56 protein-coding genes, 2 tRNA genes and 5 pseudogenes (1 of these 63 running past the window's edge) are annotated in these 57671 nt (G+C 43.9%); 22 read left to right on the top strand and 41 right to left on the bottom strand.

Features of this window, described 5'->3' with window-relative positions; genetic code table 11:
• Positions 1–724, top strand: the 3' portion of a protein-coding gene (locus AAC854_RS05390; protein WP_340616205.1) for a hypothetical protein. The gene continues 224 nt to the left of window position 1, outside the view; 724 of the gene's 948 nt are visible here — the last part of the coding sequence; its start codon lies beyond the left edge, outside the window; its stop codon occupies positions 722–724.
• On the top strand, positions 721–945 hold the full coding sequence (locus AAC854_RS05385) for a hypothetical protein (RefSeq protein WP_340616204.1): 225 nt from the start codon (positions 721–723) through the stop codon (positions 943–945). Before AAC854_RS05390 ends, AAC854_RS05385 begins: the two co-directional genes overlap by 4 nt.
• Positions 946–958: 13 nt before the next feature.
• On the opposite strand, the gene AAC854_RS05380 is transcribed toward AAC854_RS05385, so the two are convergent.
• Positions 959–3277: an FdhF/YdeP family oxidoreductase gene (locus tag AAC854_RS05380; RefSeq protein WP_340616203.1), complete on the bottom strand. Its 2319-nt coding sequence runs from the start codon at positions 3275–3277 to the stop codon at positions 959–961.
• A 244-nt stretch (positions 3278–3521) separates the two neighbouring features.
• On the opposite strand from AAC854_RS05380, the gene AAC854_RS05375 reads away from it, so the two are divergent.
• On the top strand, positions 3522–4670 hold the full coding sequence (locus AAC854_RS05375) for a hypothetical protein (protein ID WP_340616202.1): 1149 nt from the start codon (positions 3522–3524) through the stop codon (positions 4668–4670).
• 67 nt (positions 4671–4737) lie between these two features.
• Here AAC854_RS05375 and AAC854_RS05370 read toward each other — a convergent pair whose 3' ends face one another.
• On the bottom strand, positions 4738–5349 hold the full coding sequence (locus AAC854_RS05370) for a 3'-5' exonuclease (protein WP_340616201.1): 612 nt from the start codon (positions 5347–5349) through the stop codon (positions 4738–4740).
• 215 nt (positions 5350–5564) lie between these two features.
• Between AAC854_RS05370 and pyrI the strand changes: the two genes are divergently transcribed.
• The 4 genes and pseudogenes from pyrI (at position 5565) to nrdG (ending at position 9125) form a co-directional block, all read left to right on the top strand.
• Complete coding sequence (gene pyrI, locus AAC854_RS05365) at positions 5565–6029, top strand: aspartate carbamoyltransferase regulatory subunit (RefSeq protein ID WP_340616200.1); 465 nt, start codon at positions 5565–5567, stop codon at positions 6027–6029.
• A 131-nt stretch (positions 6030–6160) separates the two neighbouring features.
• On the top strand, positions 6161–6547 hold the full coding sequence (gene ridA, locus AAC854_RS05360) for a 2-iminobutanoate/2-iminopropanoate deaminase (protein WP_340616199.1): 387 nt from the start codon (positions 6161–6163) through the stop codon (positions 6545–6547).
• A 261-nt stretch (positions 6548–6808) separates the two neighbouring features.
• Positions 6809–8656 (top strand): annotated as a pseudogene (gene nrdD, locus AAC854_RS05355) (anaerobic ribonucleoside-triphosphate reductase); the annotation flags it as partial.
• Positions 8657–8660: 4 nt separating this feature from the next.
• On the top strand, positions 8661–9125 hold the full coding sequence (nrdG, locus tag AAC854_RS05350) for an anaerobic ribonucleoside-triphosphate reductase-activating protein (RefSeq protein WP_340616198.1): 465 nt from the start codon (positions 8661–8663) through the stop codon (positions 9123–9125).
• A gap of 14 nt (positions 9126–9139) precedes the next feature.
• On the opposite strand, the gene AAC854_RS05345 is transcribed toward nrdG, so the two are convergent.
• Positions 9140–9571: a YhbP family protein gene (locus AAC854_RS05345; protein ID WP_340616197.1), complete on the bottom strand. Its 432-nt coding sequence runs from the start codon at positions 9569–9571 to the stop codon at positions 9140–9142.
• A 117-nt stretch (positions 9572–9688) separates the two neighbouring features.
• Entirely contained in the window at positions 9689–9940 is a 252-nt protein-coding gene (gene bhsA / locus AAC854_RS05340; protein ID WP_047963467.1) for a multiple stress resistance protein BhsA, read from the bottom strand.
• 271 nt (positions 9941–10211) lie between these two features.
• Here bhsA and AAC854_RS05335 point away from each other — a divergent pair, with 271 nt between their 5' ends.
• Positions 10212–10598: a GIY-YIG nuclease family protein gene (locus AAC854_RS05335; protein ID WP_340616196.1), complete on the top strand. Its 387-nt coding sequence runs from the start codon at positions 10212–10214 to the stop codon at positions 10596–10598.
• Here AAC854_RS05335 and AAC854_RS05330 read toward each other — a convergent pair.
• The 3 genes and pseudogenes from AAC854_RS05330 to AAC854_RS05320 all read right to left on the bottom strand — a co-directional run bounded on the left by AAC854_RS05330 (position 10552) and on the right by AAC854_RS05320 (position 12881).
• The gene (locus AAC854_RS05330) at positions 10552–11070 is read right to left on the bottom strand and encodes a GNAT family N-acetyltransferase (protein WP_273548525.1); all 519 of its coding nucleotides are present in this window, start codon (positions 11068–11070) and stop codon (positions 10552–10554) included. The two genes, AAC854_RS05335 and AAC854_RS05330, sit on opposite strands and share 47 nt — an antisense overlap.
• Positions 11064–11441, bottom strand: a pseudogene (gene ubiT / locus AAC854_RS05325) (ubiquinone anaerobic biosynthesis accessory factor UbiT); the annotation flags it as partial. The gene AAC854_RS05330 and the pseudogene ubiT, both read right to left, overlap by 7 nt.
• 246 nt (positions 11442–11687) lie before the next feature.
• Positions 11688–12881 carry an MFS transporter gene (locus tag AAC854_RS05320; protein ID WP_340616195.1) on the bottom strand — a complete coding sequence of 398 codons (1194 nt, stop codon included), beginning with the start codon at positions 12879–12881 and terminating at the stop codon, positions 11688–11690.
• Between the two features lie 124 nt (positions 12882–13005).
• Between AAC854_RS05320 and AAC854_RS05315 the strand changes: the two genes are divergently transcribed.
• Complete coding sequence (locus AAC854_RS05315) at positions 13006–13914, top strand: LysR family transcriptional regulator (protein WP_047963464.1); 909 nt, start codon at positions 13006–13008, stop codon at positions 13912–13914.
• A gap of 48 nt (positions 13915–13962) precedes the next feature.
• On the opposite strand, the gene AAC854_RS05310 is transcribed toward AAC854_RS05315, so the two are convergent.
• The 6 genes and pseudogenes from AAC854_RS05310 to AAC854_RS05290 all read right to left on the bottom strand — a co-directional run.
• Positions 13963–14748 carry an SDR family NAD(P)-dependent oxidoreductase gene (locus AAC854_RS05310; RefSeq protein WP_340616194.1) on the bottom strand — a complete coding sequence of 262 codons (786 nt, stop codon included), beginning with the start codon at positions 14746–14748 and terminating at the stop codon, positions 13963–13965.
• Positions 14749–14802: 54 nt separating this feature from the next.
• Positions 14803–15591 carry an SDR family NAD(P)-dependent oxidoreductase gene (locus AAC854_RS05305; protein ID WP_340616193.1) on the bottom strand — a complete coding sequence of 263 codons (789 nt, stop codon included), beginning with the start codon at positions 15589–15591 and terminating at the stop codon, positions 14803–14805.
• Positions 15581–15748 (bottom strand): hypothetical protein, encoded by a 168-nt coding sequence (locus AAC854_RS05300; protein ID WP_273547721.1) that lies wholly within the window; start codon positions 15746–15748, stop codon positions 15581–15583. Before AAC854_RS05300 ends, AAC854_RS05305 begins: the two co-directional genes overlap by 11 nt.
• A 100-nt stretch (positions 15749–15848) precedes the next feature.
• Positions 15849–16100 carry a UDP-N-acetylglucosamine 2-epimerase gene (locus AAC854_RS24220; protein ID WP_422824052.1) on the bottom strand — a complete coding sequence of 84 codons (252 nt, stop codon included), beginning with the start codon at positions 16098–16100 and terminating at the stop codon, positions 15849–15851.
• A gap of 3 nt (positions 16101–16103) precedes the next feature.
• Positions 16104–16301, bottom strand: a complete 198-nt coding sequence (locus tag AAC854_RS05295) for a hypothetical protein (protein WP_340616192.1) — start codon at positions 16299–16301, stop codon at positions 16104–16106.
• Between the two features lie 559 nt (positions 16302–16860).
• Positions 16861–17037: pseudogene (locus AAC854_RS05290) on the bottom strand (ABC transporter permease); the annotation flags it as partial.
• A gap of 436 nt (positions 17038–17473) precedes the next feature.
• Here AAC854_RS05290 and AAC854_RS05285 point away from each other — a divergent pair.
• The 4 genes from AAC854_RS05285 to AAC854_RS05270 all read left to right on the top strand — a co-directional run bounded on the left by AAC854_RS05285 (position 17474) and on the right by AAC854_RS05270 (position 23295).
• Entirely contained in the window at positions 17474–20482 is a 3009-nt protein-coding gene (locus AAC854_RS05285; RefSeq protein WP_340616191.1) for an inverse autotransporter beta domain-containing protein, read from the top strand.
• Between the two features lie 160 nt (positions 20483–20642).
• Positions 20643–22340 (top strand): LytS/YhcK type 5TM receptor domain-containing protein, encoded by a 1698-nt coding sequence (locus AAC854_RS05280; RefSeq protein ID WP_340616190.1) that lies wholly within the window; start codon positions 20643–20645, stop codon positions 22338–22340.
• Positions 22341–22342: 2 nt separating this feature from the next.
• The gene (btsR, locus tag AAC854_RS05275; protein ID WP_340616189.1) at positions 22343–23062 is read left to right on the top strand and encodes a two-component system response regulator BtsR; all 720 of its coding nucleotides are present in this window, start codon (positions 22343–22345) and stop codon (positions 23060–23062) included.
• A 77-nt stretch (positions 23063–23139) separates the two neighbouring features.
• On the top strand, positions 23140–23295 hold the full coding sequence (locus AAC854_RS05270; protein ID WP_340616188.1) for a hypothetical protein: 156 nt from the start codon (positions 23140–23142) through the stop codon (positions 23293–23295).
• A 126-nt stretch (positions 23296–23421) separates the two neighbouring features.
• Here the strand turns inward: AAC854_RS05270 and AAC854_RS05265 are convergent, their stop codons facing one another.
• From AAC854_RS05265 to rlmE, 16 genes are all read right to left on the bottom strand, one after another.
• Complete coding sequence (locus AAC854_RS05265) at positions 23422–25401, bottom strand: DEAD/DEAH family ATP-dependent RNA helicase (RefSeq protein WP_340616187.1); 1980 nt, start codon at positions 25399–25401, stop codon at positions 23422–23424.
• Between the two features lie 170 nt (positions 25402–25571).
• Positions 25572–26456: a lipoprotein NlpI gene (gene nlpI / locus AAC854_RS05260; protein WP_340616186.1), complete on the bottom strand. Its 885-nt coding sequence runs from the start codon at positions 26454–26456 to the stop codon at positions 25572–25574.
• A 187-nt stretch (positions 26457–26643) separates the two neighbouring features.
• Positions 26644–28782 (bottom strand): polyribonucleotide nucleotidyltransferase, encoded by a 2139-nt coding sequence (gene pnp / locus AAC854_RS05255; protein ID WP_340616185.1) that lies wholly within the window; start codon positions 28780–28782, stop codon positions 26644–26646.
• A 235-nt stretch (positions 28783–29017) separates the two neighbouring features.
• Positions 29018–29287 carry a 30S ribosomal protein S15 gene (gene rpsO / locus AAC854_RS05250; RefSeq protein ID WP_047962380.1) on the bottom strand — a complete coding sequence of 90 codons (270 nt, stop codon included), beginning with the start codon at positions 29285–29287 and terminating at the stop codon, positions 29018–29020.
• A 175-nt stretch (positions 29288–29462) separates the two neighbouring features.
• A complete protein-coding gene (gene truB / locus AAC854_RS05245) occupies positions 29463–30410 on the bottom strand; it encodes a tRNA pseudouridine(55) synthase TruB (RefSeq protein ID WP_340616184.1) in 948 nt (315 codons plus the stop codon).
• Positions 30410–30820, bottom strand: coding sequence for a 30S ribosome-binding factor RbfA (rbfA, locus tag AAC854_RS05240; protein ID WP_340616183.1), 411 nt, complete (start codon positions 30818–30820; stop codon positions 30410–30412). Before rbfA ends, truB begins: the two co-directional genes overlap by 1 nt.
• A gap of 75 nt (positions 30821–30895) precedes the next feature.
• A complete protein-coding gene (gene infB / locus AAC854_RS05235; protein ID WP_340616182.1) occupies positions 30896–33667 on the bottom strand; it encodes a translation initiation factor IF-2 in 2772 nt (923 codons plus the stop codon).
• A gap of 25 nt (positions 33668–33692) precedes the next feature.
• On the bottom strand, positions 33693–35201 hold the full coding sequence (gene nusA / locus AAC854_RS05230) for a transcription termination factor NusA (RefSeq protein ID WP_340616181.1): 1509 nt from the start codon (positions 35199–35201) through the stop codon (positions 33693–33695).
• 21 nt (positions 35202–35222) lie between these two features.
• On the bottom strand, positions 35223–35675 hold the full coding sequence (rimP, locus tag AAC854_RS05225; protein WP_340616180.1) for a ribosome maturation factor RimP: 453 nt from the start codon (positions 35673–35675) through the stop codon (positions 35223–35225).
• 224 nt (positions 35676–35899) lie between these two features.
• Positions 35900–35976 (bottom strand) — tRNA-Met (locus tag AAC854_RS05220).
• A gap of 58 nt (positions 35977–36034) precedes the next feature.
• Positions 36035–36124, bottom strand: a tRNA-Leu gene (locus tag AAC854_RS05215).
• An 87-nt stretch (positions 36125–36211) separates the two neighbouring features.
• Positions 36212–36550 (bottom strand): preprotein translocase subunit SecG, encoded by a 339-nt coding sequence (secG, locus tag AAC854_RS05210; protein WP_340616179.1) that lies wholly within the window; start codon positions 36548–36550, stop codon positions 36212–36214.
• A 200-nt stretch (positions 36551–36750) separates the two neighbouring features.
• Positions 36751–38088 carry a phosphoglucosamine mutase gene (glmM, locus tag AAC854_RS05205; protein ID WP_340616178.1) on the bottom strand — a complete coding sequence of 446 codons (1338 nt, stop codon included), beginning with the start codon at positions 38086–38088 and terminating at the stop codon, positions 36751–36753.
• Positions 38089–38122: 34 nt separating this feature from the next.
• On the bottom strand, positions 38123–38998 hold the full coding sequence (folP, locus tag AAC854_RS05200) for a dihydropteroate synthase (protein WP_340616177.1): 876 nt from the start codon (positions 38996–38998) through the stop codon (positions 38123–38125).
• A gap of 124 nt (positions 38999–39122) precedes the next feature.
• Positions 39123–41036: an ATP-dependent zinc metalloprotease FtsH gene (gene ftsH, locus AAC854_RS05195; RefSeq protein WP_273547731.1), complete on the bottom strand. Its 1914-nt coding sequence runs from the start codon at positions 41034–41036 to the stop codon at positions 39123–39125.
• Between the two features lie 48 nt (positions 41037–41084).
• Positions 41085–41714 carry a 23S rRNA (uridine(2552)-2'-O)-methyltransferase RlmE gene (rlmE, locus tag AAC854_RS05190; RefSeq protein ID WP_047962391.1) on the bottom strand — a complete coding sequence of 210 codons (630 nt, stop codon included), beginning with the start codon at positions 41712–41714 and terminating at the stop codon, positions 41085–41087.
• A gap of 135 nt (positions 41715–41849) precedes the next feature.
• On the opposite strand from rlmE, the gene yhbY reads away from it, so the two are divergent.
• Positions 41850–42143 carry a ribosome assembly RNA-binding protein YhbY gene (gene yhbY / locus AAC854_RS05185; RefSeq protein ID WP_340616209.1) on the top strand — a complete coding sequence of 98 codons (294 nt, stop codon included), beginning with the start codon at positions 41850–41852 and terminating at the stop codon, positions 42141–42143.
• Positions 42144–42260: 117 nt separating this feature from the next.
• Here the strand turns inward: yhbY and greA are convergent, their stop codons facing one another.
• On the bottom strand, positions 42261–42737 hold the full coding sequence (greA, locus tag AAC854_RS05180) for a transcription elongation factor GreA (protein WP_340616175.1): 477 nt from the start codon (positions 42735–42737) through the stop codon (positions 42261–42263).
• Between the two features lie 274 nt (positions 42738–43011).
• Here greA and dacB point away from each other — a divergent pair, with 274 nt between their 5' ends.
• Positions 43012–44460, top strand: a complete 1449-nt coding sequence (gene dacB, locus AAC854_RS05175; RefSeq protein WP_340616174.1) for a serine-type D-Ala-D-Ala carboxypeptidase — start codon at positions 43012–43014, stop codon at positions 44458–44460.
• 63 nt (positions 44461–44523) lie between these two features.
• On the opposite strand, the gene cgtA is transcribed toward dacB, so the two are convergent.
• The 3 genes from cgtA to rplU form a co-directional block, all read right to left on the bottom strand.
• Complete coding sequence (gene cgtA, locus AAC854_RS05170) at positions 44524–45693, bottom strand: Obg family GTPase CgtA (protein ID WP_340616208.1); 1170 nt, start codon at positions 45691–45693, stop codon at positions 44524–44526.
• Between the two features lie 128 nt (positions 45694–45821).
• The gene (rpmA, locus tag AAC854_RS05165) at positions 45822–46079 is read right to left on the bottom strand and encodes a 50S ribosomal protein L27 (RefSeq protein WP_010845218.1); all 258 of its coding nucleotides are present in this window, start codon (positions 46077–46079) and stop codon (positions 45822–45824) included.
• A gap of 20 nt (positions 46080–46099) precedes the next feature.
• The gene (rplU, locus tag AAC854_RS05160; RefSeq protein WP_047962395.1) at positions 46100–46408 is read right to left on the bottom strand and encodes a 50S ribosomal protein L21; all 309 of its coding nucleotides are present in this window, start codon (positions 46406–46408) and stop codon (positions 46100–46102) included.
• A gap of 250 nt (positions 46409–46658) precedes the next feature.
• Between rplU and ispB the strand changes: the two genes are divergently transcribed.
• Positions 46659–47630 (top strand): octaprenyl diphosphate synthase, encoded by a 972-nt coding sequence (gene ispB, locus AAC854_RS05155; protein ID WP_340616173.1) that lies wholly within the window; start codon positions 46659–46661, stop codon positions 47628–47630.
• A gap of 28 nt (positions 47631–47658) precedes the next feature.
• Here ispB and AAC854_RS05150 read toward each other — a convergent pair whose 3' ends face one another.
• Complete coding sequence (locus tag AAC854_RS05150) at positions 47659–48039, bottom strand: DNA-binding protein (protein WP_047962397.1); 381 nt, start codon at positions 48037–48039, stop codon at positions 47659–47661.
• A 75-nt stretch (positions 48040–48114) separates the two neighbouring features.
• Complete coding sequence (locus AAC854_RS05145; protein ID WP_340616172.1) at positions 48115–48462, bottom strand: DNA-binding protein; 348 nt, start codon at positions 48460–48462, stop codon at positions 48115–48117.
• A 187-nt stretch (positions 48463–48649) separates the two neighbouring features.
• Here AAC854_RS05145 and AAC854_RS05140 point away from each other — a divergent pair, with 187 nt between their 5' ends.
• Positions 48650–48916, top strand: coding sequence for a helix-turn-helix domain-containing protein (locus AAC854_RS05140; protein ID WP_047962399.1), 267 nt, complete (start codon positions 48650–48652; stop codon positions 48914–48916).
• Positions 48917–49028: 112 nt separating this feature from the next.
• Here AAC854_RS05140 and mdh read toward each other — a convergent pair whose 3' ends face one another.
• Complete coding sequence (gene mdh, locus AAC854_RS05135) at positions 49029–49967, bottom strand: malate dehydrogenase (RefSeq protein WP_340616171.1); 939 nt, start codon at positions 49965–49967, stop codon at positions 49029–49031.
• 1125 nt (positions 49968–51092) lie between these two features.
• Between mdh and AAC854_RS05130 the strand changes: the two genes are divergently transcribed.
• On the top strand, positions 51093–51689 hold the full coding sequence (locus tag AAC854_RS05130) for a glutathione S-transferase family protein (RefSeq protein ID WP_340616170.1): 597 nt from the start codon (positions 51093–51095) through the stop codon (positions 51687–51689).
• Positions 51690–51832: 143 nt separating this feature from the next.
• Complete coding sequence (gene yiaA, locus AAC854_RS05125; RefSeq protein WP_340616169.1) at positions 51833–52294, top strand: inner membrane protein YiaA; 462 nt, start codon at positions 51833–51835, stop codon at positions 52292–52294.
• Positions 52295–52438: 144 nt separating this feature from the next.
• On the opposite strand, the gene AAC854_RS05120 is transcribed toward yiaA, so the two are convergent.
• The 4 genes and pseudogenes from AAC854_RS05120 to tssD all read right to left on the bottom strand — a co-directional run bounded on the left by AAC854_RS05120 (position 52439) and on the right by tssD (position 53449).
• Entirely contained in the window at positions 52439–52702 is a 264-nt protein-coding gene (locus AAC854_RS05120) for a helix-turn-helix domain-containing protein (RefSeq protein WP_340616168.1), read from the bottom strand.
• A 10-nt stretch (positions 52703–52712) separates the two neighbouring features.
• Positions 52713–53027: a HigA family addiction module antitoxin gene (locus AAC854_RS05115; protein ID WP_340616167.1), complete on the bottom strand. Its 315-nt coding sequence runs from the start codon at positions 53025–53027 to the stop codon at positions 52713–52715.
• Positions 53027–53095 (bottom strand): annotated as a pseudogene (locus AAC854_RS24215) (type II toxin-antitoxin system RelE/ParE family toxin); the annotation flags it as partial. The pseudogene AAC854_RS24215 and the gene AAC854_RS05115, both read right to left, overlap by 1 nt.
• Positions 53067–53449, bottom strand: a pseudogene (tssD, locus tag AAC854_RS05110) (type VI secretion system tube protein TssD). The pseudogenes AAC854_RS24215 and tssD, both read right to left, overlap by 29 nt.
• Positions 53450–53829: 380 nt before the next feature.
• Between tssD and argR the strand changes: the two are divergent.
• Positions 53830–54300 (top strand): transcriptional regulator ArgR, encoded by a 471-nt coding sequence (argR, locus tag AAC854_RS05105; RefSeq protein WP_047962401.1) that lies wholly within the window; start codon positions 53830–53832, stop codon positions 54298–54300.
• Between the two features lie 100 nt (positions 54301–54400).
• On the opposite strand, the gene mpl is transcribed toward argR, so the two are convergent.
• Positions 54401–55771 (bottom strand): UDP-N-acetylmuramate:L-alanyl-gamma-D-glutamyl-meso-diaminopimelate ligase, encoded by a 1371-nt coding sequence (gene mpl / locus AAC854_RS05100; RefSeq protein ID WP_340616166.1) that lies wholly within the window; start codon positions 55769–55771, stop codon positions 54401–54403.
• 172 nt (positions 55772–55943) lie between these two features.
• Between mpl and fbp the strand changes: the two genes are divergently transcribed.
• Together fbp and AAC854_RS05090 are read left to right on the top strand one after the other, a co-directional pair.
• Positions 55944–56948 carry a class 1 fructose-bisphosphatase gene (fbp, locus tag AAC854_RS05095; RefSeq protein WP_340616165.1) on the top strand — a complete coding sequence of 335 codons (1005 nt, stop codon included), beginning with the start codon at positions 55944–55946 and terminating at the stop codon, positions 56946–56948.
• 400 nt (positions 56949–57348) lie between these two features.
• Positions 57349–57671: hypothetical protein (locus AAC854_RS05090; RefSeq protein WP_340616163.1), on the top strand; the 323-nt coding region annotated here is incomplete at its 3' end.

Below are 57671 nucleotides of genomic sequence, written 5' to 3'. Positions count from 1 at the left end.
GGAGAGAAAAAACGATGAAGCCAATATTCTAAAATGGGTCCAAATTGTTCGAGAAGAATACGGAGAAGATTTTTATCTGCGTAAAGATATCCCTGATAATATAGAAAATGCCCGTTTTATTGGTAATGATAAAATCATCCCTCTCTGGAAATATCTCTATTATCGCTATAACTATTACTATGCCAGCACCAAATTTTTAATTACCGACTTTCTACTTCTCAGTTTCTTATTGGCTTCTTCTATCTATCTTATACATCGGTGCTTTTTCTGGAAGCTGCAAGCTCCCTTCTTTATTGACCGGGATCGCCAACTGTTTTTTAGTTGGCACAAAGGCAAGGTTTATGCCGCTCGTTATTCACAAGCGGGCATTTCTAATCAAACTGATCCAATGAAAATCGTCCATTTGATGGGACTGGCACTGTATACACTGGATGATAACAATACGCTAGCGCGCCGTGCTTTCCAAATGTGTCTTTCTTATGGCTCCTTATGGGGATTCAACACCAAGCTACGGCAAGATGAAGCCCATGCCTTTATCGTCAAATATCTGGTGCTAGGGAAAGATGCTGTTGCTGCCACGGATTACAAACGCTTCCCTGCCCTGTTTTTATTTAAAGATAAAAAACCGACGGATTTTGAGGAGCAACTCGAACGTATTCTGACGGAATTGGATCAACGGGATAGTGAAAAAATAAATAACACGAACGGACAGAGAAACAAATGAGTTTGTCAAAAAAATTACGGGAGTTAAAGGCGTTTTCTACTCTCAAAAGGATTAATGATAAACAGTGTATTCTGCGCAGCCATCGAACAGGTTTACAACTTTCGTTATTACTGTTCGACCTCGTATTATGGCTCATGGTTTTCAGTTGGAATGCCGATAATTACACCAAAAGTTATCTCCGAAAACCGAGCCTGAATCGACGTACTGTTAGCGGTTTTTAACCTTCAATGCACCTTATACAAGGCGCTGAGGTTCAGATTGGTTTTGCTCAGTGAGGGATAATTTCACCGGCACAGATTTTGAGGTCGGCGTACCTGTACCATCTCCCAAGCTCTCCATTGGAACCAATGGATTGGTCTCCGGATAATAGGCAGCCAGGTTTCCGCGTGGAATGGTGTAAGGAACCAACTTAAAGCCAGAAACTTTGCGCTTGATACCATCATTCCATATCGTCTCAATATCAACCAAATCATCGGCCTGATACCCTGATTGAGCAATATCTTCCGGATTCATAAACAGGACTTCCCGCTGACCATAAACGCCACGATAGCGGTCATCCAGACCATAAATAGTCGTATTGTATTGGTCATGAGAACGCAGGGTCTGCAAGGTGAAAGGCACGTCAGCACCCTCAATTTGCGGGAACAATATTTTTGGTAACGGCGCATGGCTGAATTCCGCTTTTTTGCTCGGTGTGGCAAAACGTAATTCGGCAGCAGCATTACCAAGATAGAAACCACCCGAATGTTCACATTTTTTATTAAAATCATCAAACCCTGGAATGGTCGCGGCAATATGATCACGGATTTTATTGTAATCTCCAGCCAATTCCAGCCAGTTAACTGTCGCTGTATTACCTACTGTAGCATCAGCAATGCCGGCAACAATCGCTGTCTCAGAACGTTGGGTATCAAATAATGGTTTATTGACGCCTTCCGAGGCATGAACCATGCTGAAAGAGTCTTCTACCGTCACAAATTGCGAACCTGTCACCTGAATATCTCGTTCAGTACGACCCAATGTCGGCAGGATAAGAGCGCCTTGTTTACCGGTAACAAGATGACTCCGGTTTAATTTTGTACTGATGTGTACAGTCAGGTCACAGTGTTTAAGGGCTTCTTCTGTACGTGGGCTATCTGGCGCTGCCGCTGCGAGGTTCCCACCCAGAGCAATCAGAACCTTGACTTCATCACGCAGCATAGCGCCCAGTGCTTCCACCACATTATGACCGTGGGCACGAGGCGGTTCGAAGCCAAAATAGGCTGCCATACTATCCAAGAGTAGTTTGGAAGGTTGCTCATTAATCCCCATTGTCCGGTTACCTTGTACGTTGCTGTGACCACGTACCGGACACAACCCAGCACCGGGTTTACCCAACTGCCCAAACAGTAACTGAAGGTTGACGATTTCACGCACGGTAACTAAAGAATGTTTATGTTGAGTTATCCCCATTGCCCAAGTGCAGATAACGCGTTCGGCATTCTGGTAAATGGTTGCCGCTTCGCGTAATTGTGCTTCCGTCAATCCTGATTGGTTTTCAATAAATGACCATTCAGTCGCAGCAACTTCTTGTAAGTAAGCATCCACACCTTCGGTGTAAGTTGAGATAAATTCCAGATCGAAGATACCTGATTTACCTTCCGTCAGCAGGGCATTATGCGTTTCCAAAAGCGCCTTAACCATCCCACGCACCGCAGACATATCACCACCAAGTTTAAGCTGGTAATAACGGTGACTGATTTCTCCCGCCATTGGCGTGATTACTTCAAGCGGTTTTTGTGGATCAGCGAAACGTTCCAATCCGCGCTCACGCAAAGTGTTAAACGTGACAATACGAGCACCACGTTCAGCGGAATGCCGTAAACTATGCAGCATTCGTGGGTGATTTGTACCGGGATTTTGACCAAATATAAAGATGGCATCAGCGTGATCAAAATCTTGCAGCCGAATAGTCCCTTTCCCAATCCCCAGACTTTTCAACATGCCGTAGCCACTGGCTTCATGGCACATATTGGAGCAATCAGGGAAGTTATTCGTTCCCAACACACGGCCAAACAATTGATAAAGCCATGAGGCCTCATTACTGGCGCGTCCGGAGGTATATAATTCAAGCTGATTAGGATTATCCATTGCCTTAATATGGCTGGCGATCAGAGCGAAAGCATTCTCCCAGCTAATCGGCTCATAGTGATCTGTCTGCGGGTTATAGCTCATCGGCTCCACAACCCGTCCTTGATATTCAAGGAAGTAATCACTTTGCTGGTAGAGTTTGCTGACGCTGTGAGCCGCAAAAAACGCCCGATCAATATGCCGGCGAGTTGCTTCCCAAGTGACTGCTTTCGCGCCATTTTCACAAAAGCTAAACAGACTTTTATTGTCGTCTCCCCATGCGCATCCCGGACAATCAAAGCCTCTGGGCTTGTTCATGCGCATCAGGTTAACCATATTTTTTAGTGCTTGTTTACTGTCAAAGACAAAGCGGGTTGTTGCCTCCAGAGAACCCCAACCACCAGCAGCCGAGTGATAAGGTTTTATTTTTGATTTGAATTTCATAAAAATCTCTATTTTTTATGTCGTGGTCAACACAGACTGGCCACATATTTGCAGGTGAACCCATAACGCCGATTTTATTCATTGGCGGCTTACCACCGATGTGATCATACTCCTATCCGTTCATTGCGATAGTTATTCCGTGGTTATATCACGAAAAAATCGAGCTATTGGGCTTGGTTTTTTCTACCTGAGCACCTTAAAATCCGAGAAATATACGTGAACCTAAATTTATAGCGATCTAACCATGAGTGAATATCAATATTATCATTTTGAACGACTTGATAGCGTGTTGTCAGCACAGCAAAAAGCCGAACTGAGAATTATCTCCAGCCGCGCTGAAATAAGCTCAAGTCATTTTACTGTTCATTATAACTACAGTGATTTAAAGGCTGAACCCTCTGAATTAATGGCTCAATATTTTGATGTAGGGATCTATTATGCAGATTGGGGACAGGTTATTTGCTACCTGAAAGTACCATCAGATACGATCCCTTCGGTATTTATGCGCGTTGATGATGGGGATTCTGTGATCTGCGAGAAAGGGAAAAACTACCTGTTATTCACCTTTTCCGTGGGCGAAAATGATTACTATATGGACGATGACGATGCAAAAGATTATTTAGATCATTTGGTTGAGTTACGTTCTGAGTTGATGGAAGGGGATTATCGACTGTTATATCTGCCCTGGCTGAAACGTGCATTTGATGGTGATGAGACGTTAGGTAACCTGCCTCTGATTAATTTCAATTTTAAACAATTATCCGAAGCTCAATCTGCCTTTGCAGAATTATTTGGTATCCCACCAGAAGCGTACAATGCTTTGGATATATTGCTGAAATCATCGCAGGCACATACTCCAAAAGTTGAACATCTGACCGCAGCAGAGCAAATTAACAGGCTATCTGAATCAAATAAAGATTTGCTATTGAAATCTTTATTTGAGCAAGGGCAGCTCACTGCAAATCAGGCTCGTGCGTTGGTTTATAAACCGTTAACCAGCAATGATTATAAATATTGGTTGACTCCTTCGTCACTTAATACCTATTGGCAAGCTGCGAATGAGGAAGTCACCCGCAAACGTTTACTGGCTGAAGAACAAAGACGCGAACAAGAGCGGCTTGCAACAATTCAGCGGCTCAATGCTGTCTTTTCCTCAAGGGAGATTCACTGGGAAAATGCGAAGAAATACAGTGAGCAAGGTCATGCAAATGCTTATGATAAAGCAGCCAGAGAAATAAAAGATCTGTACGATGCTTATCGCGTTAATAATGCACTGGCAGAATTTGTTCCACTCTATCGGATACTTGCCAAGCATATAGAGAGAAGAAGAACACTGGTACAACGATTGGAATCACTCAATCAGGAAATCGATAAATATCAGGGTAGTATTTGATTTTATTCCCCGCCCTTTTGAAGCGGTTTTTGATGGACGGGGAATTTATGGTCAGCCGGATAATTTTCTACTTTGACTGTGGGTACAAATTCGCAATGGAACGAACCACTGCGGCAGTCGTCTGACAATCTACCACCGCCGTATGAGCCTTTCCCTTTATCGACACCCCCGCAGCACGTGCTGCATTGACCAGTGAAATAGTGCCATATCGGTTTGTCGCTCCATAAAACTGGGCGGCTAACTCCATTGCACACCGAGACTGTACCTGCTTCAGCCAGCGCGTATCCATCGCAAATGCCTTTGCTGTCTGGGCTATGATCCTGAGATCAAACTTTTCATTAAAAATAATCAGAGGACGGCTGGTCAGGAGCGGGATAAGTTCATCAGCGATCTGTGGCCATTGTGGTTCATTATGCAAGGCACTCAAAGTTATACCGTGAACATCCTGAGCTGCTCTATCAATCGGGACAGAAGGACGAAGGAGACTCTGAAAAATCACCAGCCCATCTGTATCTGTAACAGCTACCTCAACAACCTGTGCCTGTTTATCTAACCCCGTGGTTTCAGTATCCAGAATATATGCACGTTCCGTAACCCATTGGTGAGCCTGTGTAACCACTTTTTCTCGAAGAATCTTCTGGATAACTGCTTTCTCTGGGAACTGTTCTACATCGGTCATGGTTATTATCCTTTCTTGTTTGTTTTTATCGCACGCTAAAAATACCCAATTGTAATGTAGAGCAATAGTGCCAAGAACCACAATTAGCTCTTACGGGTTGTGAATGTGGCTCGTTTGCCGTCAAAAGGCAATCAGATGAAATGCCAAATCGTCTGTGACAAAATAAGCTGACCTTAATATCTGGAGGAATACCGAACAGGTATTCATGACACAACATGACTCAAGATCATCAACTACAAGTAGAAGCCATTAAATGTGGCACGGTTATCGATCACATTCCGGCTCAAATCGGCTTTAAGTTATTGTCGCTGTTCAAGCTCACCGAAACCGACCAGCGTATTACCATCGGCCTGAATCTGCCTTCCAACCATCTGGGTAAAAAGGATTTGATCAAAATTGAAAACACCTTCCTGACGGAGCAGCAAGCAAACCAGCTCGCTATGTATGCCCCCCATGCGACAATCAACAATATTGAAAATTATGTTGTCGTTAAAAAGATGCCGATTAATCTGCCAGAACGAATTGATGGTATTCTGATTTGCCCAAACAGCAATTGCATCAGCCATAATGAACCCGTCAACAGCAGTTTTCATGTGATGACAGCGCAAGATGATGTCGTATTGCGCTGTAAATATTGTGAAAAAGAGTTTGATCGCCAAGCAGTCATCAATAACGATTAAGCATCGCTTCAAACAATCTATCTCCCATTTGAGAGGGATAGAATGTGCTGTATCAATTGATGCAAAGCAGGGGATCACTATAATGGCGGTCTCGCAACATTTTCTATTCAGACGTTAAACAGGAGTTTCTAATGTCACGTTCTATTCATACCGAGAATGCACCAGCGGCAATCGGCCCTTATGTTCAGGGTGTTGATCTGGGCAGCATGGTTATCACTTCCGGTCAGATCCCTGTTGATCCCAAAACCGGCGATATCCCTGAAGAGGTTACTGCTCAAGCACGTCAATCTTTGGAAAACGTTAAAGCTATTATCGAGCAAGCTGGCCTCAAAGTAGCTGATATCGTGAAAACCACCGTATTTGTCAAAGATCTGAATGATTTTGCAGCCGTGAACGCAACTTACGAAGCATTCTTCGCTGAACATAATGCGCCATTCCCTGCGCGTTCATGTGTTGAAGTTGCTCGTCTGCCAAAAGATGTGAAAATCGAAATCGAAGCAATCGCCGTTCGCGGTTAATTTGACGTTCTTTCAGCCCTGATCACTCCAGTATCAGGGTTGCTATTACAACCCTCCCTTTCTTTGTCTCAGATCAACTTTGTAGGTTGTATATTGGCTTAAATGATCTATATATTGTGTTTAAATACACAAAGTTCACTACATGTAGTATTTATGCGCAAAATTATCCACACCCAACAAAAAGCGAGCATTCATGTCATTTTCGTCTGTGGATAACATATGAGGAGCCTTATTGTGAATTCCCATAAATGGCATGATCAATTAGATCAGGAAATCCGTGGTTTGATCGAGCAAAGTGATTTCTCTCTGCTTAATGAAAACGCCAATAAAGACAGCAAAGTGATCCCGACTCAACGTGATTTATTGGCCGGAATTGTCGCCCGACAGTATGCCAAACAGCATATGCTGCCACCTGATGTGGTTGTGGCGCATGAAAAGGGGGAAATTCACTACCATGATCTGGATTACGCCCCTTTTTTTCCCATGTTCAACTGTATGCTGATCGATTTACAGGGCATGCTGACCAACGGTTTTAAGATGGGTAATGCGGAAATTGAACCCCCTAAGTCCATTTCTACCGCCACTGCGGTCACGGCTCAGATCATCGCGCAAGTTGCCAGCCATATTTATGGTGGAACGACCATTAATCGCATTGATGAAGTCCTCGCTCCTTTTGTGAAGGCCAGTTATGACAAGCATCTGGCAATTGCTAAAGAGTGGAAGATTGCCGATCAGGCTGCTTATGCAGAAGCCCGCACTGAAAAAGAGTGTTATGACGCTTTCCAATCTCTGGAATATGAAGTCAATACGCTGCATACCGCCAATGGACAAACCCCCTTTGTCACCTTTGGGTTCGGATTGGGAATATCAAAGGAATCCCGCCTGATTCAAATTTCAATTCTGCGAAACCGCATTGCAGGATTGGGAAAAAATCGCAAGACTGCCGTTTTCCCCAAACTGGTTTTTGCCATTCGTGATGGATTGAACCATCGGTTTGGTGATCCTCACTATGACATTAAGTTATTGGCGCTGGAATGTGCCAGCAAACGTATGTACCCCGATATTCTCAATTATGATCAAGTTGTCAAAGTGACCGGTTCATTTAAAACGCCAATGGGTTGTCGCAGTTTTCTCAGTGTTTATGAAGAAAATGGTCAGCAAATCCACGAAGGGCGCAATAATCTGGGGGTAATTAGCCTGAATCTGCCCCGCATTGCGCTGGAGGCTAAGGGGGATGAAGCCCGTTTCTGGCAGATTTTGGATCAGCGTTTGTTGCTCGTGAAAAAAGCCCTGATGACCCGCATCTCTCGCCTCGAAAATACCAAGGCCCGGGTTGCGCCCATCCTCTATATGGAAGGTGCCTGTGGCGTTCGTCTGAAAGCCGATGAAAATATTGCTGAGATTTTTAGGCATGGCCGCGCCTCTGTCTCGTTGGGGTATATCGGCATTCATGAAACGATAAATGCGTTATATGGTAATCAGACTCACCTTTTTGATAATGAACAGCGCCAACAGAAAGCCATTTCTATTGTTAAGCATTTACGTCAGGCGGTTGATCAATGGAAATTGGAAACCGGCTATGGATTCAGTCTGTACAGTACGCCAAGCGAGAATTTGTGTGACCGTTTCTGCCGCCTGGATACTGCCGAGTTTGGTGTGATTCACGGTGTCACCGATAAAGGTTATTACACCAACAGTTTCCATCTGGATGTGGAAAAAAAGGTTAATCCCTACGATAAACTTGATTTTGAAGCACCTTATCCACCATTAACGAATGGCGGTTTTATCTGCTACGGCGAATATCCCAATCTGCAACATAATTTGAAGGCATTGGAAGATGTTTGGGATTATAGCTATTCACGTGTTCCTTACTATGGCACCAATACACCCATTGATGAATGCTACCAATGTGGTTTTACGGGAGAATTTGCCTGTACCAGCAAAGGGTTTACTTGTCCTCAATGCGGCAATCATGACTCAGCCCATGTTTCTGTCATTCGCCGTGTTTGCGGCTATCTTGGCAGCCCGGATGCACGCCCATTCAATACCGGAAAGCAGGAAGAAGTGAAACGCCGCGTGAAACACTTCGGTAATGGTCAAATGGGTTAATAACATGAATTATCATCAATATTATCCGGTTGATGTGGTCAATGGCCCCGGAACCCGTTGCACACTGTTTGTGTCAGGTTGTCTGCATCAATGTCGTGGCTGCTATAACCAAAGTACCTGGCGGGTTGATTCTGGTCTGCCTTTTACACTGGAAATGGAAAACCAAATCATCGCTGATTTGAAAGATCATCGTATTCAACGACAAGGTTTATCATTATCCGGTGGCGATCCCCTGCATCCCCATAATTTACCTGCCATCTTACAATTGGTTCAGCGTGTAAGAGAAGAATGCCCAGATAAGGATATCTGGCTATGGACAGGCTATGTTCTCAATGAATTAAATGAGATTCAGCAAGAAGTTATCAGCTACATCCACGTGTTGATTGATGGGAAATTTGAACAGGCGCTATATGATCCCACATTAATTTGGCAGGGCAGTCATAATCAGGTTATCCACTATTTACGATGATAGTTACGGTAGCATTAACGTTGCCAGTGCAATTTTTTACCAAAACCCAGCGTGTTATTCACCATTTTGATTTCACTCAGGTTAAGCTGCCAGATAGGGGTCTTGGCTGTTAAGGCGATGGGAAAATGGTGGCAATAATGCGCTCTGGCCGCAGTTTCAGCTTCACCTGTCAGCAGAATCACTTCACCACAAAATTGGATACCCTTAATGTGAGCAATATTGCGGGTTTGGTCAGCAACAGTGCCTGCAACGACAGGATTTTGCTGCATGATTTGACCATGCCGGGTATCAGATTCAGTCATAAACCAAAATGCCATGTTGTCGGCATCAAAGACATAGAAACAGCTCGCACACCATAAATCTTGAGTTGAAGAAGTGCAAAGCGTGAATACGTGTTGTTTAGCGAGATATTGACTAATTGTTAAATTTTCTTTATTTGAATTCATATGGTTCCATACTGTTATTTTAGCCTGTTCAGAACAGAACACGACTGGAAATTTAACCAGCTTCGTGTTCTATGTTCGACTCAATATACCAAGGTGGGCTGCATGGAACACTATAAATTATTTATAAATTTCAGCAACTCCATTGAGTTTATTCTGACCATTTGCTGAAACAACACGGAAATATTTCGCGCCAGCTTTGTCAGCTTTTTTGGATAACTCTACAGTCAGGCTATCTAATGTGGCTGCACCAGTTACTGAGACAACACCAATTTTATCTCCCTTAGCAATTTGAACTTCAGTTGCTGCAAGTGAACCAAATGAAACCGCACATAATGCTAAACCAGCGACGATATTTTTTACATTTTTCATATTTTGCTCCTCTGCTCACTTTATACAATAGGGCTTATCCCCCGTGACGCAGACCATGTTATACGCTTGTTTCGAATATGATAATTAGCAATTATTGCTATATTTTTTCAATTATTTTGAACAACAATAGCTATCCAAAGACGCCATATTGCATATATTATTAATAAATTCATATTGTTAAATCAGAAAATCACAAAAAAATCAGCCTAAAACTTAACGACACATTAATTTCACACTGTAATTAAACTTTCGGAATTATTAAAATTAAATAATGAAAATTAAAGTATCTCACTGGTATCTCTACCTGATCAGGGCACAAAATGGCACCTTATATACAGGGATCACAACAGATGTATCCCGCCGATTTATGCAACACGCATCAGGAAAAGGTGCAAAAGCCCTCAGGGGGAAAGCACCATTGACATTGGTTTATCAAAGTTTGGTCGGGGATCGCAGCATGGCGCTGAAAGTTGAATACCGTGTGAAGAAGCTGAATAAACAGCAAAAAGAGAGGCTGATTCTGAATCAGCCTCCCTGCATAACGACTTATTTGATAGAAAACGGCTTATCTGAGAAGTTTTTTACTCAATCAGAGAGCCTTGAAGAGACAATCATTTTGGCAGAGACCATAGATTCTCAAAATGGGCGGGATAAGTAACCTGACCATGACAATCACTCAGTGAAATATCAGCCAGCGTGTAGATCAGGAAATAATCCTCGCAATCAGGCCATTCGCAAGATAATTGATATTCATTAGCAAGTTTAAAACCAAAACGGCCGTAATATTCAAGATCTCCCAGTGCCACAACCGCGCTATATCCAAATTCATTCAGGCTATCCAGCCCTTCATACACCAATTTTTCACTGAGACCATGATGACGGTACTGTTCCTCCACCGCTAATGATGCCAAACCAACCCATTGATGATCCGCACCATTGATATCAACAGGCGTGAAACCGACATAGCCAATCACATGACCTTCATCGTCAGTCGCAACAATGCCCAATGTCAACAAGCCATCTTCTCTTAATTGACTCACTAACTCAGCTTCTGCCGATGTCTCAAAAGACTGACGTAACAAACGATCAATCCCCATCGCATCGACCGGAATTTCGACCCTGATTAACATGACGATAACGCGCGATCGTTCTGATCAACGCCCTCTTTCTGTCCCGCTTTGATAAATTCAGCCAGACGCAATAAACCAAAGCGAAGAATGGATGGCATAGATTCCAATTCAATGGAATCCATTAAATTTTTTACATGCAGTCCCAATTCTGTGTTTCCTTCAATCCGTAAACGACGCTGAAAAAACAGTGTATCAGGATCTTCCCTGCGGGCAGCAATAAGAATGAAATCATTTGCATTACCACTAAAACTGACGTCTTTACTCGCATGCTGCCTGACAACCAAACGATTACCCTGCACACTGATGAACCAGTGTAAGCCGAGATCCCGTATTTCCACCTTCAACCAACGGGAAGTTAAAAACGCCAGCTGTATTTCCCGATCCTACATCAAGAATCGATAATAAATCCCTTATCACAAAACGTCTACAGAACAAATTTCCGGACAAGCTATTTTTTGAACATGCGGGGCGTCTTGCCCGTTACGCAACGGGCATATCATTCATGTATGGCTGTAATTTATGCGTTTTTTCAGTTGAAACTCACCATCAACTGAAATTCAATGAATAGGTCCGGCCAAAGCGGGCTTTTTTATACTCAACACGAAAGCTCAGGATAATTATAGTGAGTTAGAGATTGAACGTTGCTCACGCATGGATGGAATAACCATTTGCCACACAAGAGATACGATAGCCAATACACCCATTCCTGCACCTACCCATGTTAGCGTTTCTAATCCCCACTCTCGTACTGTAGTACCACCAATCACAGACCCCAGAACAACCCCGGCATTAAAAGCCGCGATATTCATGCCCGAAGCGATATCCATTGCATATGGTGTGTGCCGTTCTGCCAGCATAAGTATCCTTGACTGCAACGGTGGAATTGCCCCATAAGTTGCCAACCCAAGTAAAGCGACTAAACCAATCATCAGTACAGAATTGGTAAGGCTGAAACTCATAGCCACCAATACAACTGCAATACCAATAAGAAGAATAAGTGAGGCAAAATCCATCCCTTGTCGATCTGTTAGTCTCCCTCCCCAAACTGTACCAACAGCGGCTCCAATACCGTAAGCAAGCAATACTCCACTGGCGGTTTCAACACTGACTCCTGTAATCGTCAAGAGTATAGGGGTAATAAATGTGTACAGAGCAAATGAAGCGGTATAGGAAAGCATTGGAACGCTTGCCCCTGCAAGTAAACGCCGATCAAAAAGGATAATAAGATGGCGCCAGCTAGCAGATACTTTCATAATCGGCTCTCCGGCATCTTTTGGCATCTTGAATCCAATGCCAATCGCTCCAATCAATCCACAAGCAGCGATAATTAAAAATATGACATGCCAATTTAGTATACTGCCCAGCCAAGTTCCTACAGGAACACCTAAAGACATGGCAATAGTGACACCACCGAATACCCAAGCCAGAGCAGTACCAGCACGTTCAGACGGAACCAAACGAGTCGCAACACCAGAAGCCACAGCAAAAAAAACGCCATGTGCCAGCCCAGATAATAAACGTGCCGCTAAAAGAGGAACCAAATTTGTTGATGCGGCTGCTATTAGATTTCCCAGTGTAAATGCCAGCATTGCAGTAAGAAGTAAGCGTTTTCGCGACCAATTAGAGGCCAGTGCCGTCAAAATGGGTGCCCCAATCACAACACCTAACGCATAGGCTGTCACAGTTAACCCAATACTGGTTACATCGACGCCAAGATCTACTGACATCACAGATATCAGTCCAATAGTGATGAATTCTGTAAACCCTATCGCAAATGCACAAAGCGAAAATATATATATCACGAATGGCATTGGAGATTCTCCTTATACGCTAAAAATGCCTCAGTCTAAATTTGAGATGAGTAATAAGTATCATGCTTTCATTTAGTGCAATAAATATCCATAATGGATAAAAACTTATGATAAGGAGTCACTAATGGTCTTGCGTAACCTTGAAGACTTAAGTGTATTTATCAGGATCATCGACACAGGCAGTTTCACCGCAGCTGCCCGAACCTTGGGGTTATCTCCTACCACAGTCAGTAAGCAAATTGCACGCCTGGAGAAAAACCTTGGAATCGTTCTCTTTGTACGAAATACCCGCTCACTACGCATTACGCCTGAAGGCAAATTAATCGCTGAAAAAGTGAGGGCTGCATTAACACTGGTGGAGGAAGCGGCTGAAATTGCCAAGGATGGAAATGAGTCTCTCACAGGTTTGATTCGACTTACCGCGCCAGTACCGCTTGGTCGGACCTATGTAACAGAAGCAATTGCAGAGTTTAGAAAGAAATATCCATCGGTAGGATTCATCTTACATTTGACAGACAAAGTTGTTGATCTTTATAAGGCCGAAATGGATTTAGCTATCAGAGTGGCAAATTTGACTGATTCACGTTTAATTGCCAGACGATTATCAGAGAACAAACGAATTTTAGTCGCATCACCTAATTACCTCAAACTACATGGTGAACCTCAGGATCCAGAAGAGCTAGCTAACCATAACTGCCTGCTTTTTTCCGCCTCTGGAAATAAAAGTACAATATGGTCACTTCACAACAAAAAAAACACGAAAGCCATCTCACTCTCCAGTGATTTAATCGCCAATAATGGTGATGTCTTACGAACGTGGTGTGCAGCAGGTCTGGGTATAGCACTTCGAGAAACCTGGGATGTAGCAGGTTTAATTCGCTCAAATAAACTCATCCAGATCTTGCCGGAATGGCAAGAAGAAACCTCTCCCATTAATGTAGTGAGGGCAGGGAAACGGCCAGTTCCACAACGTATCAAAAGTTTTATTGAATTCCTCACCGAAGAGTGGAAAATTCCCCCTTGGGATAAGTAACTGAACAAGTCAGTAAAATTATCATCATCCCGACTTGTTCCTTTCATCTTACAAAATACTTTGAATGACGCCACCATCAACACGTAAGGCAGTGCCGGTTATCGCAGAAGCCAGTGGTGAAGTTAAAAAAACAACGGCATTAGCAACTTCTTCAGCCGTTGCCAACCGCCCCAGCAACGATGCGGGACGTGCTGTCTCAATAAAGCGTTTTCCCGCTTCCTCAATTGAAAGTGTAGGATCTGTGATAAGTTCTCTAACAAATCGTTCAACCCCTTCACTTTCAGTTGGCCCGGGTAGAACACTATTGACGGTGACTCCTGTTCCAGCAGCGGCTTGGGCGAATCCTCTTGCTGCTGCGACTTGGGCGGTCTTGGTCAGGCCATAATGTGGCATTTCTAGCGGTATCTGTAAGGCTGATTCACTGGAAATAAATACCACGCGCCCCCACTTTTTCTCTATCATGGGTGGAATATATGAACGAGCCAGACGAATCCCACTTAGGACATTGATATTAAAATAGTCAAGCCATTCCTCATCCCTGATTTCAAAAATTGGCTTAGGGGAAAAAATTCCAGCGTTATTAATAAGGATATCAATATCCGGAAATTTCTGATTAATTAATTCACATCCTTCTCTGGTTCCAACATCAGCAGCTACAGTAAAAACGCGATCTGAACCATTAAATTTATTAACTGCCTGAATTAACCGCTCTTCACTTCTTCCATTTAAAATAACGGAGGCACCTGCTTTATATAGACTGTGCGCAATGGCTAACCCAATGCCTGCTGTCGACCCCGTGACTAATGCAATTTTCCCTTCTAAATTTATATTCATATAAACCTCTATTCATCCTCATTAGACAAGCTAAGTCTTAATCTATTTCTTTAATTAGATAAAAGGAGTCACTCCGCCATCTACTAAATAATTTGCACCAGTGATAAATGCAGCGGATTCTGAAGCCAAAAATGAGAGTAAAGCCGCCACTTCTTCAGGTCGCCCTAGTCTACCAACAACAATATCAACTTCTTTAATGTAGCGTTGTAATGCCTCTTCACGTCCAACTTTATATTTTTGTTCAAGCTGGGCTATCAACCCCTTAGGCTTATCGTAGATAGCGGTATGAATAAAAGCAGGAGAGATAACATTGGAGCGAATACCATATTTGCCAAACTCCCGTGATATGACTTTAGATAGCGTTAGAATTGAAGATTTCAAGATACTATAATCAGGAAGATTTAAATTTGGCATTAATGCTGCTTCAGAAGCTATATGGAGTAAAATACCCTTTTTTTGATTACGCATATAAGGTAATACACTCCGGGCCATTCGAATGTAGCCAAGCAGATTGATTTCGATTGTAGAATGCCAATCATCATCTGTTACATCAAGAAAACTCTCCCTAGGCTCTACTAATGCAGCATTATTAATCAGAATATCTATCCTCCCGAATTTACTGATGACTGTATTGATAAGACCATCAATATCTGAAGGATTTCTGACATCAAACTGATAAGGAAATAAGAATTTGTCTTCCTGCAATTCATAAAGTTGCTCTAGATTAATATCTCCTCCAATAACATATGCCCCCTCTTTTAAAAATTCAGTGGTAGCAGCAAGCCCGATACCCGAACCTGCCCCAGTGATTATAACTATCTCACCAACTAAACTACGCTTCATGAGCATCTCCAGAAGTCACATCCCGCTTAATCTGGTTGAAATGTAGAACGATTCGTGCTTCAAGAGATAAATTACCTTCATCAAAATCAACTATAGATGGTAATAAATCATTTGAAAATTCTAATAATATTTGATGGTTAGCCCCTGTTATTTTCATTCTACTTGTCCATTATTTACTATTTGATATTAAAGGAGATATCTTTGTCAAAGAAGGTTGTTTCAACATATCTGTCTCTTTACTACATAACCATTTTTTATTAAAAAATTGGTCGGTGCAATGAACTTATTTGTGCTACCAGACGCCGATTACCCTCTTCAGGAAAAGGAGAATAAAAATTTCCACTACGTAATCCGGCTTCAATATGAATTACAGGGATTCTATTTTGGAAACCATACAATGCTCCCGCAACAGTGGAAGCAGTATCTCCATGCACAACGATTGCATCAATCTCCTGTATTATAGGAACTTTAGATAATCCTTCTAATATTCTATGTGTTACACCAGAAATGGTTTATCTTTCGCGCATAGCTTTCAAATCTATATCTGCTGTTATTCCAAATACTGAAAGAGTAGAATGTAACATCTCATCATGTTGTCCAGTAGATATAATAATTGGTTCAAAGCGATCATCTTTACGCATTTCTATAATTGGGATAGCACACTTAATTGCCTCAGGTCTCGTCCCTATGACAAATCCAAGTTTTAACATTACAATCCCCTTTTATATTTTTAAAAACCATCAATATCTTCTACTTACGAAAACAGTAAGATACTTCTTGTTTTTATATAGAAAAAGCCTTGAAAAAATTAGCACCAGAATCCTTTCTAATTTTATTTATTATTAACTCATTCAGTTATAAATTAAAGCATAGACATAAACTGAAACAGTTTAATCATCGTTTAATGTCTATGATTTAAACAACCTTCAGAAACAGTTCACCACTTCACTTTTTCCATTGCGTAACAAACATTAAATATATAAAACAGCAATACCATTGATTGGCATAGCCTGAAAGACATCAGGCTTGTGCTGTTCAGATATCAAGCTAACTAACTATATCGATAATATCGTGACTCTATTTAACAGGTTTATGATATTAACTAAATACATAAATAATGAGAATGTAAAAAAAAGAATTTCTATTATTCCCTTTCGTCATAAATGTAAACTTTAAATATCTATCTTTAATGAGCAGTCCGTAACCTAATTAACAGTTCGCGTAAATGTTTTCTGCTCAGGGATAAAAAAATCGCTTAACGCGCTGGGAAATATCCCGGAATACACTGTGCAATGGCAGTCCCATTTGGTTGATGCCTGCGATCGCTTTTGTGGCCCAAGTTGATGGCAAAGCCGATGAAACCATCCTTACCCAATCAGGCATCGACTGAGGCGGCCAAATCGTTCCTGAAATATAGAAGATCGGCATAGTAATAAAGGTCAGTGTCCCACATGGAGATTAACGACCCGACCTGTCGCTTTAGAAGCAATGATGATCTCTGGCGCACAACTTTTCCCTGCAACAACAATGTCTGATCTCATCAAATCTACTTTTTTCCTATACTCCCTGTTTTTTAACAATGATTAATCACAAAAGTTATATTGATCAATAATTGATTTTATGTTGGAATAAAAAACCTTATAAAGACAAAACTCCAGATCAATAGTCTACACGCTAACCACTCAACAGAGTTTGTTAACTATTTCGTGATATCTCAGATCAGGCAATTCCGTATTGTTATCTCACTATTTCGTCATGATTTGACGATTTCCTTCTGGATACACGGCTCATGGTTGGTAGTAAATAGAACGTAATATTCTGAAATGGATAGGTTTACTGCTGGTTATCGCTTGATGTTTTTTATTTTTACAGGTTTACAGTTATGAACAGAAAATTCGATAAGCCGTGGCTACGGAATCAGCAAAATAGGCTGAAACGTGTAGCGTGGGTGAACATTATCACTCAATTTGTGTTTCCGGTTGCTGGTACATTTGCCCCCGCTATCGCTAGTGCCAAAACACAAGCGACTTTTCAAAATGAAAAATTAGCACGACCAACAGAGCCTTATATCCTGAAATCAGGGGAAACCGTCAATACCGTCGCCAAGCGCTACGGTTTAACCGTCACTGACCTGAAAAAAATTAATCAACTACGCACCTTCAGCAAACCTTTTATGACACTTGGTGTCGGCAGCGAAATTGATGTCCCTAAACCTCGAACCAATAAATTTCTGCCTTTCAACTATTCTTCGTTAGATCAATCTTCATTGAACAAAACTTCTGCTCCGGATGAAGAGTCACATCGTCTGGCTGAGGTTGCCTCTCAGGTTGGTCATCTATTAATCAATAACAACATTAAGAACGGAGCAATAAATCAATTAGGCAATCTGGTCACGAGTGAGGCTAATCAACAAATTAAAAATTGGTTAGCACATTACGGCACAGTTCGTGTGCAAACCAATGTGGATAGTCATGGAAGCCTGAATGGCAGCCAGTTAGATATGTTGTTGCCACTGCATGATACCCACAGCCGGCTGGATTTTACCCAGTTCGGTTTCCGCCGTATCGATAAACGCAATACCCTCAATATCGGGCTAGGAGAACGTCGTTTTTTTGATGGCTGGATGTTCGGCTACAATGCTTTCCTTGACCATGATTTCACCGGTGATAATACCCGATTTGGCCTCGGTGCCGAATATGCCCGTGATTATCTGAAATTGGGCGCAAACGGCTATCTCCGCTTAAGCAACTGGAAAGAATCACCTCTTCTGACTGACTATGATGAGCGACCAGCCAATGGATTCGATCTGAGAGTACAAGGCTATGCCCCCGCCTTACCACAACTCGGCGGTAAGTTAGTATATGAACAGTATTTCGGGAATGAAGTTAGCTTAATCAATAAAGATCACCGAAGCCAGAATCCTTCTATGTTTACGGTCGGAATTAATTATACTCCGGTTCCACTGCTGACTTTCGGCATTGAGCGCAAACAAGAGATGTCCGGTAACGGAGAAACACAGTTCAATATGGAATTGAATTATGTCATCGGCACTCCGTGGTCAGAACAGATTAATCCAGATGCCGTAGCATTCAAGCATTCTCTGCAAGGCAGTCGCTATGATTTGGTTGATCGTAATAATCAAATTGTTCTGGAATACCGCAAACGTGAAGTGATCTCTCTGGCAATGGAGAACCAGATTATCGGTCATGAGAATGAAACCAAACCTCTCCATATCAGCGTTAACAGCAAGTATGAATTTAAAGATATTCAATGGGAAGCCACGAGCCTATTTGTCAATGGCGGTAAAATCCAACATCAAGGCGGGACAAACTATCTGCTGACTCTGCCGAAATATCAACCACAGGGTAATAATATCTACACGGTAGGTGCCGTTGCTTATGATGAACAAGGCAATACGTCCAAACGAGTAGAAATGCAGGTGCAGGTACTCCCAGCAGAAATCAATGTCAATAGCTCTGCCTTTACAGCAAAAGATAAAGAGCTACTGGCGGATAATCGCGACACGACTCTTCTGACATTGACCCTGAAAGATAAAGATGGCAAGCCAGTCAAAGGGGTTGCTTCCGAAATCAAATTAATCTCCAGTGGATTAAGTGGAGAAGGTCGCGATCCACAGATCGAAAAAATGCAAGAGACTCAGCCGGGTGTTTATAAATCCCACCTTACTGCGGGTGAAAAGATTGGGGTATTAAAAATTACGCCAGAAGTGAATGGGACTACCCTCAAACCTGTCGAAATCATGTTCGTACATCCAAGTACACCACTCGTCAAAAATTTAACCATCGTTGGCAAATTGGAGATGGGGCAAACCCTGAGTGCATCCTATACCTTTTACGCCAATGAAGGCGATACAACGGATAAATCCCGTTATGTATGGGGGAATAAAGACAATATTGATATTAGCAAAGGGCATACGATTACTGAGTCCGGCAAGCTCCCTAACTATACACTGACACAAGCAGATGCGGGGACAGTGAAAGCGATCGCGGTACAGGCACAAAACGCCCTTGGCCTTATCGGGAATACCCAAACTGTTGATACCAGCATGAGTACCGAACAAGGCAACCATACCCACGATGGAGGAAAAGGGGGAACTGTCAGGGGACTTGCCGATGATGTCATCATCACAACGAGTGCTGATAAGGCAAAGAAAGATGCCCCAATTACATTAAAGATCAAAACCCTCTATCACGGGAAGCTGGTCAGAAATGTGGACGTCAGAATGAACGCTATTAAGTCTCTGAATCGCCAGAATGTTGCTGAAAAACCCACCCTATTATTCAATGGCAAAACAACTGAATATCAGGATTTCACTGATGAAAACGGTATGCTCAATATTACCGTGACCGATCCAAACGGGCTTGGTGTGAAGACGACATTCTCTGTCACTGCGGATGGTACTGCGCCGCCACAAACTAAGGATATGATCTTTACAGTTCCAACCAGCCCGGATGTTCCTGTCGCTAATTTTTGGGGGCATATGGCTGAAGCCATGGTAGGTAAAAATGGCGAGGTCTTTGACCGACCCAAATTACAAGCAGAATTAAAAGCCTTAGGTATGCCAGGAATGACCACCTATGTTGAAAATGGTGAAATTTGGCCACGTCGTGTCTACAAAGGAGCAGAATGGTACTGTCGGAAAACACATGAAACGTTACCAACAGTCAATGAGCTGTGGGATCTATACCTCGCCCATCCCGATAATACTATGCATGATGTATACGGCTGGCCACAAGATCGCTCCTATCGCTCTTCAAGCCCGGGGATAGACGAAAAAGGTAAAAATGCCCATTTTGCCGTGAATATCGACAAAGGGTTCGAGCACGTTATTAATGAAATAGTCACCGACTACGTTATCTGCAAGGAATAATGCTATCAATCCGCCCCAATCGGGGCGGATAACCCTTTCCACACCAATTCCTTTCCTATAAATAGATTATCCTGCCAATGCCCTATTGACGGCGTTAAATTTAACCTTTGATAATGGCACATCAAATATATAGTCGTTATTAATCATACAATGAAAAAATATGTACGAATTTAACCTCGTGTTGTTATTACTCCAGCAGATGTGTATTTATCTGGTGATCGCCTGGCTACTGAGTAAAACCCCCCTGTTTATTCCTCTACTGCAAGTTACCGTCCGTTTGCCACATAAGATGATGTGTTACGTTATCTTTTCCATCTTTTGCATTATGGGAACGTATTTTGGGTTGAATGTGAATGACTCGATTGCCAACACGCGCGCGATTGGTGCTGTACTCGGCGGTTTTCTCGGTGGGCCAACCGTAGGGGCAATGGTCGGATTCACTGGCGGCTTACACCGTTATTCTCTCGGTGGAATGACTGCATTTAGTTGCATGGTATCCACCATTGTAGAAGGCGTACTCGGTGGCCTTGTCCATATTTACCTGATGAAACGGGGACAGATTAATAAGTTACTGAATCCGTGGACGGCGGTCGTTGTCACTTTCTTTGCTGAATGCACCCAAATGGGGATTATTCTGCTACTTGCTAATCCGTTCAATGAAGCATTGAATCTGGTGAAGGATATAGCAGCCCCGATGATTATCGCCAACAGTATTGGTGCAGCGATGTTTATCCGCATCTTATTGGACAGACGCGCCATTTTTGAAAAATATACCAGCGCCTTTTCTGCCCAGGCCTTGAAAATTGCTGTCTGTACAGAAGGGATTCTGCGTAAGGGATTCAATGAAGATAACAGTATGCGTGTAGCAAAAGTTATCTATCAGGAATTGGAAATTGGCGCAGTCGCTATCACTGACAGAGAAAAGTTACTGGCATTTATTGGTCTCGGTTCTGATCATCACCTGCCCGGCACGCCTATTGCTTCCGAACAGTCACGTCGCGCGATTGAAAATAATGAAGTCGTGTATGCCGATGGGAATGAAACCCCTTATTGTTGTTCCCTTAGTCCAATTTGTAAATTTGGCTCTGCGCTGGTGATCCCTTTACGGGGAGAAAATCAGAAGGTGATCGGTACTATTAAACTTTACGAAGCCAAAAACCGTTTATTCAGCTCCATCAATCGTACCTTGGGTGAGGGAATTGCCAGTCTACTTTCAGCCCAGATTCTTGCCGGACAGTATGAGCGGAATAAGCAATCTTTACTGCAATCAGAAGTGAAGCTGCTTCACGCGCAAGTGAATCCTCACTTTTTATTCAATGCCCTAAATACACTACAAGCAGTTATCCGTCGAGACAGCCAACAAGCCAGCCAGCTTGTGCAGTATCTTTCGACATTCTTCCGCAAGAATTTGAAGCGGCCTGAAGAGATTGCCACGCTGGAAAATGAAATAGAACATGTGAATGCTTACTTACAAATTGAGAAAGCGCGCTTCCGTGAGCGTCTTCAGATTGCTATAGAAATACCGGAATCCCTGCGCAATGCAAAACTACCTGCATTTTCCCTACAACCGATGGTAGAAAATGCCATTAAACATGGCACATCACAGTTACTTGATACAGGAAGAATTACGATTAGAGCGCACCAGGAAGCCAATTTGCTATTGGTGGAGATTGAAGATAATGCGGGACTTTATTGTCCAAAACAAATGGGAGACGGACTTGGAATGAGTCTGGTAGATAAACGTCTACAGCTCCGTTATGGTAAACCCTATGGCGTGAAAGTTGATTGCCAGCCCGAAGAATTTACCCGTGTCATTTTATGTTTACCATTGGAAAAAGAGGCGAAAAAAGCGGCGTAAATATGAATATATTGATTGTTGATGATGAACCTCTGGCTCGTGAGAATCTACGTTGTCTGTTGGAAGAGGAAACGGATATTCAAATCATTGGTGAGTGTGCCAACGCAGTGGAAGCGATTGGTGCCATTCATCGTCTGAAACCGGATGTGGTTTTCCTCGATATTCAAATGCCCCGCATTACCGGATTGGAAATGGTGGGAATGCTCGACCCTGATCATCGTCCTTATATTGTTTTTTTAACCGCGTTTGATGAATATGCGGTGCAAGCCTTTGAAGAGCATGCGTTCGATTATCTATTAAAGCCGCTGGAAAAAGAGCGTCTGAGCAAAACGTTGCAACGGCTGCGCTCTGGCTATCAAAAGCAAAATCTGGCGGATCTGCAACGCGAAGATGAGCAACTGAAATATATTCCTTGTACCGGATATAGCCGGATATGGCTGATGCCATTGGATGATGTTCTGTATGCCACTTCCCGCCTGAGTGGTGTGTATGTTATGAATGCCAACGGTCAGGAAGGTTTTACTGAGTTGACTCTGCGCACACTGGAAACCCGTACATCCCTGACCCGCTGTCATCGTCAGTATCTGGTTAATATGTCCCAATTGCGGGAAATTGTTTTTGGTGAAAACGGGCAAGCGGAGTTGGTGCTGAGCAATGATGAACGTATTCCCGTCAGCCGTCGTTACCTGAAGCCGCTAAAAGAAGAACTGGGGTTAAATTAATCACTGTTTGAGGCATAATCTCGTCACCCTACAGGAAAAATAAACAAAGGAAATGATCTTGGCTGATTATAGGAGGATTGAGTGCGGTAGAAGAGCGCATTTTGCAGGAAGTCGCTCATGCTGGTTTCAGAGGCAAACTAAGAAAAACCGTTATTCATCAAGGTGAGCGCTTACTTTCAGATATTGAAACCAAAGGCGAGTTGAATAAACGTATATCCAAAAAACCAGCCTAAATTTCATATGATGTAAACGTAAAAAACCCTTTCTCCGTAAAGAGAAAGGGTCTTATTTAATACATCATTGCGATACTTTCAATGTAACAGCTAATCGCCTATCAAATCAGGCGATAACGTATTTGCTTATACGTTGCTAGTGCTGTTGCTATTGCTTTGTTGGCGACGACGTGGAGCACCGCCATTGAAATCATCGTTACTACGGCCACGGAAAGAGCCACGCTCACCACCGCCACGACGTTCGTTGTTAAAACGACGACCACCGTTATTGCCAAAACCATCACGCTCACGACGTGGGCCATTGCCACCGTTACCGCCGCCATTACCACCATTGCCACCATTGCCACCATTGCGGCCACCACCACGACGTTCACGGCGCTCAAATGGTTGTGCATCACCCATCAACTGCATGTTCAATGGTTTGTTCAGAATACGGGTACGCGTGAAGTGAGACAGCAATTCCCCTGGCATTCCTTTTGGCAGTTCAATCGTAGAGTGAGATGCAAACAGCTTAATATTACCGATATAACGGCTGCTGATATCACCTTCGTTCGCAATTGCACCTACAATGTGGCGAACTTCAACGCCATCATCACGGCCTATTTCAATGCGATACAGTTCCATGTCACCCACATCGCGGCGCTCACGACGAGGACGATCACCTCTGTCACCACGGTCGCCACGATCACCACGGTCACCTCTGTCACCACGGTCGCCAAAAGCATTACCGTTACGGCGACGGTCATCACGATCGTTGAATTCACGGCGAGGACGACGTACTGGATCTGGTGGCAGAATCAGTGGGCGCTCGCCTTGTGCCATTTTCAGCAGGGCTGCGGCCAGTGTTTCCATGTCCAGCTCTTCACCAGTACCCAGTTTAGACAACAAAGCACGGTATTGATCCAGATCGCTGCTTTCCAGTTGCTGCTGAACATTAGCCGCGAATTTCTCCAGACGACGCTGGCTCAGAAGTTCTGCATTTGGCAGTTCAACTTCTGGGATCGTCAGTTTCATAGTGCGTTCAACGTTACGCAGCAGGCGGCGTTCACGGTTTTCAACAAACAACAGGGCACGACCCGCACGGCCTGCACGACCAGTACGGCCGATACGGTGTACATAAGACTCTGCATCCATTGGGATGTCGTAGTTAACAACCAAACTAATGCGCTCAACGTCCAAACCACGAGCTGCAACGTCAGTTGCAATCAGAATGTCCAAACGGCCGTCTTTCAAGCGCTCAAGAGTCTGCTCACGCAACGCCTGATTCATGTCACCATTCAGTGCCGCTGAGTTGTAACCGTTACGCTCCAGAGTTTCTGCCACTTCCAGCGTTGCATTCTTGGTACGCACGAAAATAATCGCAGCATCAAAATCTTCTGCTTCGAGGAAACGTACCAGCGCTTCATTTTTACGCATTCCGTACACAGACCAGTAGCTCTGGCTGATGTCAGGACGGTTCGTAACACTGCTTTGAATGCGAACTTCCTGTGGATCATTCATGAAACGACGGGTAATGCGGCGAATCGCTTCAGGCATGGTTGCTGAGAACAGTGCAGTCTGATGTTCAGCAGGGATCTGGCTCATGATGTTTTCAACATCTTCGATAAAGCCCATACGCAACATTTCGTCGGCTTCATCCAATACCAGACCTTTCAGGTTGGACAGATCCAATGTTCCACGTTTCAGATGGTCCAGCAGACGGCCTGGAGTTCCCACAACAACTTGTGGCCCCTGGCGCAGAGCACGTAATTGGACGTCATAACGCTGTCCACCGTAAAGTGCAACAACATTCACGTTACGCATGTGCTTGGAGAAATCTGAACATGCTTCGGCAACCTGTACCGCCAGTTCACGGGTTGGTGCTAACACAAGGATCTGTGGAGCTTTAAGTTCAGCATCAATGTTATGCAGTAAAGGTAAGCTGAATGCCGCAGTCTTACCACTACCAGTCTGTGCCATGCCCAGCACGTCACTACCGTTCAGCAGGTGTGGAATACATTGTTGTTGAATAGGAGAAGGCTTCTCATAGCCCAAGTCTTCCAGTGCAGAAAGAATAGGTGCTGATAATCCTAAATCAGCAAAAGAGATTTCAGTCTCAGTGGTCATGTAATGGTGCCTCATTAATCGTGGCGGCCAGTCTACATAACACAGTGAAAAGAATTTCTGTCATTTTCATTTAAAATGTGAACTGGCTCAAATTATGTTATTAAACGAACAAACAAGCCCCCATCCCGCAAGATGTGGACTTAAAAATCTGTCGTGAAAATGTTCGTCAGCTATTGTTGGTTCGATTCCGATAAATCATCTTGTCTTTGGCCTAGTAGCGCCAATTCCAACAATGCGTAGCGGTGCTCAACAAAGTTATGAACATTGTTAGCTACCGTCAGCTTGAATAACGCAGCTGCGCTATCCTCATCCCCCAGACTTAGGTAATGTTTACCTAAATAGAAGTCAGTTTCACTGAGATGCTCAGCGAGCGAAGTGTTATCCGCTGAATTCTGTTGTAAACGCTCCATCAATATTTTCTCACTGATTTTGCCTAAATAGAATTCAACGATATTCCAGCCCCATAGCCCCCGGTTCGCTTTGTCAAAATGGTGCGACAAATTAGTCATTGCAACCTTAGGATCGATTTTCACTTCCACAAGGTACAACCACAACGAACGGAAGGGATCATTTGGATCGTCTTGATAAAACGCCTGCAGATCATCCTGCGCCAATCGATAACGGCCACCGTAATACAGTGCAATGCCGCGATTCATTCGCGCGTAGTTGTAAGTTGGATCAAGCTCTAAAACAGAATCAAACGCTTCATAGGCAGAATCAAAGTTACCTGCCTGCGTAAAATAAATTCCTAGATAATTAAAAATTTCAGGAATATCAGGACGGAGAGACAAAGCCACTGAAAAATCATTCTGCGCCAGTGCCCTCAGCCCGAGGCTATCATACAGCACACCTCTTTCATATAAAAGCTGTGCATACTCATCTTCCGTAAATGATCGACTCGCAAGTATTTGCTCCATGCGAGCCAGAATAACCTCTTGTTGCAATGTCGGTTGTAATGGAATAGCAATAACTTCATTTTTACGCCATCCAGTGCTGCCACATCCCACAAGGAGAAAAATAGCCGCAACATACCACCAGCGCAGAAAAGAATTCATTTCCCACTCCCGAAGTCAGACATTAATCAGAATGCCCAGTTACTCCACCCACATTGTATATTTCAGGCATCCTGCCCAAAACTGACTTTTCCCTTCAACTTCGAACTATAGCGTTATTGACTGCAATTCAAAATAAATTAGGGATAAACGGCGCCCTTTTTACAGGACGCCGCGCTTTACGTCAAATTTATTCTACAGATGACTCCGGTGCCTGTGACACTTCATCGGTAGTAACTACGGCTTCTTTCATGCTCAGGCGGATACGACCCTGACGATCAATTTCCAATACCTTAACCGGAACTTCCTGACCTAATTGCAGATAATCAGTGACTTTCTCTACACGTTTGTCTGCGATTTGAGAAATGTGTACCAGCCCTTCTTTACCACCGCCGATAGCAACAAATGCTCCGAAATCAACAATACGGGTTACTTTACCGGTATAGATACGGCCCACTTCAACTTCAGCAGTGATTTCTTCGATACGACTAATAGCGTGACGCGCTTTATCACCATCAGTTGCCGCAATCTTCACCGTACCATCATCTTCAATTTCAATGGTGGTGCCGGTTTCTTCTGTCAATGCACGGATCACAGAACCGCCTTTACCAATCACGTCTTTGATCTTGTCTGGATTGATCTTGATGGTATGAATACGTGGTGCAAATTCAGAGATATCGTTGCGTGGGCTTTCGATTGCCTGTTCCATCACGTTAAGGATGTGCAAACGAGCACCTTTGGCCTGATTCAGGGCAACCTGCATGATTTCACGGTTGATGCCTTCAATTTTGATGTCCATCTGCAATGCGCTGATACCATCGCGGCTACCCGCAACTTTAAAGTCCATGTCGCCCAGATGATCTTCGTCACCCAGAATGTCAGACAGAACAACAAAGTTTTCCCCTTCTTTCACCAGACCCATTGCGATACCAGCAACGGCGGCCTTAATTGGCACACCAGCATCCATCAGCGCCAGTGACGCACCACAAACGGAAGCCATAGAAGAGGAACCATTGGATTCAGTGATTTCAGACACAACGCGAACTGTATACGGGAATTCGGCAGGACTTGGCATGACAGCCAATACACCACGTTTCGCCAGACGTCCGTGACCAATCTCACGACGTTTTGGTGAACCAACCATGCCGGTTTCACCCACAGAGTATGGAGGGAAGTTATAGTGGAACAGGAAGCGGTCTGTATACTCACCCATCAGCTCATCGATAACTTGCGCATCACGCTCTGTACCCAGAGTTGCCGCAACCAGCGCCTGTGTTTCACCACGGGTGAACAGAGACGAACCATGAGTACGTGGCAATACACCAGTGCGAACATCCAGAGCACGAACCATGTCTTTTTCACGACCATCAATACGAGGTTCACCACGCAGAACACGGCCACGAACAACATTTTTCTCCAGACCGGACAGCACATCAAGCACTTCGCTTTCATCCAGCTCAACGCCTTTTTCCGCTGATTCTGCCAAGACGATCGCAGAAACTTCTTCTTTGATGCTATCAACCTGAGCGTAACGTTCCTGCTTCTCAATAATACGGTAAGCATCGCCCAGACGGGTTTCAGCCAGTTCAGCAACACGGTCATGCAGAGGCTGGTTGATAGGCTCCGGAGCCCAATCCCATTTTTCTTTGCCTGCTTCAGCAACCAGTGCATTGATGTTCTCAATAGCGACCTGTTGCTGCTCGTGACCAAACACAACCGCACCCAACATTTGCTCTTCAGTCAGCAGATCCGCTTCGGATTCCACCATCAATACCGCACCTTCAGTACCTGCAACCACCAGATCCAGACGGCTGTTTTTCAGCTCATCTCTGGTCGGGTTCAGTACGTACTGATCGTTGATGTAACCAACGCGGGCAGCACCGATTGGGCCATTGAATGGAATGCCAGACAGTGCCAGTGCAGCAGATGCACCGATCATGGCAACGATATCAGGGTTAATCTGAGGGTTAACAGAAACAACTGTTGCGATGATTTGAACTTCGTTCAGGAAACCTTCCGGGAACAGAGGGCGCAAAGGACGGTCAATCAGACGGGCTACGAGGGTTTCACCTTCTCCCGGACGGCCTTCACGACGGAAGAAACTTCCCGGAATACGACCCGCTGCGTAAGTACGCTCTTGATAGTTAACAGTCAGGGGGAAGAAATCCTGGCCTGTTTTTACTTTTTTCTGACCAACAACGGTAACGAATACCGCCGTGTCATCCATATTTACCATAACGGCTGCTGTCGCCTGACGAGCCATCATGCCGGTTTCGATGGTCACAGTGTGCTGACCATACTGGAATTTACGAACAATCGGATTCAGCAAAATAATTTTCCTTTGTTAGTGTTGCCGACTTTTAAGATTCAGCAACAATGGATTTTCTCTTCTTGCTACACCCTCACGACTAATGACAGTGCTTACTCCCTTAAGGACTCTCATTAGCCGCGCGAGTCACTGTAGCGGAAGAGATTCAAATTTCAGAAACGGTATAACATCTCTCAATTCCGTTTCCTAGAAGAAAAGGGGCCCGATTAGGCCCCTTTCCATCGAAACTCATCGATTAGCGACGCAGTCCCAGACGCTCAATCAGAGCGGTATAGCGTGCCACATCTTTACCCTTCAGGTAGTTCAGTTGCTTACGACGCTGTGCAACCTTTCTCAGCAGACCACGACGGCTGTGGTGATCTTTTTTGTGCTCTGAAAAGTGGCCTTGCAGTTGGTTGATGTCAGCTGTCAGCAGTGCGATCTGAACTTCGCTGGAACCACTGTCGTTAGCGCCACGGCCAAACTCAGCAATAATCTGCGCTTTTGCAGTAGTACTTAGAGACATAGTATAACTCCAAATATGTAGTTTAAAATGACAAGTGCCGATCTCTAATTCAGCAACTCATATATAGACGCGGTATTCTACGCTGCAAATAGGTGAAGCGCAAGACAGCACAATCGGTGCCCTTCACTGCATCTACACAATTTGTCTGCTTTGAATTCCTTATCAGTTGCTATCATTATTCGATTTCAGTTTCAACAACCAGACGGCGGGGAGCTACCAGCCCATCATCGTCAATCACCGCAATACCGATGAATTTATTTTCATCTCCTTCGGTGACCCGCACCCATTCACCCGAAGCCAAGTTGTGACTGCTTCGAACTGGCTGCCCTTGTTTAAAATAAGACGCAACCACAGATGCCAAGTGAATCACAGGGAAATGAGCAACAGCGGTATCCATTGGCAATAGCAATGGATCAAGCAGTGTTCCCGCTTCAATTTCCTGATCTTCAGCTTGTTGTTTTAATTCATATAACTGTTCCAGCGTTACCATCCTTTGATTGGGATAATCGGCAACTTGTAAACGGCGCAAATAAATAACATGAGCGCCACAGCCCAAAAGTTCACCCAAATCATCAATGATGGTACGGATGTAAGTCCCCTTGGAACAGTGTATTTCCAATTCCAGTTCATTCCCTTCCCAGCGAATGAATTGCAATTCATAAACAGTGATAGGACGCGCTTCCCGCTCAATTTCAATACCCTGACGGGCATATTCGTACAGTGGTTTTCCTTGATGTTTCAATGCAGAGTACATAGAAGGGACCTGCATGGTATCACCACGGAATGTATCCAATGCGTCATCAAGCTGAGATTGGGTTATTTGTACTTCGCGTTCACAAATGATGGTTCCATGTGAATCTGAAGTATCTGTACGTTGCCCCAAACGGGCGATCACCCGATAGCGTTTGTCAGAATCCAGCAGGAATTGGGAAAATTTAGTCGCTTCACCAAGGCAAATCGGCAACATGCCTGTAGCCAGTGGGTCCAGCGCACCAGTATGGCCCGCCTTGCTGGCATTGAAGATCCGCCTTACTTTCTGTAACGCATCATTGGAGGAGATATCCTGTGGCTTATCCAGCAACAGTACACCGTGTATCGCACGGCCTCTACGACGGCGACCCATCACTTTTCCTCGTTGTGATCCGCAGATGTACGGCGCTGCTCATCATTTTTCACGACGTTGCTGACCAAGTTTGACATACGCATCCCTTCCACCAGAGAGGAGTCATAAGAAAACGTCAGTTCAGGAATGACCCGAAGGCGCATCGCTTTACCCAGCAGGGAACGAATAAAACCAGAGGCTTCATTCAATGCCTTGATACCTTCTTTAACCATTTCTGAATCATGTCCTTCCACCAGAACATTCAAAAAGGTCACAAATACTTTGGCATAGGCCAGATCGCGGGAAACCTCAACACCAGAGACTGTCGCCATGCCGATACGCGGATCTTTAACTTCACGCTGTAAAATGATGGCAATCTCTTTTTGCATTTCTTGTGCAACGCGCTGAGTACGACTGAATTCTCTTGCCATTGTTATATCTCCTGACATTTTGGGGGGCATTAAGCCCCCCAAGAATGGAATAAATCTATTGGATAGATAATGGTATTAATCGATGGAGCGTTTAATTTCAATCACTTCAAAGACTTCAATCATATCGCCAACGCGAACATCATTGTAGTTCTTCACACCGATACCACATTCCATACCATTACGGACTTCGTTAACATCATCCTTGAAGCGACGCAAGGATTCCAGCTCGCCTTCGTAAATGACCACGTTATCACGCAGAACACGGATTGGGTTATTACGCTTGATGGAACCTTCTGTCACCATACAACCAGCGACAGCACCAAATTTCGGTGACTTAAATACGTCACGGACTTCGGCCAGCCCCATGATTTGCTGTTTGTATTCTGGTGCCAGCATACCGCTCATAGCCTGTTTGATTTCATCAATCAGGTTATAGATAACGGAGTAGTAACGCAGATCCAGACTTTCGTTTTCGATGACACGACGTGCAGATGCATCAGCACGAACGTTGAAGCCCAGAATAATAGCGCTGGATGCTGCTGCCAACGTTGCATCAGTTTCGGTGATACCACCTACGCCTGAACCGATGATTTTCACTTTTACTTCATCAGTAGACAGTTTCAGCAATGAATCACAAATTGCTTCACATGTACCTTGAACGTCAGTTTTCAGAACGATGTTCAGTTCAGATACTTTACCTTCTTCCATGTTAGCAAAAATGTTTTCCAGCTTAGCTTTGTGCTGACGAGCCAGCTTCACTTCACGGAATTTACCCTGACGGTACAGAGCCACTTCACGCGCTTTCTTCTCGTCACGAACAACTGTCGCTTCATCACCCGCAGATGGAACATTGGACAGACCCAAGATTTCCACTGGGATAGACGGGCCAGCAGAAGTCACTTCACGACCAAGTTCGTTACGCATCGCACGGATACGGCCATATTCGAAGCCACACAGAACGATGTCGCCTTTATTCAGCGTACCAGACTGAACCAGAATGGTCGCAACTGGGCCACGGCCTTTATCCAGGAAGGATTCAATGACCACACCATTTGCCATGCCACTGCGTACAGCGTTCAGTTCAAGAACTTCAGACTGAAGCAGGATTGCTTCCAGTAATTCATCAATACCAATACCTGCTTTAGCAGACACATTGATGAACTGGTTTTCACCGCCCCACTCTTCTGAAATGATGCCGTATTGTGACAATTCATTCTTCACACGATCTGGATCAGCTTCTGGTTTATCGATCTTGTTCACCGCAACGACAACAGGTACGTTTGCTGCCTTAGCATGCTGGATAGCTTCGACCGTCTGAGGCATTACGCCGTCATCCGCAGCCACAACCAGAACAACGATATCCGTTGCTTTCGCACCACGTGCACGCATGGAAGTAAACGCAGCATGGCCTGGGGTATCCAAGAAGGTGATCATGCCTTTTTCAGTTTTCACATGATAGGCACCAATATGCTGAGTAATGCCGCCCGCTTCACCGGAAGCCACTTTAGTGGAGCGGATATAATCCAGCAGGGAGGTTTTACCGTGGTCAACGTGACCCATGATGGTTACAACTGGTGCGCGAGATTCTGCCAGCGTTTCACCTGTATCACGATCACTCATCAGCGCTTCTTCCAGTTCGTTTTCACGACGCAGGATAACTTTGTGCCCCATTTCTTCGGCAACCATTTGTGCTGTTTCTTGATCGATGACTTGGTTGATAGTCACCACTGCTCCCATGTTCATCATAGTTTTGATGACTTGGGCGCCTTTGACTGCCATTTTGTTAGCCAGCTCAGCGACGGTAATGGTTTCACCAATCACAACATCACGGTTAACCGCTACAACAGGTTTAGTGAAGCTCTGCTGTAAAGTGCTCGGCTTGCGATGTTTGCCTTTGGTACGGCCTGCGCGCGCTTCTTCACGATCAGCTTTAGATTCAGAATGCTTGTTATTCTTCTTCTGACGGGTAGCTTTGCCACCACGGGTGCGGGAACGACGATCGCCTTCAACTTTGGCATCATTTTCATCTTCCGCATCGCGGGCATGACGAGAAGTCGTTACATGGTAGTCAGTACTGTCATTGGTATCAGAATTATCAGACCATTTGTCTTTGTTTTCTTCTGCCATTTTACGCGCTTCTTCTGCAACACGTTTCGCTTCCTCTTCCACCTTACGGCGCATTTCTTCTTCAGCTTTACGTTTTAAATTTGCAGCTTCAGCTTCGCGACGCGCTTTTTCATTTTGTTGCGCGGCAGACCCAGTCTGAACTGATTTTTGTTTGGTTTCGGTATGTTGCTTAGTCACTTTTTCTTTTTCCGCCGCCTCACGCTGAGAGGGTTTTGCCTCTTCACGTTTGGCTTTTTCTTCTGCTTCACGTCGAGCGCTCTCTTCTGCTTCACGTTTGGCTATTTCTTCAGCTTCACGTTTAGCTTGCTCTGCCGCGAGTTTTTTCGCTTCAGCTTCAAGCCGCGCCTTCTCTTCTACCTCGCGCCGAGCCTGCTCTTCCGCTTCACGCTGCGACTGTTCTTCCGCTTTAGCTTGTTCAACAGCGTCGCGGTTTACATATGTGCGTTTTTTGCGGACTTCAATCGCTACCGATTTACTTTTGCCACCGGTGCCAGGAACGTTTAGTGTACTGCGCGTTTTACGCTGTAGTGTTAATTTACCTGGCTGGCCGCCAGAACCACCTTGTTCGCGGTTCAAGTGAGCCAGCAAAGCTTCTTTTTCTTTCTGGGAAACAGAGTCAGTTGCGGTTTTCTGAATGCCAGCATCAGTGAACTGCTGGATTAGACGTTCTACCGATGTCTGGATCTCTTCTGCCAGTAATTTTACGGTTACCTCTGTCATTCTGTTCCTTCCTGCTACAGTTTATTTATGCATCATCGCCAAACCAACAGATATTTCGGGCTGCCATAATGAGTTCTCCTGCTTTCTCATCATTCAGTCCTTCGATATCAGATAAGTCGTCGATACCCTGCTCGGCAAGATCTTCCAGAGTACAGATGCCACGGGCAGCCAGGTCAAACGCCAAAGTACGCTCCATGCCGGGCAGATTCAATAAATCTTCGGCAGGCTGCTGATCACTAAGACTCTCTTTCTGAGCCAGTTCCAGCGTTGTCAAGGCCGCTTTTGCGCGCTCACGAAGAACTTCAACAGTTTCTTCATCAAGACCCTCTACTGCCAGAAGTTCATTGATTGGCACGTAAGCCAGTTCTTCCAGTGTAGAGAAACCTTCCTCGACCAATACGGTGGCGAAATCTTCATCAATGTCGAGATGCTTAGTAAATGTATCAATAGAAGCATGAGCTTCTGCCTGATGTTTTGCTTGCAGCTCTTCCGCAGTCATGACATTCAGTTCCCACTTGTCATCACCACGATGTTTTTTCAACAGCTGTGCTGCCAGACGAACGTTTTGACCATTACGGCCAATCGCCTGAGCAAGATTACTGTTTTCTACGGCAACATCCATCGTGCAGTTGTCTTCGTCGACCACAATAGATGCAACATCCGCCGGAGCCATTGCATTAATGACAAACTGTGCAGGGTTATCGTCCCACAACACGATGTCAATTCTTTCACCACCCAGCTCACTGGAAACTGCTTGTACCCTTGCACCACGCATACCTACGCAAGCGCCAACCGGATCAATACGCTTGTCATTGGTTTTCACTGCGATTTTCGCACGGGAACCAGGATCACGGGCAGCCGCTTTGATCTCAATGATCTCTTCACCAATTTCAGGCACTTCGATGCGGAACAGTTCAACCAGCATCTCAGGACGAGAGCGAGTAATGAAAAGCTGTGCACCACGAGCTTCAGGACGAACATCATACAGGACGCCGCGCACGCGGTCACCTGGACGGAAGTTTTCCCGTGGTAACATATCTTCACGTAAAATCACCGCTTCAGCATTATTACCTAAATCCAGGGTAATATTTTCGCGGTTCACTTTTTTGACCTGACCGGTCACGATTTCGCCCTGTTGTTCACGGAATTGGTCAACAACCATCGCGCGTTCAGCTTCACGTACTTTCTGTACGATAACCTGTTTTGCAGTCTGAGTCGTAATACGGTCAAAAGTTACTGATTCAATTTGATCTTCAATATAACCACCCAGTTCCATCTCTGGGTCTTCATATTTTGCTGCTTCCAACGTAATTTCACGTGTTGGCAGTGTGACTTCTTCTACAGCCAACCAACGGCGGAAAGTATCAAAATCACCGGATTTACGATCGATGCAAACACGAACGTCAATTTCCTGCTCATACTTTTTCTTGGTGGCTGTCGCCAGTGCAATCTCTAATGCTTCGAAGATTTTTTCGCGAGGGAGTGATTTTTCATTAGAAACCGCTTCCACAACAGCCAGAATTTCTTTATTCATCCTAGTTGCCTCATCCGAACTTTAAAAGTGGGGTACCAGGTTCGCTTTCTGGATGTTGCTCAGTGCGAACACTTCGTCTTTTCCATCCACCGTAACCGTTATCATTTCACCATCAACAGCCTTGATGATACCTTGCCATCTGCGACGGTTCTGCATTGCCATGCGTAACAATAAGCTGACTTCATCACCCACAAAACGCTGGTAGTGTTCAGCCTTAAACAGTGGACGCTCAAGCCCTGGTGAAGATATTTCCAGGTTATAAAGCACTGAAATCGGATCTTCAACATCAAGCACTGCACTGACCTGGTGGCTAACATCAGCACAATTATCCACAGTGATACCCTCTTCACTATCGATATAGACCCGCAGCGTTGACACGCGCGCGCGAATAAACTCCAGGCCAACTAATTCAAAACCCAAAGCTTCAACTGGTGCTGAAATCATCTCTGTTAATTTTTGCTCTAATGTGGACAAGCCCACCCCCAAGACATAAAAAAAGGGCTATATTAGCCCAGTAGTTCTGCTGTCAAATAACAAAAAACCCCGATACTCGGGGCTTTATGCAACTGGACCCTGTTTACTGCCAGTGGTCTCAACCAACTTCTCTCTATATCTTTCAAAGCAACCTTGCAAATTAGGATCGATATCTTAACGGCTGCTGGGTGACGACTCTGGAAAAGATACAGGTTGTTAAGAAGTGGTTGCGGGAGCCGGATTTGAACCGACGACCTTCGGGTTATGAGCCCGACGAGCTACCATGCTGCTCCATCCCGCGTTCGAAAACGTGGCAAATCTTACGCTGATAATACTAAAAACGCAAGTTTCTAGATTAATGGTGCCGAGGACGGGACTTGAACCCGTACGCCCGTTGTTTAGGCACTACCACCTCAAGGTAGCGTGTATACCAATTTCACCACCTCGGCACTGACTTTTTAGGACTGTTATTTTTAATGATTAGTTACATTAACTATTTAAAACGAACAATCCTATTTCAATTCTGTTACTGAAAGTTACTGCGGGATATCACTATTTGGTTTTGCTGGTGTTACTGGAACTTCTGCTTGTTTTTCAACTTTCACAGGTTCAGCAAGATTATCCCATTTACTGCTTGATCCAGTTTTATTGCTAGTCATGTTACCAAGAATCAGACTGATAACAATAAACAGCGTTGCTAAGATAGCCGTCATACGGGTCATAAAGTTGCCAGAGCCCGATGAGCCAAATAATGTGTTAGATGCACCCGCACCGAAAGAAGCACCCATATCAGCACCTTTACCCTGCTGTAGCAGAACCAGAGCAATTAGCCCGATACCAACCAGCAAGAATATACCTAAAAGAGCTTCATACATATGTTGTACCCGTTTCCTCGTGGGGTTTACCACACAGCTTATTAGCAGCAACGCAATTTCATAGCGACGCCACACTGCATCACCCGCTCACAAAATTAGAAAAATTAACTTATTGAGCGGGTTTGAATACTAACCAAAGCGTTTAAGACAAGCAAGGTTAATTTTAAATACTGGCTCTGATCGAAGAAAAAATCAACAAATTACCCCATTTTTTTCACGGCATCCGCAATACGATGCGCTAATGCTGTGACCTGTTCTTCATCTTCGCCTTCCACCATCACGCGGATTAACGGCTCTGTTCCTGATTTACGCAGCAGAACACGACCCTGACCATTTAATTCAGTCTCAACTGATTTCACAGCTTCAAGCACAGGTTCTGATTGCAGAGGATCGGTATTCCCCGTAAAACGAACATTAACCAAAATTTGAGGCAGAAGCTTCATACCGCTGCACAGGTCATACAGGCTCATGTTATTGCGTACCATTGCGCTCAGTACTTGCAACCCGGCGACAATACCATCACCTGTTGTGGTTTTATCCAGCAAAATAACATGGCCTGAATTTTCTGCGCCCAAACGCCAGCCTTTTTCCTGTAGCTTTTCCAATACATAGCGATCACCGACTTTCGCACGTTCAAACGGGATGCCAAGCTGTTTCAGTGCCAACTCCAGCCCCATATTACTCATCAACGTACCTACGGCACCGCCCCGCAACTGGCCTTGTCTCAATGCTTCGCGTGCGATGATGTAAAGAATCTGGTCGCCATCAACTTTATGGCCCAAATGATCGACCATAATGATGCGATCGCCATCGCCGTCAAATGCCAGACCAACGTCAGCCTGTTCTTCCAACACGCACTTTTGCAGTAAGCGAACATCTGTCGCGCCACACTCTTCATTGATATTGATGCCGTTCGGTTCACAACCGATGGTAATAACATCCGCTCCCAACTCTCTGAGCACATTTGGCGCAATGTGATAAGTCGCGCCGTTTGCACAATCCAGCACGATTTTTAGTCCATTCAGGCTTTGTTCGCTAGGGAATGTACCCTTACAAAATTCAATATAGCGACCCGCCGCATCAACAATCCTATTTGCTCGTCCCAGCTCGGCAGATTCCACACACGTCAGTGGTTTCTCCATTTCGGCTTCAATCGCTTCTTCAACATCATCAGGCAGCTTAGTCCCGTCAATGGAAAAGAATTTAATGCCGTTATCATAGTAAGGATTGTGGGAAGCAGAAATGACAATTCCAGCTTCTGCACGGAAAGTACGTGTCAGATATGCCACGGCAGGTGTCGGCATAGGGCCAGTAAAAGATGCTGATAAACCCGCTGCGGCCAACCCTGCTTCCAGCGCTGACTCCAGCATATAGCCTGATATTCGGGTATCTTTACCAATGATAATTTTGCGTGAACCATGGCGGGCCAAGACTTTTCCCGCAGCCCAACCAAGTTTCAAGACAAAGTCAGGGGTAATTGGGGTATTGCCCACTTTGCCACGGATACCGTCAGTACCAAAATATTTACGGCTACTCATAAAGTTATTTTCCTTTGCTGAACGTATTCTTTGCTCACAGCGTGTTTTTTGCTGACATCGTGTTTTTTACTGACGTCGTGTTCCGTGCAGACAGTGTTGCCTGAACAATTTGCATTGCCTGTACGGTTTCTTTTACATCATGCACACGAATAATTTGGGCGCCTTGCATGGCTGCAATCACAGCACAAGCAACACTTCCTGTCACACGCTCCTGCGGTAGGACATGAAGTAATTGACCAATCATCGATTTACGTGACATTCCTGCCAGAACCGGCAAGCCCAAATGATGGAATTCCTGCAAATGAGCCAATAGCTGATAATTATGCGATAAGTTCTTACCAAAACCGAAGCCAGGATCAAGAATCAGGTTGTTTTTTGCGATTCCCGCCGCAATACAAAGCTCAATTTGGCCGTTCAGGAATGTTTTTACTTCCGATAAGACATCTTCATAATGAGGTTCAGCCTGCATCGAGCGTGGTTGCCCCTGCATATGCATCAAGCAGATCGGCAACCCGGTTTGTGCCGCCGCATCAAGTGCCCCCGGCTCCTGCAACGCCCGAATATCGTTGATGATATGAGTTCCGGCTTTGGCTGATTCCTTCATAACGACAGCTTTTGAAGTGTCTACAGAAATCCAGGCATCAAAGCGCTGTGCCAGTGCCTCAATCACCGGAATAACGCGATCCAGCTCTTCTTGTTCACTCACCTCATCTGCGCCAGGGCGTGTCGATTCTCCTCCCACATCAATAATGGTTGCACCATCCTCAATCATTTGAGCGGCATGTCTCAGTGCCGTATCAACAGTATTATGGGTTCCGCCATCAGAGAAAGAATCAGGAGTCACATTCAGAATTCCCATCACTTGTGGGCAAGAGAGATCGAGGACACTGCCTCTGGCTGTCAGTTTCATCGCTAGGGGGCCTTAATGTCAAAACCCCAGGCGGAACCTGGGGTTTAATTTAAGAAGTACAGTCCGTCAAATCCAAGGGCAATAATTTGTCATTACCCTTGGTTTGATAAGATCGTTCACCTCGTTATGCAGTTGGATTGTCATCCGCAGGTTTCGCAGTTTGTTGCGGAGATGATGGAGTATGGTTGTTATTACCACCATTATTTCCACCTTCCCAACCTGCCGGCGGACGTACTGCTGTTCGATTCATCAAGTCATCAATCTGAGGGGCATCAATGGTTTCATACTTCATCAATGCATCTTTCATTGAGTGAAGAACATCCAAATTATCCATCAGAATCTGACGTGCACGTATATAGTTACGATCGACGATAGCTTTCACTTCCTGATCAATTAAACGCGCAGTGTCTTCAGACATATGTTTCGCTTTAGCAACTGAACGACCGAGGAAAACTTCACCTTCTTCTTCCGCATACAGCAATGGCCCCAGTTTTTCTGAGAAACCCCATTGTGTCACCATGTTACGCGCAATGGATGTTGCCACTTTAATATCATTGGATGCGCCAGTAGAAACGCTGTCTACACCATAGATAATTTCTTCGGCTAAACGCCCGCCGTATAAGGTTGAAATCTGGCTTTCCAATTTCTGGCGGCTGGCGCTGATTTGATCGCCTTCTGGTAAGAAGAACGTCACACCTAACGCACGACCACGAGGGATAATCGTAACTTTATGAACAGGATCGTGCTCTGGCACCAAGCGGCCGATGATGGCATGGCCTGCTTCATGATATGCCGTGGATTCTTTCTGTTCTTCCGTCATTACCATTGAACGGCGTTCCGCGCCCATCATGATCTTGTCTTTGGCTTTTTCGAACTCAACCATAGAAACAACGCGCTTGTTACCACGAGCAGCAAACAGAGCGGCTTCGTTCACAAGGTTGGCCAAATCCGCACCAGAGAAACCCGGTGTGCCACGAGCAATGATAGATGCGTCAATATCAGTATCCAAAGGGATACGACGCATATGAACTTTCAGAATTTGCTCACGGCCACGTACATCCGGCAGACCAACAACGACCTGACGGTCAAAACGGCCCGGACGTAACAATGCAGGGTCAAGTACATCAGGACGGTTAGTTGCTGCGATAACGATAATACCTTCGTTACCTTCGAAACCATCCATTTCAACCAGCATCTGGTTAAGTGTCTGTTCACGTTCATCGTGTCCGCCACCTAAACCAGCACCACGCTGACGTCCTACTGCATCAATTTCGTCGATAAAGATGATGCAAGGTGCAGCTTTCTTCGCTTGTTCAAACATATCACGAACACGGGAAGCCCCCACACCAACAAACATTTCAACGAAGTCAGAACCAGAGATGGTAAAGAAAGGCACTTTCGCCTCACCCGCGATAGCTTTAGCCAACAGCGTCTTACCCGTACCCGGCGGGCCAACCATCAAGATACCTTTCGGGATCTTACCACCCAGTTTTTGGAAACGACCAGGTTCACGCAGGTATTCAACCAATTCACCTACTTCTTCTTTTGCTTCGTCACAACCAGCAACATCGGCAAATGTGGTTTTGATTTGGTCTTCGGTCAACATACGGGCTTTGCTTTTACCAAAAGACATCGCCCCTTTACCGCCACCACCTTGCATCTGGCGCATAAAGAAGATCCAGACGCCAATCAGCAGTAGCATTGGGAACCATGAAATAAAGAGGGTTGCTAACAGGCCTTGTTGTTCTGGTGGTTCGCCAACAACTTTTACCTGTTTATTGAGTAGGGTATCCAGCAGCTTTTCATCCGGAATTGGCATATAAGTGCTGTATTTTCCACCGTTGTCTTTCTTAGTGAAATCAATGTCACGACCCGAAATACGTACTTCGCTTACTTGATTCTGCGATATTTCATTGATGAAACTAGAGTAATCAACCCTACGACCACTGGAATCGCTGGGACCAAAACTCTGGAACAATAACATCAAGACAACTGCGATGACTAACCAGAGAATCAGGTTTTTCGCCATGTCACTCAAGGGATTAACCTCATATTACAACTGTGTTAACAAATAGTAGTCAGGGTACTACACTTTCCGCCCTGTCGCTACAATGTATACTTCACGTGATCGTGCCCGCGAAGCTTCTGGTTTACGAATTTTTATCTTCGTAAAAAGGGAGCGTATTTCCCTCAGGTATTCATCAAAGCCCTCTCCCTGAAACACTTTGACAATAAAACTGCCCCCAGGGGCCAGCACATCACGACACATATCCAACGCTAACTCAATCAGATACATGGATCGGGGGATATCGACCGCGGGGGTTCCACTCATATTGGGAGCCATATCCGACATGACGACCTGGACTTTATTATCACCAACTCTTTCAAGCAATGTTTTCAATACAAGTTCATCACGAAAATCTCCCTGAAGGAAATCGACCCCAACTATCGGATCCATCGGCAAAAGATCACAGGCAATCACTCGCCCGTTATTGCCAATCTGACTGACTACGTATTGAGACCACCCACCCGGAGCAGCACCTAAATCAACAACGGTCATGCCCGGTTTAAAGATTTTGTCGCTTTGCTGTATCTCATCAAGTTTAAACCAAGCGCGAGAGCGAAGCCCTTTTTTCTGTGCCTGCAGAACATATTTATCACTAAAATGTTCCTGTAACCAGCGACTTGAGCTTGCTGAGCGTTTTTTATTGGCCATTGTTCTTTCCAACTATACTAAAAAAAAGCCTTACTTTTTTGCGCTCTCTTATCAAACCACACCACACTATTTATGGTGATAGATATGAGATGGCGGTAGAATATGTCGTTTTCAATCCCAACTAAGCAAAAAACGATGACTCTTAACAAAAAACAAGTTCAATTCCTGAAAAGTCTCGCTCATTCATTAAAGCCTGTTGTTATGATCGGCAACAATGGGTTGACCGAAGGCGTATTAGCTGAAATCGAACAAACTCTTTCGCATCACGAGCTTATCAAAGTCAAAGTTGCAGGCGAAGACCGCGAAGTAAAAACTTTGATCGCTGAAGCGATTGTTCGTGAAACTGGTGCACATAATGTGCAAATTATAGGAAAAATTCTAGTTCTCTACCGTCCATCAAAAGAACGCAAGATTAGTCTACCTAAATAATCACGGCATATTTATACAAAAATGCCATAGTAAGCTATTTCTTTATCATGATAAAAAAGGCCAAGTCTGGCCTTTTTTATTCCATGTAAACGTAATAGCCGATTACCATGGTATTTATCAGATGTAATCCACATTCAAAACTTCGTATTCCACCTGGCCGCCTGGCGTGGTGATAACAACAGCATCATCCACTTCTTTGCCAATCAAGCCACGGGCAATAGGTGAATTCACAGAAAGCAGATTTTCTTTGATATTCGCCTCGTCATCACCCACGATACGGTAAGTTTGCTCTTCATCTGAATCCACATTCAGTACCTTTACCGTTGCCCCAAAGATCACCCGACCATTGTTAGTCATCTTCGTGACATCAATCACCTGAGCATTAGAAAGTTTGGCCTCAATTTCCTGAATACGGCCTTCACAGAAACCCTGCTGCTCACGAGCGGCATGATATTCCGCATTTTCTTTCAAATCACCATGCTCACGCGCATCGGCGATTGCAGTAATAATTTGAGGGCGACGTACAGTTTTCAAATGTTCTAATTCTTCGCGCAATTTATCCGCGCCACGTACCGTCATCGGAATTTGTTTCATTTATCAAACCTCTAAATCAATCCTAAGCCCAAACACATCTTCCTGATTTTTTGTAATAACAGCACAATGAGCACACCCTATCAGGCGGGGCCTCCAGACAATAAAAGGAGTGTAAACCCAGCATAATCTGAAGTTCACATGCATATTTTAACTACTAATCTATCATTCTAACGTAGAGTTGATGATGGATCATCGTTTACTTTTCCTTAAATTGCACCTTAGTATTATTAGTACGAATATTCTTGGAATACATCCAACTTCATATGCGAGATCTATGGCTCTTTTAAAAATTACCAGCAGAATAGCTTGTATGCTCAGTTTGAGCCTGAATGTTTTCAGTGCAAATGCTTCTTCAATTGAGGAAAATACTCAGTATTTGCCGATGGGAACTCATTTCTCATTTATTGCCCAAAAAGTCAGCTCAAAAACGCCATTAGTTGATTATCATGGGCAACAAATGGCATTACCGGCAAGCACACAAAAAATTGTGACGGCGTTGGCAGCTCTGCTACAACTTGGTAAGGATTACCGTTTTAACACCACACTGGAAAGTGATGCCAGTATCTCGAATGGCATCTTAGAAGGTAACCTGACCGCCCGTTTTGTAGGTGACCCGATGCTAACGCGCTCGCAACTGCGCAACATGGTCGAAACTTTAAAACAATCAGGTATCAAACAGATTAATGGCGACCTCATCATAGATGTTTCCATTTTCGCCAGCCATGATAAAGCGCCCGGCTGGGTATGGAATGATATGACCCAGTGTTTCAGTTCCCCTCCATCCGCTGCAATTGTGGATAAAAACTGTTTTTCAGTTTCACTTTACAGTTCAGAGAAACCCGGCGGACTGGCATCTGTCCGTATCCCCTCTTTTTACCCTGTTAATGTTTTCAGTGAAGTAAAAACATTAGCCAAAGGCTCGCCAGAAGCAAAATACTGTGAACTGGACGTCACTTCAGGTGACCTAAATCGATATACTCTCACCGGCTGCCTGACTCAACGTGATGAGCCTCTCCCATTAGCATTCGCCGTTCAAAATGGTGCAAGTTATGCGGGTGCGATTCTGAAAAATGAATTGAGTATTGCCGGTATTGAGTTAAACGGTGCTATACGACGCCAGTCAATTCCTCAACGGCCAGAAAAAATTCTCGCCCTGAATCGATCAATACCATTGCACAACATGCTTTCAATCATGTTGAAAAAGTCAGACAACATGATTGCTGATACCCTTTTCCGTACCCTTGGCCATCGCTATTTTAACGTTCCGGGAACATGGCGTTCTGGCTCTGACGCAGTTCGTCAGATTTTGAAACAAAAAGCCGGCATTGATTTAGGCAATACTGTCATGGTGGATGGTTCCGGCCTTTCTCGCCATAATTTAATTAAGCCTGCAACCATGATGGAGATCTTACAATTTATTGCCCAACACGATAATGAATTAGATTTCATCTCCATGCTGCCTAAAGCTGGCTATGATGGTACTCTGGCTTATCGCCCCGGTCTGCATGAAGCAGGGCTGGATGGTAAGGTATTCGCCAAAACAGGTTCATTGCAAGGGGTTTATAATCTGGCAGGATTCATGACCGCCGCCAGTGGGCAGCAAATCGCTTTCGTCCAATTTATTTCTGCTTACTCCGTTTCTCCCGACAATCAACGAACCCGCCGTGTTCCATTAGCGCGTTTCGAAAATCATTTATATAAGTCGTTATACCTGAGCCATTGATCAAACGAAAAAGGGCGCGAAAAACAGCGCCCTTTTGACATGTTCGAACATCAGATATGAAGACTAGTGTTTATAGATAAACTCAATACCTTCGTCGTCTTCTTCGTCCCAGTCATCATCCAAATCATCATCAGATGATGATTGCTGTAACTGTTCCTTGTGGTAATCATCCCACATGAATTCAACTTTTTCAGGTTGGGATTCTTCCGACGCTTCTAAGCTACGAGGCTGGGTTTTCATAAATTCCATAATATCCCAACAAAGCTCTTTCACACCCTGACGGTTCACGGCTGAGATCATGTAATAATCACCTTCCCAACCAAGTTCATCAGCAATGGCTTTAGCCCGCTGCTTAGCGTTTTCTGGGTCCGTCAGATCAACTTTGTTGAATACCAACCAGCGCGGTTTTTCTGCCAGTTTTTCACTGTACTTATGCAGCTCTTTGATGATGATACGCGCATTTTCAATCGGAGCAGACTCATCGATCGGACAGAGATCAATCAAGTGCAGCAATACGCGGCAACGTTCCAGATGCTTCAGGAAGCGAATACCTAAACCAGCGCCTTCTGATGCACCTTCAATCAAACCCGGAATATCTGCTACCACAAAGCTTTGCTCGCTATCCATGCGCACAACGCCAAGGCTTGGAACCAGTGTTGTAAATGGATAATCGGCTACTTTGGGTTTAGCTGCCGAAACAGCACGAATAAAGGTGGATTTACCTGCGTTTGGCATCCCCAGCATGCCCACATCAGCCAACAGCATCAGCTCCAGCATCAGTTCACGGCTTTCACCCGGAGTTCCCATTGTTCTTTGACGAGGAGCACGGTTTACAGAAGATTTAAAGCGGGTATTGCCAAGACCATGGAAACCGCCTTTTGCAACCATAAAACTCTGTTCATGGTGCAGCATGTCTCCAAGCACTTCGCCTGTGGCAATGTCACGCACGCGGGTTCCGACTGGAACCTTGATGGTAATATCCTGACCGCGTTTACCTGTACAATCGCGGCTTTGTCCATTTTGACCACGTTCAGCACGGAAGGATTTTTCAAAACGGTAGTCAATCAGCGTATTGAGGTTTTCATCTGCCAGCAAATAAACGTCACCGCCATCACCACCATCACCGCCGTCCGGCCCACCTTTTGGAATATATTTCTCACGACGGAAGCTGACGCAACCATTGCCACCATCTCCCGCTACAACCAGTATCCTGGCTTCATCTACAAATTTCATCATTTTTCTCCGTAGGATAGCCACTGTAAAGCTGGATGGCAGCTAGTACCCAGAGATGGCGTAATCCAGAATATAAAAAGCCCTGCAACGCATTGCAGGGCTTCCGATTCGATTAAGATTCAAAAAACTTATTCAGCTTCGATGCTGATAAATTTACGGTTTTTTGGACCTTTAACTTCGAATTTAATTTTCCCGTCAGCTAATGCGAACAGGGTGTGGTCACGGCCACAACCTACGTTGTTGCCTGCGTGGAATTTAGTACCACGTTGACGAACGATGATGCTGCCTGCCAAAACAGACTCACCACCAAAACGTTTTACACCCAGACGTTTGCTTTCAGAATCGCGACCGTTACGAGTCGAGCCGCCAGCCTTTTTGTGTGCCATTAATCTGCTCTCCTAAAATCTTAAGCGATGCCAGTGATTTTAACATCGGTGAACCACTGACGGTGGCCCTGTTGCTTACGGCTGTGTTTACGACGACGAAACTTAACGATTTTAATTTTCTCGCCACGACCGTGAGTAACAACTTCAGCTTTAATTTTAACGCCTTCAACTACTGGAGCGCCGATTTTGATGTCTTCACCATTCACGACCATCAGCACCTGGTCAAACTCAACAGTTTCACCTGTTGCGATGTCCAGCTTTTCCAAGCGAATTGTTTGGCCTTCGCTTACTCGGTGTTGTTTACCACCACTTTGGAAAACTGCGTACATATAAACTCCGCTTTCCGCGCACCCCCTAAAATTCTTTCCAGAGCGCGCTATAAAATATTCACAATAGGGCGCGAATTCTACGCAAAAACCGTTTGGAAGACAAGTGCAGAATTAGAACAGATGAGAAAAAAACGGAGTTTTTCAATTGTCATTTATTTGAACGGTTTTTCAAGTACAATCGATGTATCTTGATATCTATTGATATGCTAATTAATGAGCACAGCTCTGAATCAGAGTCCAAAGCCAAAACATGAATTTAGAATCGATAATAAAACTTACCGCTGATGACATGGCAGCGGTTAATGAAACCATTCTTAACCAATTAAGCTCTGACGTTACGTTGATCAACCAACTTGGTTACTACATTATCAGCGGTGGTGGCAAACGCATTCGACCGATGATCGCAGTGCTGGCGGGCAAGGCGCTCCATTGCGAAGATGAGAAGCACATCAAAGTCGCCGCTTTAATTGAGTTTATCCATACCGCAACCTTGTTGCATGATGATGTCGTTGATGAATCTGACATGCGACGCGGCAAAGCAACAGCCAACGCCATTTACGGCAATGCAGCCAGTGTCCTTGTGGGAGATTTCATCTATACGCGCTCATTTCAGATGATGACCGATCTTGATTCGATGCGCGTATTGAAACTGATGTCTGATGCCACAAATGTGATTGCTGAGGGTGAAGTTATGCAGTTGATGAACTGCAACGACCCAGATATTTCCGAAGATGATTATATGCGCGTTATCTACAGTAAAACGGCTCGCCTGTTTGAAGTTGCTGCGCATTCAGCAGCCATTCTTGCCAATGCAACTCCAGAGCAAGAAATCGCCTTGCGTGATTATGGCCGTTATCTTGGCACTGCGTTTCAACTCATTGATGATCTTCTGGATTACGATTCTGATAACAACACGCTCGGTAAGAACACAGGGGACGACCTGAACGAAGGCAAACCAACATTGCCGCTTTTGCACGCCATGAACCATGGAACGCCAGAACAATCGGCACTGATACGCAGCGCCATTGAACAAGGCAATGGCCGCCATTTGCTGGATACTGTACTGGCAACAATGAAACAGTGTGGTTCACTCAAATACACCCGCCAACGGGCGGAGGAAGAAGCGGATAAGGCAATTTCAGCGTTGCAAATACTGGAAGACACTCCATACAAGGCGGCCCTGATAGGTTTAGCCCATGTCGCAGTACAACGACTTTCCTGAGCTTAAATCAACCAGTATCCCAGCTTGTTCAATCTGGGATACTGTCTTTATTATCAATATCTTGAATGATTGCGTATTGGACGAGGCTCGCTAGCCCTTTTCTTAAAATAAATTTAACTATTCTTTCCCTTTCCGACTTGGTCAGCTGGTAATAAGCTTCTACCCAAATCATAAACGGGTCCTGTCGTTTATTTCGGTAATACTCGACCGAATTCTCACTGACAGTCAGTACATTCAGAACTTCTTCTGGCAAGCTGTTGACATTATATTCAAGCGCCTTTCCCTGCACCCCACGCTTACGGCGTTGTTCCCAACCCTCGCGTCTTGCCATCAGGTTGACTCCTTGGGGAGACGATGGCAGCCCTGCGAGGCTGATGAGTTCCTTTGCAGAATACCATTCTTTTTTCATCTCTTTCTCCTCGCTTTGTACCGGAGCAGTGAAGAGAAAGCCAAATTTTAAACAGTTGGCTTTTCAAAAGCTGCCTCAAGTAGCTGTGATTTTTTCCAAAAAGCTTCTTATGCCATCTCGTAATATCACTTCGGTAATTACCTCCTTTTCTTCCTCGGTGAGTAAATTAAATGCACTCACCCAAATGGATAAAGGATCTTGCTTCTGAATCTGATATTCCGCTGGTATTTCATGAAGTTCCAAAGCCTCCAAGGTTGATTCAGGGAAACAAGAATAATGGTATTCAATCGCCCTTCCTTGAACACCTGTTCGTTTTTGCCTCAACCATTCTTCACGTTTTGCTCTGGCATTAACTCCTTGTGGTGATCTAGGTAACTCGCCTACACCGGTCAACTCCATTGCCGTATACCACTCTTTTTTCATAATGTTTCTCTATTTTTGTAACCAAGTTCAAAAAAGAAGTTATTAAGAAAAAATTAGAAATATTTTTAGAAAAAATAATGTTATTTTATTTTCTTAATAACAGATTCGTGTTCGTTATTAATTTCACACTAACGCTTTAGTTATACCACTAATGTGGCTTCAAATTTAATAGGAAAGGATTAAAAAAATGATTTCTATGAAATCTGATTGGCATCCTGCTGATATTATTGCTGCTTTACGTAAACGTGGAACGACACTGGCAGCTGTTTCTCGTGAAGCGGGTCTAAGCTCATCAACTTTGGCGAATACACTTTCTCGCCCATGGCCCAAGGGAGAATGGATAATAGCGAATTATTTAGAATTACATCCGTCTGAAATATGGCCAAGCCGCTATTTCAATCCACATACGGGAGAACTATTAGAAAGAAAAGTCAGAGATAAAAAGAATAATTAGCTATCAAATTAATTATCCAAAGAAAAACCGCTAGTTATTTTCGAACTAGCGGTTTTAGTTATCTAATACATTTAACTTAATTCGTATATTAATAAATTACGAATTAAATAAATTAACTATTAATAAATTGTTCGCCTAACTCAATATCTTTATTCAAAACATCCAGCATGTTATCTAATGACTGCTGTTCGAAAGCACTCAACTTGCCAATATCTAAATGTTCTTCGATACCATTTTTACCCAAGCGAACAGGCTGAGCAAAGAAACGAGCATATTGACCGTCACCTTCGACATAGCTGTATTCGATAACATTGCTTTCGCCTTGCAGACCACGGATCAGAGAAAGTCCTAAACGTGCCGCTGCCTGTCCCATAGACAGAGTTGCCGATCCGCCACCTGCTTTCGCCTCAACCACTTCAGTGCCCGCGTTCTGGATACGTTTGGTCAATGCTTCAATTTCTTCATCAGTGAAGCTAACACCTGGAATTTGAGACAGCAGTGGCAGAATAGTTACGCCTGAGTGCCCACCAATCACCGGAACTTCCAGTTCTTCTGCTTTTTTGCCTTTCAGTTCAGCAACAAAAGTATTGGAGCGGATGACATCCAGTGTTGTCACACCGAACAGACGATTTTTATCGTAAACACCTTCTTTTTTCAGAACCTCAGCTGCGATCGCCACAGTGGTATTAACCGGGTTAGTGATAATTCCGATTAATGCTTTTGGCGCAGTTTTAGCAATCTGTTGAACCAGATTACGAACGATCCCAGCATTGATATTAAACAGATCGGAACGATCCATACCAGGCTTACGTGCCACACCCGCAGAAATCAATACCACATCTGCGCCTACCAAAGCAGGGGTTGCATCTTCACCAGCAAAACCAGTGACTTTGACTTCCGTTGGGATATGGCTCAGATCGGCTGCCACACCCGGAGTCACCGGAGCAATGTCATACAAGGAAAGTTCTGAACCTGAAGGAAGCTGGGTCTTGAGTAGAAGGGCAAGTGCCTGACCAATACCACCGGCTGCACCGAGAACTGCAACTTTCATCCTGATACTCCTTAAATAAGTGCTGTAAAAAAACTTAAACCTGTTTGGTCAAGAGAGTGCTTTCATTTTTCCATCATCACTACAGTGACAAAATGATGGCAAAGCAAACCCTCAATCCCATTCATCACTACGTTCTAAAAACAATCTGTTAACAGCCAATTATCTACCTAATGGCCTTATGATGGAACACCAAAGTTACTTTATTCTAGACAAAAGGCTTATCTGTTAATGAGATAACGGACACTATTTTGAGAATTATTCCAATAATATGACTAATAGTCCGCTTGATCTTCTTACACTTCACTTCCACATAAAAAATACAATTTAATTAACAATACATTTACTAAGCTTAATAGTTGGGAAAAATCAGTAAAAATGACATATTTAATCTGGGCCTGATGGCTCGGACAGCATCAAGTAATGCGGATTTAAAACTGTCATTTATTGTAGGATAGAATTGCAGCCTACGGGATGTACTTAAGATAAAAGCTAAGCCCGGAACAAATAGAAAACAGCAGCAACAAGAGGCTCAAAAGCACAATCAGCTGGCATCCCATAATGTGAGGACATGATGAGATGATAAACCAACTGAGTCCCAAATTAGGAAATATGCTTCAATAGCGTATATGTGCATGGCAGTGTTGCACAAGGAAATGCTATTGAAGGGCTATCAGATGTAATTCTCACTCAAAATGTCGATAGTGGTGTAAAACAAATATTTTGTGATATGCGTGATAAGACCACTATAAATCATTCAGTTTTAATTAAGGCAAACTTTGATCGTATTCATAAGATGTTCTCCCGGAATTCAGTACATCGGAAAAAAATGATACTGTTTGCCGCTGAAAAAAGGGATGTCCATCACATAATATTGAGGTATCTGAAATTATTACCCCACTTAAACTCTTATAAGATGCCAAAACGTCTCATTTCGTAGTCTTCTTAGCGGTAATTGTCAATATTATGAGCCTTTGGTGATTTTCAGTTGCAATTAATATGGGCCAAAAAACCGGATGAATGAGAGCATGACTGTTTTTAATTGCGAGCCATTACAAATACAGTCTTATTTGTATCTGAATTTTATAGTGTGTATGCTAGTTGTATATTTCCAGTTACGGATCTCACATGAAAATATATACCTTCCCTAAAAGTCGCTCATTAAGAGTTTTATGGACATTAGAAGAGCTGGGCGTATCGTACGATACGATAAAAGTTGATCTACTTAACGATAGCCCTAACGTTACATCTCCTCATTCTCGAGGAAAAGTTCCTTTTATGGTGGATGGCGATATATCGATAGAAGAAACATTAGCGATATGTCTTTATTTATGCGAGAAATACCCAGAAAAAAGCCTTTATTCGACTGATTTAAAAGAAAAATCAAGCATCAATTCCTGGCTTAGCTTTGCTCTTACAGACTTAGAATCTCCAATCTGGAATTTACTAAAACAACTGATTTTTATCCCCGAAGAAAAACGCTCTTTAGAATTAGTTAATTACTTTAGAAAAGAATCCGAGAAAGTAATTAACCAACTGAAATTTGATAAGAGCAGTGAGTGGATTGCAGGTAATAACTTTACCTTAGCGGATATTTTTATGTCACATACGCTTCTTTGGGCTAAATTATGTGGTATCAGCATAAGTCCAGCTATCAACGATTACATCAATAGAACAACTAACCGAGCATCGTATTTAAAGGCTCAAGAGAAAAATAATCAGTAAACTTAAAGAATAGAAGCCTGCCATTAGCAGGCTTTTTAACATAACACTGCTTTATAAGAAATAAAAAAATTACACTGAGTAGTTTCTAAGTTTAATCACTTTGGTATAGGATAGTTTAAATTTAACTCATGGAGATAATTTTTGTGAAAGATAGCACTTCGGTAGATAAAGAATTTACAGGATTTAATGCCTTTAACTTAATTTCTTGGATTGCTGTTATTGGTGGGATAGGTGTTTACCTCGCAGGGCTTTGGCGTTCAGATATGCAATTAAATGAAAAAGGATATTACTTTTCAATACTCCTTTTAGGGTTATTTTCTTCAATTTCAATACAAAAAACAGTAAGAGATAAAATTGATAATATACCTACAACACAAGCATATTATATTGTTTGTATTATCATTTTTTTTGCCTCTATAGCATTAATGGCTATTGGTTTGCTTAATGCTGACTTACTGCCTAGTGAAAAAGGATTTTATGGGATTGCTTTTTTCTTGTGTTTATTCGGTTCCATTGCTGTACAAAAAAACATTAGGGATATGGAGCACATTAAATCACCAATAAAAAAAGAATTTAATACTAAATTAATCAGTGAAGATGATTGAAGAAAAGGCCCGCTTAATGCTAATACCGCTCGCTTAAGCACGAGCGGTATTAACCTCTCCAGTTGGTTTTTTGCTTTTTGTCGTATAAACAGAATCATTTCACCAATAATGTTCGAATAAGTTTAACGCTGGTTTTCTTAGCCATCAGCTGCCGCGTTTCCCTCTGATAATCTCAGCAATACGCGCACGGGAAAGATTAAGCGCCTCGCCTAGTTTTACCTGAATAATATTCAGTGGCTTTAAAAATTCCTCTGAGAGCATTTCACCCACAGTCGTCGATTCTATTAAAATAGTATCGATAACAACGCCTACTGTTAATCTCTTCGGGTTGAATTTCCCGTCTCTTGGAGTAGTGACTAGGTAGCTGCGATAACTGTCAACACATGCAGAGCTGTCGCAGCCCCGCATTTATTATTGTTTAATGCTCTGAATTGACTTGCAACGTTTCATCCAGATCGCCGTATGAAACGATCCCGGACGTGTCAATTTGATTTTCCAACTGACGCAGATCATAAGCACTTTGGAGGCGTAACCAAAACTCAGGTGTGCTTCCCAGTGCGGCGGCAATACGAATTGCTAACGACGGGGTCAACGCGGTCTTACCCGCAAGAAAACGCGATACAGTAGCAGGCGTTACTCCGATATTGATTGCAAAGCGGCGACCACTCACACCCATATCCGCCAAATCTCTGGCGATAATCTCTCCCGGATGAGAAATTTTAAACTGTCTCATTAGTGATAATCCTCATAATTCAAAATGTAAGCATCACCGTTAATGAACTGAAAAGTAATGCGCCAAATAGATTCTATCTTCCCAGAAACTATATCCCGACGTTCCGGCAACATGATGTTGCCATGTTATACTGGCATATCTTATAGAAACCATTTCTTCGGGCTGATGATTGTCATGACTGAATTTCAAGCTCTTCGTTATTCGATATCGCAACACCAAGTAAAGGAGAGGATTTGTCTATTGGCTTAATAAATGATACGGGTCGATGGTTAACGTCACTCATCCTTGTTATTTCATGCTCAAAAGAAAGAATAAGCACTTCGTCTTCATGCCCAATTTGATATTTATTCCCAATAGAGTCAAGGGAGGAGCACCCTGCCGATATCAGCCCTTGTTTTTTTTCCGTTTATCGTTGCATAAATTAATTGACTTTATTTTTCAGTTAGAACACGTTTTTTTTTGCTGTCTATGATGGCGTTGCGCTACGATTTCTCCCGCTTAAGGGCGGTTATGGAAGATGAGGTTAGCTTAATACCCAATGGAGATTATTTTCAATACGCCAATGGCTGCGCACTGCCTGAGCGAAACTGTCTTCTGTCAATGTGTCCGAATTTATTAAAGCACAACACCACCTTAAGCCCTATCAATTGGTGCAGCCACCTTCTGAAAATGACAACCAGTATGGCTATAGGAGAGGATACTCAATTATGCTCTATATTTGGGTTTTTTCGTCTCTTTCTTGAATAAAAATTCACTCTTTTGCATAATGTCTGCCTTATAACGGATTCAACGATGGTGAAATATGCGTGTTCCTTCGAAACAGGAAGATTTGGTAAAAGCTTTCAAGGCATTATTGAAAGAGGAAAAATTCAGCTCTCAAGGTGAAATTGTTGCAGCACTTCAGGACGAAGGGTTTGAAAATATCAACCAATCTAAAGTTTCCAGAATGCTGACGAAATTCGGAGCTGTCAGAACCCGTAATGTAAAAATGGAAATGGTCTACTGTTTGCCGGCAGAACTGGGCGTTCCCACAGCCACCAGTCCATTAAAAAATCTGGTATTAGATGTCGATTATAACCATAGCATTGTCGTCATACGTACTAGCCCGGGGGCAGCACAATTAATTGCACGCCTGCTAGATTCATTGGGTAAAGCAGAAGGTATTCTTGGCAGTATTGCGGGAGATGACACTATTTTCTCCACACCAGCACAAAACTTCACGACAAAACAGCTCTATGAAGCCCTTCTCAACCTGTTTGACCAAGAACTTTAATCTGGTACTGTCACATACTTATAAAACCAGCGAATATCAGCGCAGACTAAAAGAGGATCGTCCGACAGGTGCGATCCTCTTACATCAATGAACTGCCCGATTAGGCCGCGTTTGCTTTCTTCGCTAATTCAGCCAGCAATTTCTCATGGATGCCATCGAATCCACCGTTGCTCATAATCAGGATGTGATCGCCCGGCTGCGCCGTTTCAACAATCATCCTAACCAAAACATCAATGTCAGCGCTCCAACGAGCGGGTTGAATACACTGTTCAGCAATTTCAACCACCTGCCACGGAATATTGACGGGTTGATAAAGAAAGACTTCATCGGCACGTCCCATGGAAGGGGCGATATCATTTTTACTCATCCCCATTTTCATGGTATTCGACCGGGGTTCCAATACGGCAAGGATCCGTGCCATTCCGCCTACTTTACTTCGCAGTGCTTCCAGTGTGGCTAAGATAGCCGTTGGATGATGCGCAAAATCATCATAAACCGAAATCTGATTGACTTCTCCACGCAGTTCAAGGCGGCGACGGGCATTGATAAATTCTCCCAGTGCCTGACAGGCATCCACAGGTTGAACTCCAACATGATGGGCGGCTGCAATCGCAATCAATCCATTATGCATATTGTGCTCACCAACCAATGACCAGTTCACTTCACCCACCCATTCACCATGATGGAATACTTGGTAATGGCTGCTATCCTGACTGATTTTTTTCGCCTGCCAGTTTCCGGTTTCGCCAAGCTGCTCTAACTCACTCCAATATCCCATTGAGAGTACCTGTTTCAGGTTAATGTCATTATCGGGAACAATGATCTTACCCGTGCTCGGAACTACTCTGACAAGATGATGGAATTGTTTTTGGATGGCGGCCAGATTTTCGAAAATATCAGCATGATCAAATTCAAGGTTGTTCATGATCAATGTGCGAGGGCTGTAATGAACAAATTTTGAACGCTTATCAAAAAAGGCGCTGTCATATTCATCTGCTTCAATCACGAAAAATGGGCTTTCACCGATTTGTGCTGAAACATTAAAATTACCCGGTACGCCACCGATCAAAAATCCCGGCTTATAACCACACGCTTCCAGAATCCATGCCAGCATACCCGCCGTTGTTGTTTTTCCGTGGGTTCCAGCGACAGCCAATACCCAACGTTCCGGCAATACATAATCATGCAGCCATTGCGGACCAGAGGTATAAGGAATGCCACGATCCAACACTGCTTCCACACAGGGATTGCCGCGTGTCATCGCATTACCAATGATCACGATATCTGGCACAGGATCGAGCTGCGCAGGATCGTATCCTTGAATCAGCTCAATACCCTGTTTTTCCAGCAAGGTGCTCATTGGTGGATATACATTTGCATCGGATCCAGTGACTTCATGGCCCAGTGAACGAGCAAGGATAGCCAACCCTCCCATGAAAGTACCGCAGATGCCAAGAATATGAATACGCATTTATTTCTACCCAATATCATGAACTGTATCACTATTCTAACCATCTAAGCTGAGATTAGAAATGCAATAGCCTATGAATCATTTGATTCTTTAGCTAAACTGCCCGCGCATGAGTGCGACACAAAAGTGAAGCACGCTTCCTAAAACCACAATCAAATTCAAGGCCTTTGTCATGAAAACATTAGGCGAATTCATCGTCGAAAAGCAGCAAGACTTTCCTCATGCTACAGGTGAACTGACAGCACTACTGTCTGCCATCAAGTTAGGTGCCAAAATCATTCACAGGGATATCAACAAAGCAGGTCTGGTGGATATTTTAGGTACTAGTGGCGTATCCAACGTTCAGGGTGAAGTTCAGATGAAACTGGACCTGTACGCCAACGAAAAACTCAAGGCAGCCCTCAAAGCACGCGGAGAAGTTGCAGGTATTGCTTCCGAAGAAGAAGACGAGATCGTTATTTTTGATGGCGACCGCGCAGAAAACGCGAAGTATGTTGTTTTGATGGATCCACTGGATGGTTCTTCGAATATTGATGTAAACGTTTCCGTCGGGACTATTTTCTCAATTTACCATCGAATTACTCCGATTGGGCAACCTGTCACTGAAGAGGATTTCCTGCAACCGGGAAATCGTCAAGTTGCAGCAGGTTATGTGGTTTATGGTTCATCCACAATGTTGGTTTACACCACAGGTTGTGGCGTTCACACTTTTACTTACGATCCTTCTCTTGGCGTTTTCTGCCTAACCCACGAAAAAGTCCAATTTCCAGCAAAAGGCAATATGTACTCCATCAATGAAGGAAACTACATCAAGTTCCCGATGGGAGTGAAAAAGTACATCAAATATTGTCAGGAGCAGGATGAAGCAACTCAACGCCCTTACACTACCCGTTATATCGGTTCTCTGGTCGCGGATTTCCATCGCAACCTGCTGAAAGGCGGAATCTATATTTATCCCAGCACGGCAAGCCATCCAACAGGAAAACTACGCCTACTGTACGAATGCAATCCGATCGCATTTTTGGCAGAACAGGCAGGCGGCAAAGCGAGTGATGGTGCAAACCGCATTCTGGATATCGTGCCAAATAAACTGCACCAACGTATCCCTTTCTTTGTCGGTACGAAGTCAATGGTGGAGAAAGCTGAAAGTTTCATGGCTGAGTTTCCTGGTGAATAATCAATTTTTTAAACCAGAAATTAATTAAATGATAATTCAGAGGTGGATTCCCCACCTCTTGCTCCCTTTATTTATCAAACCCCGGGTTTGTTAATGTTTAATGATATCCTCCCACTGATACGCCACAATTATTCCTGAAAAAATACCTACCCTGCATAAAAATTTCAGTAAAAATGCAACTTAATTCCAGCGAAAATAAAGCAATAACTTTTTATTATCAATTGATAATAATTTCTTATTACGCATAACAGTAAAAGTTTTCCTAATGTATATAGGCATGGGAGATATTATCTTTTTGAGATTAATGAGATAGATCTGCCCCATAAAACTGAAATATTTAACATCAAAGGTGTAACGCGAAAGCGCTGGCAACAGCCCATATTTTATGAGGAATTCATATATGGACTCGTCTATAAATCATAAAGTTTTTCGGTTTTCTGTTCTCCTGTATTCGCTTTTTTTACCCTTTACGCCCACGAGTGCGTTTTCAGCGGGTGAAAAAAATCAAGAAAGTAGCATAGAGAAAAAAAGATTCTTACAGAGACCCGCAAATGAAAATCACGCTGATAAAGAACGGGATAATCAAGCTACTATTGATCAGGAAGCGGGGGGCATTGTACAAAAGATTCATCAGGCCACGGCTATCTTATCCTCTTCCCCCTCCCAGTTAACCGAGCAGGCGAAATCCTACGCGTTGGGAAAAGTCAATGGGGCAATATCCAC

The organism is Xenorhabdus entomophaga (assembly GCF_037996725.1).
Classification (GTDB): Bacteria; Pseudomonadota; Gammaproteobacteria; order Enterobacterales; family Enterobacteriaceae; genus Xenorhabdus; species Xenorhabdus khoisanae.
Note: the sequence above shows the minus strand (reverse complement) of the source record. Positions and strands in the feature narration are given on the sequence as shown.

Excerpts from the sequence above, each read along its gene's own strand:
- AAC854_RS05385 (WP_340616204.1), top strand. The coding sequence starts at position 721 with ATGAGTTTGTCAAAAAAATTACGGGAGTTAAAGGCGTTTTCTACTCTC.
- AAC854_RS05380 (WP_340616203.1), bottom strand. The coding sequence starts at position 3,277 with ATGAAATTCAAATCAAAAATAAAACCTTATCACTCGGCTGCTGGTGGT.
- AAC854_RS05375 (WP_340616202.1), top strand. The coding sequence starts at position 3,522 with ATGAGTGAATATCAATATTATCATTTTGAACGACTTGATAGCGTGTTG.
- AAC854_RS05370 (WP_340616201.1), bottom strand. The coding sequence starts at position 5,349 with ATGACCGATGTAGAACAGTTCCCAGAGAAAGCAGTTATCCAGAAGATT.
- pyrI (WP_340616200.1), top strand. The coding sequence starts at position 5,565 with ATGACTCAAGATCATCAACTACAAGTAGAAGCCATTAAATGTGGCACG.
- ridA (WP_340616199.1), top strand. The coding sequence starts at position 6,161 with ATGTCACGTTCTATTCATACCGAGAATGCACCAGCGGCAATCGGCCCT.
- nrdG (WP_340616198.1), top strand. The coding sequence starts at position 8,661 with ATGAATTATCATCAATATTATCCGGTTGATGTGGTCAATGGCCCCGGA.
- AAC854_RS05345 (WP_340616197.1), bottom strand. The coding sequence starts at position 9,571 with ATGAATTCAAATAAAGAAAATTTAACAATTAGTCAATATCTCGCTAAA.
- bhsA (WP_047963467.1), bottom strand. The coding sequence starts at position 9,940 with ATGAAAAATGTAAAAAATATCGTCGCTGGTTTAGCATTATGTGCGGTT.
- AAC854_RS05335 (WP_340616196.1), top strand. The coding sequence starts at position 10,212 with ATGAAAATTAAAGTATCTCACTGGTATCTCTACCTGATCAGGGCACAA.
- AAC854_RS05330 (WP_273548525.1), bottom strand. The coding sequence starts at position 11,070 with ATGTTAATCAGGGTCGAAATTCCGGTCGATGCGATGGGGATTGATCGT.
- AAC854_RS05320 (WP_340616195.1), bottom strand. The coding sequence starts at position 12,881 with ATGCCATTCGTGATATATATATTTTCGCTTTGTGCATTTGCGATAGGG.
- AAC854_RS05315 (WP_047963464.1), top strand. The coding sequence starts at position 13,006 with ATGGTCTTGCGTAACCTTGAAGACTTAAGTGTATTTATCAGGATCATC.
- AAC854_RS05310 (WP_340616194.1), bottom strand. The coding sequence starts at position 14,748 with ATGAATATAAATTTAGAAGGGAAAATTGCATTAGTCACGGGGTCGACA.
- AAC854_RS05305 (WP_340616193.1), bottom strand. The coding sequence starts at position 15,591 with ATGAAGCGTAGTTTAGTTGGTGAGATAGTTATAATCACTGGGGCAGGT.
- AAC854_RS05300 (WP_273547721.1), bottom strand. The coding sequence starts at position 15,748 with ATGAAAATAACAGGGGCTAACCATCAAATATTATTAGAATTTTCAAAT.
- AAC854_RS05295 (WP_340616192.1), bottom strand. The coding sequence starts at position 16,301 with ATGTTAAAACTTGGATTTGTCATAGGGACGAGACCTGAGGCAATTAAG.
- AAC854_RS05285 (WP_340616191.1), top strand. The coding sequence starts at position 17,474 with ATGAACAGAAAATTCGATAAGCCGTGGCTACGGAATCAGCAAAATAGG.
- AAC854_RS05280 (WP_340616190.1), top strand. The coding sequence starts at position 20,643 with ATGTACGAATTTAACCTCGTGTTGTTATTACTCCAGCAGATGTGTATT.
- btsR (WP_340616189.1), top strand. The coding sequence starts at position 22,343 with ATGAATATATTGATTGTTGATGATGAACCTCTGGCTCGTGAGAATCTA.
- AAC854_RS05265 (WP_340616187.1), bottom strand. The coding sequence starts at position 25,401 with ATGACCACTGAGACTGAAATCTCTTTTGCTGATTTAGGATTATCAGCA.
- nlpI (WP_340616186.1), bottom strand. The coding sequence starts at position 26,456 with ATGAATTCTTTTCTGCGCTGGTGGTATGTTGCGGCTATTTTTCTCCTT.
- rpsO (WP_047962380.1), bottom strand. The coding sequence starts at position 29,287 with ATGTCTCTAAGTACTACTGCAAAAGCGCAGATTATTGCTGAGTTTGGC.
- truB (WP_340616184.1), bottom strand. The coding sequence starts at position 30,410 with ATGGGTCGCCGTCGTAGAGGCCGTGCGATACACGGTGTACTGTTGCTG.
- rbfA (WP_340616183.1), bottom strand. The coding sequence starts at position 30,820 with ATGGCAAGAGAATTCAGTCGTACTCAGCGCGTTGCACAAGAAATGCAA.
- infB (WP_340616182.1), bottom strand. The coding sequence starts at position 33,667 with ATGACAGAGGTAACCGTAAAATTACTGGCAGAAGAGATCCAGACATCG.
- nusA (WP_340616181.1), bottom strand. The coding sequence starts at position 35,201 with ATGAATAAAGAAATTCTGGCTGTTGTGGAAGCGGTTTCTAATGAAAAA.
- secG (WP_340616179.1), bottom strand. The coding sequence starts at position 36,550 with ATGTATGAAGCTCTTTTAGGTATATTCTTGCTGGTTGGTATCGGGCTA.
- glmM (WP_340616178.1), bottom strand. The coding sequence starts at position 38,088 with ATGAGTAGCCGTAAATATTTTGGTACTGACGGTATCCGTGGCAAAGTG.
- folP (WP_340616177.1), bottom strand. The coding sequence starts at position 38,998 with ATGAAACTGACAGCCAGAGGCAGTGTCCTCGATCTCTCTTGCCCACAA.
- rlmE (WP_047962391.1), bottom strand. The coding sequence starts at position 41,714 with ATGGCCAATAAAAAACGCTCAGCAAGCTCAAGTCGCTGGTTACAGGAA.
- yhbY (WP_340616209.1), top strand. The coding sequence starts at position 41,850 with ATGACTCTTAACAAAAAACAAGTTCAATTCCTGAAAAGTCTCGCTCAT.
- greA (WP_340616175.1), bottom strand. The coding sequence starts at position 42,737 with ATGAAACAAATTCCGATGACGGTACGTGGCGCGGATAAATTGCGCGAA.
- dacB (WP_340616174.1), top strand. The coding sequence starts at position 43,012 with ATGGCTCTTTTAAAAATTACCAGCAGAATAGCTTGTATGCTCAGTTTG.
- cgtA (WP_340616208.1), bottom strand. The coding sequence starts at position 45,693 with ATGAAATTTGTAGATGAAGCCAGGATACTGGTTGTAGCGGGAGATGGT.
- rpmA (WP_010845218.1), bottom strand. The coding sequence starts at position 46,079 with ATGGCACACAAAAAGGCTGGCGGCTCGACTCGTAACGGTCGCGATTCT.
- rplU (WP_047962395.1), bottom strand. The coding sequence starts at position 46,408 with ATGTACGCAGTTTTCCAAAGTGGTGGTAAACAACACCGAGTAAGCGAA.
- ispB (WP_340616173.1), top strand. The coding sequence starts at position 46,659 with ATGAATTTAGAATCGATAATAAAACTTACCGCTGATGACATGGCAGCG.
- AAC854_RS05150 (WP_047962397.1), bottom strand. The coding sequence starts at position 48,039 with ATGAAAAAAGAATGGTATTCTGCAAAGGAACTCATCAGCCTCGCAGGG.
- AAC854_RS05145 (WP_340616172.1), bottom strand. The coding sequence starts at position 48,462 with ATGAAAAAAGAGTGGTATACGGCAATGGAGTTGACCGGTGTAGGCGAG.
- AAC854_RS05140 (WP_047962399.1), top strand. The coding sequence starts at position 48,650 with ATGATTTCTATGAAATCTGATTGGCATCCTGCTGATATTATTGCTGCT.
- mdh (WP_340616171.1), bottom strand. The coding sequence starts at position 49,967 with ATGAAAGTTGCAGTTCTCGGTGCAGCCGGTGGTATTGGTCAGGCACTT.
- AAC854_RS05130 (WP_340616170.1), top strand. The coding sequence starts at position 51,093 with ATGAAAATATATACCTTCCCTAAAAGTCGCTCATTAAGAGTTTTATGG.
- AAC854_RS05120 (WP_340616168.1), bottom strand. The coding sequence starts at position 52,702 with ATGCGGGGCTGCGACAGCTCTGCATGTGTTGACAGTTATCGCAGCTAC.
- AAC854_RS05115 (WP_340616167.1), bottom strand. The coding sequence starts at position 53,027 with ATGAGACAGTTTAAAATTTCTCATCCGGGAGAGATTATCGCCAGAGAT.
- argR (WP_047962401.1), top strand. The coding sequence starts at position 53,830 with ATGCGTGTTCCTTCGAAACAGGAAGATTTGGTAAAAGCTTTCAAGGCA.
- mpl (WP_340616166.1), bottom strand. The coding sequence starts at position 55,771 with ATGCGTATTCATATTCTTGGCATCTGCGGTACTTTCATGGGAGGGTTG.
- fbp (WP_340616165.1), top strand. The coding sequence starts at position 55,944 with ATGAAAACATTAGGCGAATTCATCGTCGAAAAGCAGCAAGACTTTCCT.